The organism is Rhizobium sp. 18055, assembly GCF_902706285.1.
GTDB lineage: Bacteria > Pseudomonadota > Alphaproteobacteria > Rhizobiales > Rhizobiaceae > Rhizobium.
Window position 1 is genome coordinate 111,802 of sequence record NZ_CACSKD010000010.1, and the last position, 57,671, is coordinate 169,472.

The following is a 57,671-nucleotide window of genomic DNA, read 5'->3' on the forward strand; positions in this document are numbered from 1 at the left end:
GCCATTATAGGCCGCCAGCACCTTCCAGCGCTGCGACGCCAGAATACCCGACAGGATCACCGATCCGCCCGGCGCCAGATGCGTCACCAGCTGCGGCGCCATCTTGATCAGCGGCCGCGCCAGGATATTGGCGATGATCAGGTCGAACGGACCATGATTGGAAAACGCCGTCGAATGAAAACCCGGCGCCGTCTCGGTGACGATGCCTGACGCAATGCCGTTGCGGCGCACATTCTCGGCGGCAACGCGTGTGGCGATCGGATCGATGTCGGTGGCCAGCACCGGAATGTTCTTCAGCTTACGCACCGCAATCGCCAGTACGCCGGAGCCGGTGCCGAGATCGAGCGCATTCAGCACCCGGCGCGAGCGAACCACCCGGTCGATCACCTCGAGGCAACCCGCCGTCGTGCCGTGGTGGCCGGTACCGAACGCCTGCCCCGCATCGATCTCGATGGCGATATCGCCGGAGCGCACCTTGTCGCGGTCATGCGAGCCATGCACCAGGAAGCGCCCTGCCCTGACGGGCTTCAGCCCTTCCAGCGACTTCGCCACCCAGTCGATCTCGGGGATGACCTCGCGCTCGACGGCCATTTCAGGAAACGCCCGCGACAGCGCTTCCTCGACACGGCTACGCACCGCGTCCTCGTCCTCGCGCATCATATAGACGGAGGCTTCCCAGATATCCTTCTTCTCGTCGATCTCGGTGGTGGCGATCGCGACGTCTTCTTCGCCGAACACCTCCGACAGGAGATCGAGGACTTCCCCGGCTAGGACTTCGGTGGTCGTCACATAAAGGCGGATTTCACTCAAGGTCGGTATTCCCAGTTACAGCGCGCCATCGATCCATGGCGGTGACGGCGTATCATAACCTGAGACACCGCGAAGCAATTTTCGTGAGACTGCAGGTAGTCTGAAAAGCACCGGCACTGCAATATTGCGGATCGAAATTGCCAGCGGATTGCGCATCGTGAACAGTGTCGTCAGCTGCCGCGTCTGCTTCAGCACGGTTTTCACCGCCGGCATTCGCAACCTGTTGTAATCGCCTTCCCGTCCCTCGGAGATCAGCCACGCCAGCCAGCAGGCATCCTCGATCCCGAGGTTCATGCCGCGTGCGCCAGCCGGAGAATGGATATGCGCCGCGTCACCCGCCAGAAACACATTGCCCTTCGACATGGTCTCGACATGGCGGAAATGAATGCGGAAATTGGATGCCCACAGCCGCTCGGCCACCGGCGCCGGATGCTCGATCCTGCTTTCGAAATCCGGCAGCGTCGAGATATAGCGCAGCACGTCCCGCTCGACCGGCAGCCTGCCGATCATGCCAGGGTCGAACAGCTGCATCTCGAAGAAATGCGGATCGATCTCTCGCTTGTAGCGAAAGTCGGCCAGATAGAAGCTGCTCTCCAGCGCCTCGCCGGGAAAGCCGATGCCGAGAGCCTTGCGCACCGCCGAATGGGCACCATCCGCACCGATGACGATGTCGAATTGGGCTGTCTCGACCGAACCATCCGGCTTTCGCAACGTAACCACAGGTTTCTGGAGATCGCCGGAGACCGTCTCCAGCACCGTCTGCCACTCCGGATCGACCTCGTAGTCGTCGAGCTTGCCGAGCAGCAACCGTTCGGTATGCCCCTGTGCCAGCGCATGGATCGCGCTGTAGCGTCCGGGCACCTTGGTGGTATCGAGCACCGCCAGTGGCTTGCCATTGGCCACCATCCGGAACTGGGCGATCTGCTGGGCCTCTTGCAGGATGGCGTCGGTCACCCGCGATGCCGCCAGCAATGTCAGCGTTCGGGCATTGACCCCGAGCGCCCGGCTTTCGACGAGCGGGACGGTGCCGGTGTCGTTATCGACGATCCGCGGACGAAAGCCGCGCCGTGCGAGTTCCAGGGCAGCCGTGAGCCCGGTCGTGCCGGCGCCTGCAATCAGAATGCTGCGATGCCCCGGCGCCATGATCTCATCCCTTGTTGGCGAGGTTCTCCAGCTTTTTTACCGCCGTATCGGGATTTTCGCCATAGGCGATCGTACCGGCGAACCGTCCGGCCGAATCGAGCAGGAATACGGAAGCCGTGTGATCCATGGTGTAATCACCACCAGGTTTATTCTCATCGAGCGGCACCTTCTTGGCGTAGACCCGGTAACCCTTGATCACATCGGCCACCTTGTCGGGCGCGCCGGAGATGCCGACGATCCGCTTGGAGACGTTCGAGACATACTGGTTCATGACATCGGGCGTATCGCGCTCCGGATCGACACTGACGAAATAGGCGCGCAGCTTGTCGCCATCGGGATCGACCTTCTTCAGCCAGCCATCCAGCTCGAACAGAGTTGTCGGGCAGACCTCGGGGCAATGGGTAAAGCCGAAGAACACAGCCGATGGCTTGCCACGGAACGCCTGCTCGGTGATCGGTTGACCATTCTGTGCCGTGAGTGTGAACGGCACGCCGAACGGGCCGTCGGACATCGCTTCCTTGGTCTTCGTCACATTCAGTGTCAGCCAGCCCAGAATGCCGGCCATCAAAAACACGGCAACCCAGACGGCAATGCGCACAGTCTTCATCGATCAAATTCCTCACCCGGGGAGATCCATCCCTGATCCCCGCCTGATATCGCGTCGCACCAAGGCATGCAATTCAACAACGCGTTTCGAGCCCGTGATGAATTGCCCCACCCCTCAAGTCTTGGACCCGAAAGCGGTCAAACATAGCATTCTATTTCTGCAGGAACACATCACCCCCAATGCTTTCAATGTGTTAGTTCGTTAGGAAATACTTAAAAAGTCATGGGTATATTTAGCCCCGGATAGAACGCTCACCGTTCAACTGACATGACGTCTGGCTGGAGACTTGATCCCGCATATCCGCTTGCAGGCGAATGAAAACATAACCGCGCCTCATCGCGGAGGGGATAGTCTTCACATGACAGATATGACGGTGCGCAAAAGCCTCTCTGTAAGTCAGAGGCTCGGAACGCTGGCGGGCGCGGCATTCATCGGCTTCGGCGCGATGATGGCGGTTGGATGGTATGAGAACACGGTTGTTCGCGGCGCCCTGGACAGGGCCAACGAAATTCAGGCAAGCGTGGACTACATCAACGAGATGCGCACCGCGAACCTGACGCTCATTCTCGCGGCGATGGACACCATCGTCGATCGTGACGACAAGGTCGTTGACCCGGAGCGCCTGAAGCTGATGAACGATTCTCTGGGCAAGCTTTCGAGCGGATCCAAGGAGATGCGCCTGCTCGCCGACGAGATGAACGCCGGTGCCCTCGTCTCAGGCTACGATGCAGATGTCGCCCTTCTCAAGCAGAGCATAACAATCGACCTGAAGGCTGCCGTCGAATCAGGCGCGTCGGACAGCGAGTTCGACAGACTTGATGACACCATCGACAAGGGCGGCGACAAGCTGATCGATACGCTCGACAAGCTTGCAATGGACGGCGGCGGCATTGCCAAGAAGCGCGTCGCACAGGCAAACGAAATCTCGCAGCACGCCGTCTATATTCAGATCGGCCTCGGCATTATCGCGCTGCTGTGCATGGCCACCCTGCAATACATTCACGGCGGCTCCATCCGCCGCGGCATCGAGGCCGTGCGCAAAAGCATGCAGCAGATCACCAACGGCGATCTCGACAGCGATGTGCCGGCCACCGATCGCGGCGACGAGATCGGCGACATGGCCCGCGCCGCCCAGGGCTTCCGCATCGCAGCCATCGAAAAGCGCGCGCTGGAAATGAGCAGCGAAAGCGAGCGCCAGCAGACAGATGCCGAGCGACGCAGTCGCGACGCCGCCAAGCTTGCCGATACCGAAGCCCTCAACACCACCGTTAGCCTGCTCGGTCAGGGGCTGAAGCGCCTCGCTGCCGGCGACGTCACCGTCACCATCGACCAGCCGTTCAAGCAGGAACTCGAAAGCCTGCGCAGCGACTTCAACCAGACCACGGCGACGCTGCGCCAGGCCATGACCGACATTGCCCAGAACGGCTCCTCGATCCAGGCCAACAGCCGCCAGATGCGTTCGGCAGCCGACGACCTCGCCAAGCGCACGGAGCAGCAGGCTGCCTCCCTCGAACAGACCTCTGCCGCCCTCAACCAGATCACCTCCTCGGTGCGCAATGCGACCGACCGCTCCGAAAGTGTCGGCAAGATGGTTGCCCATACCCGCCAGAACACCACCAAGTCGGACATTGTCGTTACCGACGCCATGGCGGCGATGGAGCGAATCGAAGGTGCCTCGCGCGAGATCGGTATGATCATCAACGTCATCGACGAGATTGCCTTCCAGACCAACCTTCTGGCGCTCAACGCAGGCGTCGAGGCTGCGCGCGCCGGTGAAGCCGGCAAGGGATTTGCCGTCGTTGCCCAGGAAGTGCGGGAACTGGCCGGTCGTGCCGCGGGTGCAGCCAAGGATATCAAGACCTTGATCGGAAAATCCGGCGCCGAGGTGAAGATTGGCGGCGAGCTCGTGACCGCTGCCGGCCAGGCTTTGCGCGAAATTGGCGAAGATGTTTCGCGGATCGACGAACATGTTAAATCAATCGTAACCTCTGCACGCGAACAATCAGTCGGACTGAACGAGATCAATACAGCGATCAGCCAGATGGACCAGGTCACGCAGAAAAACGCGGCCATGGTGGAAGAGACGAACGCGGCGAGCCACACGCTTGCCACGGACGCCGACAACCTGATCCAGCTGATCAAGACGTTCAAGATCGGCGAGGGCATGAACGCCCGACACACGCCGCGGGAAGCATCAGCAGCCTCGCATCCGAAATCATCTCCCGCACGGGCTCTCATGGGCAAGGTCGCGGGCGCATTCAGTGGCGGCGGTGCCGCAAGAAACATGGCCGCTCCGGCCGGAGATAACTGGGAAGAATTTTGATCATGCACAACACCGTCATCAACCAGACCGGCTCTCATCTGGAGATCGTTTCCTTTCACCTCGGTGAGCAGGAATTCTGCATCGACATCATGGCGATCCGCGAAATCCGCGGCTGGGCGCCGGTCACCCCGATGCCGCACACGCCGCCTTACGTTCTCGGCCTCATCAACCTGCGCGGCGCCGTCATCCCGGTCATCGACATGGCCTGCCGCCTCGGCATGAAGATGACCGAGCCGTCGGAGCGCTCTGCCATCATCGTCACCGACATCGCCGGCAAGCTGGTTGGCCTGCTGGTCGAACAGGTGTCCGACATGATGACCATCAAGAGCGAAGACCTGCAGCCGGCACCAGAGATCATTCCGGAAGAACAGCGCGCCTTCTGCCGCGGCATCGTTGCCCTGGAGAAGACCATGGTCTGCTTCCTCAACCTCGACACCGTCATCGCCGACGAACTGGCGCGCGAAGCCGCTTAAGTTTTTCGACGGACCACAAACAAAACCGCCCGCAACGGATCTCGTTGCGGGCGGCTTTCGTTTGACGTCATCGATCGCAGGACCGGCCTGACGGCATCCTTATCCGGAAATCTCGACGGAAAACGCAAAGCGGGCGCTTGCACCCGGTGCCAGCGTCTGGCTGTAGGGCCGCTCCGCCAGCGCTTTCGACCAGCCATTCTCGGCCGCCATGCCATGCCAGGGCTCGATGCAGATGAACGGTGCGCCCGGCTTCTGCCAAAGCGCCAGATTGGGCAGGTTGTCAAAGGTGAAGTGCATGGTGGGCCCACCCTTGGCGCTGTAGCGCAGCCCCTCGCCGGCGCCCTCGGGAAACACCATCGCATCCGCATCGAACATCTCGTGGGCAAGCACCAGCCGACCATCCTTGAATGGCGACGGATGCTTGGCAAAGGACAGCAGCCCGCCCGACAGGCGGATCAGATCGGGCGCGCCGTTGTTGTCCAGCGTGATCACGTGGTCCTCACCCTCCGCACCCGGCAGCGGCCAGACGAAGGCCGAGTGAAAGCCGATCCCGAACGGCATCGGCCGCTGATCGCGATTGGTGACCTCGGCCGCCACCGTTAGCGTCTGGCCCTCAAGGCTGTGCTCGACCGCAAGCAGGAATTCGAACGGATAGGCCGCCTTGCTTGCCTCCGACGCGCCAAGCTCGTAGCGGCACATCGTCGGGCTGGAGGCGGCAAGCGTGAACTCCGCGCGGCGGGCAAAACCGTGCTGGTTCATCGGATAGGCCTGTCCGTCGATCTCGACCGTATCGTCAGGCGCCTTGCCGACGATCGGAAACAGGATCGGCGACCGCCCGCCCCAGAATGCAGCATCGCCGTTCCAGAGCAGGTCGTGCCCATCATGGGTGGTCAGTGCCTGCATCTCGGCACCGAGCGAGGAAACATCGACAGTCAAATATTCGTTTGCAATCCGTGTTGGGCTTGGCATCGATTGTCCTCTTCGATCTGATCCGAAGCGGACCATATCTGTGCCGTGTAACGATTGCCATATGGCTGCCAACGACGGCGCGGGCGCTCACCGAAAGTTGCGGACATGGCCCACCATCATTGCGGCTTGCCGTTTTTCCACGTCACGCTCTGCCCGTAGAGCGAGACGGTAGACAGCGCCATCTTCGCCGATCCATCGACCAGTTCGCGCGAATGCGCCAGATAGATCAGCGTGTCGTTCTGCTTGTCATAGATCCGTGTCACCACCAGCTTCTTCCAGACCAGCGATATGCCCGATTTGAACACCTCGTCTCCGCCCTTCGACAGATCGATATCGCCGATCTCGATCGGCCCGGTCTGGTGGCAGGAGATGGCGCTGTTGGAAGGGTCCTCGAACCATTTGCCGTTCTTGACGCGATCGATGACGCTGCGGTCGAAATAGGTGACATGGCAGGTCACGCCCTTGACCTCGGGGTCAGCCACCGCATCGACAAGGATATCGTTGCCGATCCAGTCGACGCCGACCTTGCCGACGACATCGGCAGATGCCGAACCGGCGCAAAGGCCGATCAGCGTGGCGGCGGCAAGCATGACATTGCGTTTTTTGAACATATTGGCTCCCTGAATGATCAGAGGCTTAGATAGGCAGGGCCGGCATCTTTGCAAGCAAGGCGAACCGCATCAGACACAAGGCGTTTTCCCCTGCCGCGCTTGAGCCTCACGCCTCAAGCCTTCCGGCAGGTGCAGGGCTCGTAGCCGGTGGCCATCAGCCGCCCTGGCTTCATGCCGATCAACGAGGGGATGGCATCTACGGCGGCAGCGCCGACCTGTCTCGCCATCTCGATCGCCGCCTGCGCGCAGACGGCGGCATCCTCGGCAGCGTTGTGGTGCACAAAGCGCAGGCCCAGATGCTCGGCCAAAATATTCAGCCGATGCGACAGAAAGTGCGGCCATATCCGCTGCGACATCTTCAGGCTGCAGAGATAGGTGAGCTCCGGATAGGACTGGCGATAAAGATCGAGACTGGAACGCCAGACGCTGAAATCGAAGGAGGCATTGTGTGCGATCATCGTCGCACCGCGAAAATCATCGTGGAACTCGTCCATCACCTCGGGAAACTCCGGCGCATCCGCGACATGCTCGGGCCGGATGCCGTGGATGGCGATATTCATGCCGGAAAAGCGCATGTCCTTCGGACGGATCAGCCGCTCCTCGACGCGCGTGACCCTGCCATCCTCGATCCAGGCAAGCCCGACGGAACAGGCACTGCCGCGCTGCTCGTTGGCGGTCTCGAAATCGATGGCGATGGTCTTCAAGCGGCAAAACTCCGATTCGTACGCTGCTCCAGCAATAGCGGCGCGGCGGCACAGAGGCAAATCACGCGAACGGATTGACTTCCGACGGCACATATCGGAACCTGACGCCATGATCACTAACGCAACCATGACGACGCTTCATATCACCACGACCCACATGGGGTACGCGGGAGCGACGGTGCGTTGACAGCATAGCGATCATCCCGAGACCCCTGCCGAGGCGAGCAGGGTTTTGGGAACCGGCTCTCCTCCTTTATCAAGAATGGAGAGCACGACGTGGCCGATAAGCCTGAATATCCATCGAACGAATGCGAATTACTGTCGGGCGACATCGTCGTGCGGGCCGTTCTTCCGTCCGACGCAGAGGACGTCACGACGCTGATCAACCTGCCGGGCTATCGCGCCGGCACGCTGCGCCCACCCTTCCAGTCCGTGATGGATGTCCGCAAGCACATCGACACGCCCTCGCCCGGCGCGCTCAACCTCGTCGTCACGCTTGATGGCAGGATCGTCGCCAATGGCGGCCTCACCCGCTACGCCGGCCGCCGCCAGCATGTCGCCAGCATCGGCATGGGTGTGCACGACGACTTCACCGGCCGCGGCATCGGCAAGACGCTGCTGGCCGCGATGGTCGAAGCCGCCGACAACTGGCTCGACATCAAGCGGCTGGAACTCACCGTCTACACCGACAACGACGCCGCCATCTGCCTCTACCGCAAATTCGGCTTCGAGCAAGAAGGCCTGCTCCGCGCCTTCGGCTTCCGGGCGGGGCAGTATGTCGATGCCTATGCGATGGGGCGGCTGAGAGGGTGAACAGAAGAGGCGACCCTACGAAACCCGGCCGCCTCTACACCTTCGAGACAAAAATCAACCGCCGATCAAAGCCAGCCACTCGTCCTCGTCCATCGTCTGGACGCCAAGTTCGCGTGCCTTTTCGAGCTTCGAACCGGCACCCGGCCCAGCCACCAGAATATCTGTCTTCTTCGACACCGACCCGGCAACCTTGGCACCAAGCCCCTCTGCCCGGGCCTTGGCTTCGTCACGGGTGAACTTCTCCAGCGAGCCGGTGAACACCACTGTCTTGCCGGCGACCGGGCTGCCCGACGTGACCGGCTGCTCGGCCACCTCGGGCGTCACTTCGGCCAGCAGCCGCGTGATCACCTCGACGTTGCGCGGCTCCTTGTAGAACTCGACGAGGGCGCGGGCGACGATCTCGCCGATGCCGTCGATGGCATTGAGTTCGTTCCAGGCCTCGCCGAACAATGGCGCCGCCTCCTTCATCGCCGTCTCGAAGGCCTCATACGTGCCGTAGGAGCGCGCCAGCAGCTTGGCGGTGGTCTCGCCGACATGGCGGATGCCGAGCGCGTAGATGAAGCGGTGAAGCGCGATGCTGCGGCGCTCGTTGATCGCAGCATAAAGCTTGCCGACGCTGACCTTTCCGAAGCCGTCGATATTCTCGAGCTTGGTCAGTGCCGAGCCCGCCTGCCGCTTCTCCAGCGTGAAGATATCGGGCGCCGTGCGAATCTGCAGCGACGGGTCCTCGCTCTCGAAGAAGAAATCAACCTGCTTGGCGCCGAGCCCCTCGATGTCGTAAGCATTGCGCGAAACGAAATGCTTCAGGTGCTCCGTCGCCTGCGCCGAACAGGTAAAGCCGCCGGTGCAGCGCGTGACAGCATCGACCTTGCCGGTCTTCTCGTTGACCTCGCGCACCGCATGGCTGCCGCAGACCGGGCAGGTCTTCGGAAACTCGTAGGAGACCGAACCGGTCGGCCGCTTCTCCATCACCACGTCAAGCACCTGCGGAATAACGTCCCCGGCTCGCTGCACAATCACAGTGTCACCAACGCGGATATCGTGATCGTCCTCGCGGATGCGCTCGCCCGAATTGCCGACACCTTTGATATAGTCCTCATTGTGCAGCGTCGCATTGGTGACGACAACGCCACCCACCGTGATCGGCGTCAGCCGCGCCACCGGCGTCAGGGCGCCGGTGCGGCCGACCTGGATCTCGATCTTCTCGACCGTGGTAAACGCCTGCTCCGCCGGAAACTTGTGCGCTGTCGCCCAGCGCGGCGAGCGCGAGCGGAAGCCAAGTCGCGCCTGCAGGTCGAGACGGTCGACCTTATAGACGACACCGTCGATATCGTAGTCGAGATCCGGCCGCTTCAGCCCGATCTCGCGGTAGTGCCCGATGATATCCTCGACCGAGGACAGCCGCTTCATCAGCGGATTGATCGGGAATCCCCATTTGCCGAAGGCCTCGACCATGCCGAGCTGCGTATCGGCCGGCATCTCGGAAATCTCGCCCCAGGCATAGGCAAAGAAGCGCAGGTTGCGGCTCGCCGTCACCTTGGCGTCGAGCTGGCGGAGCGACCCGGCCGCGGTGTTGCGCGGGTTCACATAGGTCTGCTTGCCCTCGGCCTCCATCTGCGCGTTCAGCGCCAGGAAGTCGCTCTTGGCCATGTAAACCTCGCCGCGCACCTCGACGACGTCAGGCGCGTCCGCTGGCAGCGTATTCGGAATATCCTTGATGGTCTTCACGTTGGCGGTGACGTTCTCGCCGGTCGTTCCGTCGCCACGCGTCGCCGCGCTCACCAGCTTGCGGTTCTCGTAGCGGATCGACATCGACAGCCCGTCGATCTTCGGCTCGGCGGTAAAGGCGATCGAACCATCCGGCAACTGGCCGAGAAAGCGGTAGACCGAGCCGATGAAATCCTGCACGTCCTCGTCGGAAAACGTGTTGTCGAGCGACAGCATCGGCCGTGAATGGGTGATCTGCGCGAAGCTCGCCGACGGTGCCGAGCCGACACGGCGCGATGGGCTGTCTGCGCGAATAAGCTCGGGATAGCGCGCCTCGATCGCATCGTTGCGCCGCTTCAGCGCATCGTAATCGGCATCCGAAATCGCCGGCTGGTCCTTGCCGTGGTAGAGCTCGTCATTGCTGGAAACCACCTTCGCAAGACGCTCCAGCTCGGCGGCGGCCTCTTCTATCGTCAGGGCATCGATGGCGGTGGCTTCTGTCGACATGCGGTCTCGCTCCGAAAATTCTGGAGTCGTTTTAGAGCAAAATCGACGGAAGGAAAGAGTTGCCAAAGATCAGGCAGGCGCCTTCCCCAGCTCTTGATTGCGGCAAGCCGCCTATTCGCCCGCGGCCAGCAACCGCTTGGCGGCAGCCCTCGCCTCTTCGGTCACCGAAGCGCCGGCCAGCATGCGGGCGATCTCTTCGGTGCGATCGTGCGGCGCCATCGTCGCCACCCGCGTCGCGATCTTCTCCGAGCCTTCGGCCGCCGGTCCCTTGGAGATCAGCAGGTGCGTCGCAGCCCGTGCCGCCACCTGCGGCGCATGCGTGACCGACAGCACCTGAACCTTGGCCGACAGCCGCTTCAGCCGCTGGCCGATCGCGTCGGCCACAGCACCGCCGACACCGGTGTCGATTTCGTCGAAAACAAGCGTCGGCGCCGAGCCGCGATCGGCAAGCGCCACCTTCAGCGCCAACAGGAAGCGAGACAGCTCGCCCCCGGAGGCAACCTTCATGATCGAGCCGGGGCGCGTGCCGGGATTGGTCTGGACGTGGAATTCGATGACGTCGATGCCTTCGGCCGCAGCTTCATCCGGATTGGAGGTGATCTCCACCATGAAGCGGGCGCGCTCGAGCTTCAGCGCCGGCAATTCCGCCATCACGGCGGCAGCCAATGCCTCACCGGCCTGATGCCGCTTCTTCGAGACCGCCTGCGCCGCCACCTCGAAATTCGCCTTGGTGACACCGACCTCGGCCTCGAGCTTGGAAAGCTTCTCCTCGCCGGCATCGAGATCGGCAAGATCGTTGTTCATCCGCACGGCCAGAGCCGGCAATTCCGTTACCGGAACCGAATATTTCCGCGAGGCGCCGCGCAGCGCAAACAGCCGTTCCTCGACGCGCTCCAGTTCCTTCGGATCGTATTCGGTCTTGCGAAGGGCGGCCTCCACTTCCATCTGCGCATTGGAGAGCTGATCCAGCGCCGCGTCGAGCAGCGCCACAGTGTCTTCGAGTAGTCCGGGCGCCTCATGGCTCTTGCGCTCCAGCCGGCGCACCAGCGAGGCGATATGGGGCACAGGAGAGGCATTGCCATTGAGGAACTCGGACGCCTCGGCAATATCGCCGGCGATCCGCTCGGCCTTCATCATCTTCTGCCGACGTTCGGCCAGATCATCCTCTTCGCCATCCTGCGGCGAGAGCTTTTCCAGTTCCTCGACCGAGGCGCGGATATAATCGGCCTCGCGGGCGGCGTTCTCCACCTTCTCGCGGTGCTTCTTCAGCGTCCGCTCGGTGTCGCGCCAGATTTTATAAAGCTGGGAGACGCCGGCAACCTCGTCGTTGATGCCGGCAAAGGCGTCGAGCAGGATCCGGTGTGCGTGGGTATCGACCAAAGCCCGGTCGTCGTGCTGGCCGTGGATTTCGACCAGCATCTGCCCCGCCTGCCGCATCAGCTGCACGCTGAGCGCCTGATCGTTGACGTAAGCCTTGGTGCGGCCGTCAGAAGTCTGCACCCGCCGGAAAATCAGGTCGCCATCATCGTCGATGCCATTGTCGCGCAGCAGCTTGCGGGCACCGTGATCCATCCCGACATCGAACACGGCAGTCACCTGCCCCTTGTCCTCGCCGTGGCGGACAAGACCGCCATCGCCGCGCCCGCCAAGGGCGAGCGACAGGCTGTCGAGCAGGATGGATTTGCCGGCACCCGTCTCACCGGTCAGAACCGACAGGCCGGCCTCGAAGGCAAGATCCAGCCGCTCGATCAGGACGATATCGCGGATCGAAAGCTGGATCAGCATTGGCCTCAGGAACCGAGCAGGAGTTTCTTGCCGGCAGCCGAAATCCACGAACCCTGATTTTCGCGCGGCTCTGCGCCGTTGCTCTTCAGGAGCTTGTAGGAATCTGCATACCACTGGCTGTCAGGATAGTTGTGGCCAAGAACGGCAGCAGCCGTCTGTGCTTCTTCCACGATCCCCATCGCGTAGTAGGCTTCGACCAGACGGGCGAGCGCTTCTTCGATCTGGTTGGTGGCCGGATATTTCTCGACGACGATGCGGAACCGCGAGATGGCGGCAAGGTATTCCTTGCGCTCCATGTAATAGCGGCCGATCTGCATTTCCTTGCCGGCGAGCTGGTCGCGGGCAAAGCGGATCTTCGCCTGCGCATCATCGACATATTCCGAATCGGGATAGTTATCGATCACAGCCTGCATCGCAGTCACGGTTCTTGCGGCAGCGCGCTGGTCCTGCGTGACGTCAACGATCTGCTTGGAATAGGTGAGACCGATCAGATACTGCACATAGGCGGCATCCTTCGACTTCGGATACTGCGCCATGTAGCGATTGCCGGAAGCAAGCGCGTCGTCCAGGCGGCCCTGGCGGTACTTGACGAAGGTGCTCATCACCAGACCCTTGCGGGCCCACTCTGAGAACGGGTTCTCGCGGTCGATCGAATCGAACTTGCGAGCGGCTTCCGCCATGTTGCCCGCCTTCATGTTGGCGAGACCCTGCGTATAGAGAACGTCTGGCGGATCGGTCTCGAGACCGAGCTTGGTGATGTCGATATCGGGGTCGGACTGGCATCCGGAAACTAAGGCACCTGCGCTCAGCACCAGGAGCGATGCGAACAAAGCACGCGCTGTCTTCATCATACTTTCAGACCCTGCATAACCCATCGGAACATCCCAAATGCCACCATCCCTCAACGGCAGCCACGCCTCGCTGGCGTTTCTAGCCACAAATCCATGACTAGGGCAACGCAATGATGATGCATTAACGCATTTTTGTGGCGGCGCTGCCAACAATCACCCGTTTTGCCCAGAGAAAACCTTATCCGTTACCGCTAAACATCTGCCGTAAAACATCTATCGGGAATCAAAGCGGCCTGTTCCACATAAAGAAACCGCCCCCCGAAGGAGGCGGCCCTGGCCTAAAGAATGCGGCGGAGGTCAAGCCGACCAGGGAGCAAATTCAGGTGCGTTGACGCGGATGAAGTCGCGCGGTGCGACACGCTGGCGCGGTGCAGACGTCTCGACGACTTCATAGGCCGTCGGATCGCTGAGCAGCGCCTTGAGAGCATTGGCATTCATCTTGTGACCACCGCGATACGAGCGGTAGCAGCCGATGAACGGTGCGCCGGCAAGTGCCAGATCGCCAACGGCATCGAGCGTCTTGTGACGCACGAATTCATCCTTGGCGTAACGCAGGCCTTCGACGTTGATGACGGTGTTGTCGTCGGAGATGACGACGGAGTTCTCGAGCGAGGACCCAAGCGCATGGCCGGACGCCCAGAGGCGTTCGACATCGCGCATGAAGCCGAAGGTACGTGCGCGCGACAGCTCGGACTTGAAGGTCGAGGCAGTCATGTCGCCTTCCCATTTCTGACGGCCGATCAGCGGCGTATCGAAATCGATCTCGACCTCGAAGCGCATGCCGTCATAGGGACGAAACTCGCTCCACGAACCGCCATGCTCGATGCGAACCGGCTTGGTGACGCGAATATAGCGACGCTTGACGCCGAGCGAAACCAAGCCGACCTGTTCGATAGCATCGATGAACGGCATCGAGCTGCCATCCATGATCGGCATCTCGGCGCCATCGACTTCGATCAGGACGTTGTCGAGACCAAGCGCGTAGACCGCAGCCATCACATGTTCGACCGTCGCGACGGAGCGCGCCGGAGAAAAGCCGAGAATGGTGCAGAGGTCGGTGTTGCCGACCTGGGAGGAAACAGCGCGAAGTTCGGTGACTTCGCCATTGTCGTGCATGCGATTGAATACGACACCAGTGCCGGCTTCAGCTGGGTTGAAGGTAATCGAAACGTCAGCACCGGAATGAACGCCAATCCCGGAGAGACTGACCGGACGCGATACCGTCGTTTGAAAACCCAACATGCCAATAACCATAAATCTTGCCTTTATTATCCTTGATGACCTGCTGCGACCTATGTGTCGAACCCATCTACCAAGGCTTACTTCCCTCCGTCCCCGCGACACAATAAGGCGCACGAAGACGGTTCGTTAGCCCATACATACGTGTGCCCGCGCTGCAATCCAAATCACTGTTTCTTTCGCTTTGTTACGAAAGCATGCGTTTGAAATCAATGAGCAATTAGCCCAAAAGCCGATGCTAAAAAACAACAAGGCCCAGGAGTGAACTCCCGGGCCTGCTCGTGGCGATTCTGTGTCGAGATCAGTTCGACTGGCGGCGAAGGAAAGCCGGGATTTCGAGCTGATCGTCTTCCTGCATCATGCGCGCCTGCGGCACGCTGCGGCCCTGATCGTCAAGGTTTCCGCGGCGTGGTGCATAGAGGCTTGCTTCCGGCGACAGCGGGCGGCGCTGCTGGGAAGCCGCTGCCGGAGCAGACGTCATCTCAGGAGCAACTTCCTCTTCGCGACGGCCGAGCGAATTGGTGATCCGCTTCAGAAGCCCCATGGGACCGCGCTCTTCATGCGCATGCGACACCGGTGCCGGCTGCGAACGATGATCGATTTCGGCCTGGACCACCGGCGGGAAGTCTTCGACCTTCGGCATGCGAACCGGCTGCTGCTGCATCACTGGAGCAGACTGCTGCATGACAGGCGCCGGCTGGTGCATCATCGGCTGCGGAGCCGGCTGCTGCATCACAGGGGCCTGCTGCTGGATGGGCGCCGGGCGGATGATCGGAGCGGCTTCAGGAGCAGCGAAGATCTTGCTCTGCGGGCGGAACGTTTCCTGCGGAGCGGGCTGCTGGTGAACTGGTGCTGCAGCGCGCGGAGCATGGATTTCCAGTTCGCGTTCCATTTCGGCCTCGGCCATGCGGATGGTCTGGGCGATCTGGTCGGCCTTCGGTGCCTGCTGCATCATGGGTGCAGGCTGAACTGCGGCCGGCGCCGGAGCAACGGCCGCGGAAGGACGGATAATCGGCTTCGAAATCTGCTGGAAGTTCTTGCCGGCAGCTTCGTTCATCGCGCGGTCGATGCCGGTTGCGACGACGGAGACGCGGATGATGCCTTCGAGCGATTCGTCGAAGGTCGCGCCGAGGATGATGTTCGCATCCGGATCGACTTCTTCGCGGATACGGGTGGCCGCTTCATCGACTTCGAACAGCGTCAGGTCGCGACCGCCTGTGATCGAGATCAGCAGGCCCTGGGCGCCCTTCATCGAGGTTTCGTCGAGCAACGGGTTGGCAATCGCAGCTTCGGCAGCCTGCATGGCACGGCCCTGGCCGGAAGCCTCGCCGGTGCCCATCATGGCGCGGCCCATTTCGCGCATGACCGAACGCACGTCGGCGAAGTCGAGGTTGATGAGACCTTCCTTCACCATCAGGTCGGTGATGCAGGCAACGCCCGAGTAGAGAACCTGGTCGGCCATCGCGAATGCGTCGGCAAAGGTCGTCTTGTCGTTGGCGATGCGGAACAGGTTCTGGTTCGGAATGACGATCAGCGTATCGACCGACTTCTGCAGTTCCTGGATGCCCGATTCGGCCAGACGCATGCGGCGTCCGCCTTCGAAGTGGAACGGCTTGGTGACGACGCCGACCGTCAGGATGCCCTTGTTGCGGGCGGCCTGTGCGACGACAGGAGCAGCACCGGTGCCGGTGCCGCCGCCCATTCCGGCGGTGACGAAGCACATATGCGTGCCCTGCAGATGATCGACGATCTCGTCGATGCATTCTTCAGCAGCTGCACGGCCGACTTCCGGCTGCGAACCCGCGCCGAGACCTTCGGTGACGCTGGCGCCGAGCTGGATGATCCGCTCTGCCTTGGTCATCGTCAGCGCCTGTGCATCCGTGTTGGCAACGACGAAATCGACGCCCTGGAGGCCTGCGGAGATCATGTTGTTGACAGCGTTGCCACCGCCACCGCCAACACCGAACACGGTGATGCGCGGCTTCAGCTCAGTGATATCTGGCTTATGCAGCTTGATAGTCATGGTACCCGTTCCTTCTCTCTATGGCCGCATCGCCACGCCGGCCAATTCACTCAATTTCTAGAAGCTTTCCTTCAGCCACTGGCCCATTCGGGCGAAGCGACTGCTATTTCCGCCAAGCGACATGAGCAGACCGCTCTGTGACGCATGTGTTTCCATGTCCGCAACCTGCGGATAGATCATCAGGCCGACAGCCGTCGAAAAGGCCGGACCCTTGGCCGCCGTCGGAAGACCCGAGACGCCCATCGGACGACCGATGCGAACGTTGCGGGCAAGGATCTTGCGGGCAACATCGGCAAGGCCAGTCAGCTGGCTTGCGCCGCCTGTCAGCACGACACGCTTGCCGACGATCGGGCTGAAGCCCGAGCGCTGGATGCGGTCGCGAATCAATTCCATTGTCTCTTCGATGCGGGCGCTGACGATGCGCGACACCAGCGCACGCGGCACCTGCGTCGGCAGATCGCGGTCGTCCTCGCCGATCGGCGGGATCGAGATCAGCTCGCGCTCATCCGAAGAGTTCGGCATTGCCGAAGCGTGAACCACCTTCAGGCGCTCGGCGTCCTCGATGCGGGTCGAAAGGCCGCGCGCCAGATCGGTGGTGACATGATGACCGCCGAGACCGACGGCATCGGTGTGCACCAGCTTGCCTTCGGCAAACACCGAGATCGTCGTCGTGCCACCGCCCATGTCGATGGCAGCGCAACCCAGTTCGACTTCGTCATCGACGAGTGCAGCCAGACCGGACGCGTAAGGCGTCGCAACGATACCCTCGACCGAAAGATGGGCGCGGTTGACGCTGAGCTCGAGGTTCTTAAGCGCCGTGCGCTCGGCGGTGACGACATGCATGTCGACACCGAGAACGTCGCCATACATCGACAGCGGATCGCGAATGCCGCGCTCGCCGTCGAGCGAGAAGCCGGTGGCCAGCGAATGCAGCACGGCGCGATCCTGGCGCAGCGACTGCTGGCAGGCCGCCGACAGAACCTTCTTCAGGTCGTTGAGTTCGACTTCCTGGCCGCCGAGATCGATGGTCGCGGTGTAGATGTCGCTGGTCAGGCGGCCGGCCGTCAGGTTGACGATCAGGCTTTCGACCGTGAGGCCAGCCATGCGCTCTGCCGCATCGACCGCAAGACGGATGACGCTCTCGAGCGCATCGAGGTCCGAGATCGCACCGGTCTTGATACCGCGCGACCGCTGATGGCCGATGCCGATGACTTCGATGTTATGCGTACGGCCTGGGAGAACCTGGCTCTCCTCGCGTGGCGTCAGACGACCGATCATGCAGACGACCTTCGTCGAGCCGATGTCGAGCACCGAGACCACATGCGACCGCTTCGACGAAAGCGGCTTCAGGCGCGGCAATCCAAAATGGGACGAACCGAACAAGCTCATATATTCTGCCCCGCCTTCTTCAAATCCTTGGTGCGCTGATCAAGAACAAGCTGACGGCGCTCCATGGCTTCGGGCGTCAGTTGAATGGCCATACGGTCGGCAAGACGCAGATCGACGGCCGCGATGTCGCGGTCGAGAATCGCCTGTTCACCGTTGAACTTCGACAGGCGAGCAAGCGCCTGATCGACATCGTCTTCCGGCAGCTTGACGACGACGCCGTTGTCCATGTGCAGGTCCCAGCGACGACCGGAGATCCAGACGTATGCCTTCACCCGCGACTTGATATCGGGCCACTTCGAAAACTCGCCATCGAGCGATGCAGCCGCCACCTCGGCGCCGCGACCGACGACCAGCGGCAGCTGCGAAAACTTGTTGTCGCGAAGCGGAGCGATCACCGCCCCGCCCTTTTCGACGAGAGAAAGCTCCACACCGTGCTGCCAGATTGCATAGGCCTCACGCTCCTTGAGCTTCACTTCGATCGTCTTCGGATAAACCTTGCGAACCTCGACGCTTTCGACCCAGGGAAGCTTCGCGATCTTCTGGCGCGCCGCATCGACATCGAGCGCGACCAGCGAGGTCGTGCCGTCGAGACCGATCAGCTGCAGGATATCGATTTCAGAAGTTTCGGAATTACCGGAAACCTTCACATCCTCGACGGCAAAGCCGGCAGCAGCCGTCGTTGCCTGCGCCACCACATCCGTGTGACCACCGAGAGACATGCCATAGAGGCCGGTTGCCGCCAGAAACACCAGCGCCGAAATCGTGCCCGTGTGCGCCGGAATATAGATGCGGCCGCTACCGAGGCTGACAAGAAAACGCGTCGCGCGGCGCAGCGGCCGCGGCAGCACGATCCGCCCGTCGCCTTCCGGATAGGAAGGCTCGGCGTGGTGGCTTGGGCGCCCCATCCTTTTGACCGTTACCGAGAACAAGAAGCGTCCTCCACCATCCAACGAAGAAATTCACCAAACGAGTAACCGGCATGGCCGGCCATTTCGGGCACAAGCGAGGTTGGTGTCATGCCTGGCTGAGTGTTGATCTCCAGCCAGATGATTTCGCCGTCTTCGGAGACGCGATCATCGTAACGAAAATCCGACCGACTCACTCCACGGCAACCAATTGCTTGATGCGCCCTTAACGACAATGATTGTATTTTTTGGTAAATATTCGGTGAAATTTTTGCCGGGATGACGTGTTTCGAGCCACCTGCGACATACTTGGAATCATAATCATAGAAACTGTGGCCTTGCGGCACGATCTCGGTCACACCGAGGACCTGATCGCCCATAACGCCGCATGTCAGCTCGCGCCCGTGAATGTAGCGCTCGACCAGAACCTCTTCGCCATAGCGCCATTCCGAAGACCCGATGATCTGCGGCGGCCGCGACTGGTCCTCCTGCACGATGACCACGCCGAAGCTGGATCCCTCGCGCACCGGCTTGACGACATAGGGCGGCTTCATCGGGTGCTCGGCCGGAAAGGCAAAGCGATTGATCACTTGCGACTGCGCCACCGGAATGCCGGCAGTGGCCGCAACGCCCTTGGCCTTGCTCTTGTCCATAGCAAGAGCCGAGGCAAGAACACCTGAATGCGTATAGGGAATTTCGAGATATTCGAGGATTCCCTGGATCAGGCCATCTTCGCCGAACGGCCCATGCAGGGCATTGAATGCCACATCGGGGCGCAGCGCCGAGAGCACTGCCGAGACATCGCGATCGACATCGATCCGGGTTACCTGGAAGCCTTCAGCCTCGAGAGCATCCGCGCACGCCGCCCCGGACGAAAGGCTGACAGGCCTCTCCGAGGAAAATCCGCCCATCAGGACAGCGACATGCTTGCGACTCATAAATACCCCCGAAAATAATCTGCATTTTGAATTCCAAGACTTGCACCAGGCTTGTTTCGCTCCGAATCTGGATCACCTGCCGCATGTGTATTAGAGCAGCATTATAGTTAACGAAGCGTTTACTTTCGTTAACTTCCGACTTCGGGAGCTACGAAATGGCACATGGTTTAAGGTGCCTTGAAACGCAAAAACCCCGCAACGCCAAGCGCTACGGGGTATCGGTCAAACCGAAGCAAAAAGTTTAAGCGTCTTCGCCAACCGCCTTCCAGACGAGCCCGCCAAGCACGCCGCCGACAATCGGCGCCAGCCAGAACAGCCACAGTTGCTGCAGCGCCCAACCGCCGACGAACAGCGCCTGCCCTGTCGATCGCGCCGGGTTCACCGACGTGTTGGTCACCGGTATCGAGATCAGATGGATCAGCGTCAGCGCCAGCCCGATCGCGATCGGCGCGAAGCCGGCAGGCACGCGGCTGCTGGTGGCGCCGAGGATGATGAAGATGAAGAACCCGCTCAACAGCACCTCGATGACCAGCGCCGAAAGCAGCGAGAAGCCGCCCGGCGAATGCTCGCCATAGCCATTTGCCGCGAACCCGCCCAGCTCGAAGCCCGCCTTGCCGCTGGCAACGACATAGAGCACCGATGCCGCCGCAACCGCGCCGAGCACCTGCACGACGATATAGGGCAGCAGCCGACCAGCCGGCAGCTTGCCCGCAACCGTCAGTCCGACAGAGACCGCCGGGTTGAAATGACCGCCGGAAATCCCGCCGACAGCATAGGCCATGGTTAGTACAGTCAGACCGAACGCCATGGCGACGCCGACGAAGCCTATCCCAAGTTCTGGAAATGCGGCAGCAAGTACGGCACTGCCGCAGCCGCCGAACACCAGCCAGAAAGTACCAAGAAATTCAGCAATAAGACTTTTCTGCATATTCCCCTCCCGCGCCCACAACCAAGACGTTAATAACAAATCCGCTATTTGTCATACCGGGTCAAGAACAGCCTGCCTCCGATCTTTCTGGCTCGAAAAGCAAGCACCCTATTTTTTGTCCATTTATTGCGCGTTTGGCATTTGCGCCGAATTAAAATTGCGTTATGAGCCCTTTGCCTCCCAAGGGCATTCAACTGAAATCCCGATTGGAATGAAAATGTCAGACGCGATATCCAGAGTATCGCCGACGCCCGCTTCATCGAACAGTGCACCGCTCAACTCGCCGGCACGCGTTCTGATCGCGAGCCTCGTCGGCACCACCATCGAATTCTTCGACTTCTACGTTTATGCAACCGCCGCCGTGCTGGTCTTCCCGACGCTGTTCTTCCCGAACAGTGATCCGACCACCGCGCTGCTGGCATCCTTCGCCACCTTCTCGATCGCCTTCTTCGCCCGCCCGCTCGGCGCCGTGGTGTTCGGCCATTTCGGCGACAGGGTCGGCCGCAAAACGACACTGGTCGCAGCGCTGCTGACGATGGGCATCTCGACCGTCATCATCGGCCTGCTGCCATCCTACAATTCGATCGGCGTCTTCGCACCGCTGCTGCTGGCGCTTTGCCGCTTCGGCCAGGGCTTCGGCCTCGGTGGCGAATGGGGCGGAGCAGTGCTGCTCGCAACCGAGAACGCACCTGAGGGCAAGCGCAGCTGGTACGGCATGTTCCCGCAGCTCGGCGCGCCTGTCGGCCTCTTCCTCTCGTCGGGCATCTTCTGGATCCTGCTGCAGATGATGCCGCAGGAGCAGCTGCTCGCCTGGGGCTGGCGCGTCCCCTTCATCGCCTCGATCGTGCTGATCGTCATCGGCCTCTGGGTTCGCCTGTCGATCACCGAAACGCCGGCCTTCCAGAAGGCCATCGACAAGCATGAGCGCGTTGCCGTTCCCGTGGTCGAACTGTTCCGCAAGCACAAGCGCAGCCTGTTCCTCGGCACCTTCGTGGCGCTCGCCACCTTCGTGCTGTTCTACATCGGCTCCGCCTATCTGCTGTCCTACAACGTCAAGGTCCTGAAGATCCCGTTCCTCGACGCGCTGGAAATCCAGATCGTCGGCTCGGTCGTCTTCGGTATCTTCATCCCGATCATCGGCAAGCTTGCCGAGCGTTACGGTCGCCGCGAAATGCTGATCCTCACCACCGTGCTGATCGGTATCTTCTCCTTCTTCCTGCCCGGCCTGATGACCGGCGGCGAAGGCAGCATCCTAGTGTTCGCGATCATCGCCATGGCGCTGATGGGCATGACCTACGGCCTGATCGGGACGGCACTCGCTGCTCCCTTCCCGACCGCAGTCCGCTACACCGGCTCGTCGATCACCTTCAACCTGGCCGGCATCTTCGGCGCATCGCTTGCGCCTTACATCGCCACCTGGCTGCAGGCCAACTACGGCATGACCTATGTCGGCTACTATCTCGGCGCCGCCTCCGTGATCACGCTGATCTGCATCCTGGCGTCGGGCCGCGACGAAGTCTGATCGCAGACGCCCAAACCATCCGAACAGGCCGCGACGGGAAACCGCCGCGGCCTTTTACGTTGTCTGTTAACGCCCACCCCCTATCTTCGCCGATACACGGATTGGAGACGGGAATGCTGACAAGACGATCACTGCTGACAACAGGACTGGGTGCCGGTGCATCGCTGGCAATGCCGCGGTTAAGCCTTGCAGCATCCGGCCCGGCAACCGACGTCACCTTCCTTGTCATCAACGACATCCACGCCTGCCGCATCGGCGACGGTCTCAGCCCCGATTGCCAGGCCGAGGGCAAGACAGACGCGAACCTACTGCGCCATACCAGGGCGCTGAACAACATCCACCACCAGCCCTGGCCCGAACAGATATCAGGCAAGCCCACGGGATTCGCGCTCGCGGGCCAGCCGATCGCCAAGCCTCAGGGCGTCATTGTCTGCGGCGATGTTACCGACGACGGCGGCGGCCAGATGGCGGAGCTCGCCGAGGGCTCGCAACTGCTGCAGTTCTCGCACCGCTACCAGCAGGGCCCCGGCGCCGATCACATCCACTTCCCGGTCTATGTCGGCCTCGGCAACCACGACCTCGACCAAGACGGCCACCCGCCGCAGATCGACTGGTACCGCGACGAACTGCGCGACTACGTGCAGATGAACCACAAGCCCAGCGTCTTCTTCAAGCCGGTGGTGCCGGTCGACAATTACGACGAAGCCTCCGACAACTACTCGTGGAACTGGGGCGGACTGCATCTGATACAGGCCCAACGCTACGGCGGCGACACCTCCAAGGGAACGGCCAGCAGCCTCGACTGGATGAAGCGGGATCTTGCAGCCTATGCCTCTGACGGCAGGCCGGTGGTAATCTTCCAGCACTATGGCTGGGACAGATTCTCGCTAGAGCGCTGGGACCCTGCGAAGAGCACCTTTACCGACGAAGGCAGTGGCGCACCGCATTGGTGGAATGACTCACAACGTCAGCAATTGCTCGCAACCATCGAGGGCTACAATGTAATCGGCATTTTTCACGGGCATGAGCACGATACGCCGATGGCCTACAAGGTGGGAGGCATCGACGTCTTCAAGGCAAGAGCCGCCTTCATGGGCGGCTTCAGCCTCGTTCGTGTCAAGGGCGACACGATGGACGTCGCCATCGGCGACGCCAGCGATGAGACAGGGGGCGTGATCTTCACAACCGCCTTCACCAAACGCTTCGGCAAAGCCTGACGCTATTGCCTATTCCGTCGTCACGCCCTGGAACGGACGAACCTCGCGGCCCGGCATGAACACGCCCAGACGCTTGATTTCCCATTCGAGCTTGATACCCGCCTGCTCGAACACTTCGCGGCGAACCTGCTCGCCGAGATATTCGAGATCGTAGCCGGTCGCCTGACCATTGTTGATCATGAAGTTGCAATGAAGCGACGACATCTGCGCGCCGCCGATGACGAGCCCGCGGCAACCCGCCTCGTCGATCAGCGTCCAGGCCGAATGGCCCTCGGGGTTCTTGAACGTCGAGCCACCGGTCTTCTCGCGGATCGGCTGCACGGTCTCGCGGTGACTGCGCACGGCATCCATGTCAGCGCGGATCTTGGCGCGTTCCTCCGCATAGCCCTCGAACAGGACCGAGGTGAAGATCAAATCGCTCGCAGCAGACGAATGGCGGTACTCGTAGCCCATGTCGGCATTCGAGAGCACATGCTTGTTGCCCTTGCGGTCGATGGCCGTCACTTCGACCACACGATCACGCGTCTCGCCACCATTGGCGCCGGCGTTCATGCGGGCCGCACCACCGATGCTGCCGGGAATGCCATAGTAGAAATGGAAACCGCCGATGCTGTTGTCCATCGCCATTGCGGCAACGTGCTTGTCGGGGCAGATCGCACCGGCGCGGATGCGATTCTCGCCGGCAAGCTCGACGGAGCCGAAGCCCTTGGCCGACAGGCGCAGCACAACGCCGGGAATGCCGCCGTCGCGAACCAGGATGTTGGAGCCGACGCCGACAACCGTCAGCGGCACCTCGGCCGGGAGAAGCTTCAGGAAGGCGATGAGGTCGTCTTCGTCGTGCGGCTGGAACATCAGTTCCGCCAGGCCACCGGCATGGAACCATGTGACGCGGTCCATCGGCGCATCCGGCGTGATTCTCCCGCGGATGTCCGTTACACCGTCGCCGAGCGACGCAAGAAGCTTTTCCCCATTCACCTGTTTCATGCAGATATACCCGAAAGGCCTTCCAGTTGCTTGGGCAGCGCTGCCGCCCAGTAAGTGATACTCCCAGCCCCCAACAGAACCACAAAATCGCCTGGCTTTGCAATCTCTGCGACCATTTCAGGCAAAAGCTCGGGGGAAGCGAGGAAGCGCGCATCGCGATGCCCGCCGGATTTGATACGCGAAACAAGCGTTTCGGCGTTCACGCCGTCAATCGGCTCTTCGCCCGCCGCATAGACCGGCGCCAGGAAAATGCTGTCGGCATCGTTGAAGCAGGCGGCAAATTCCTCGAACAGGCTGGCGAGGCGCGAGTAGCGGTGCGGCTGGTGCACGGCGATGACGCGGCCCTTGCAGGCCTCGCGTGCGGCGCGCAGCACAGCCTTGATCTCGACCGGATGGTGGCCGTAATCGTCGAAGATCTGCACACCGTTCCATTCGCCGGTCAGCGTGAAGCGACGCTTGACGCCACCGAAGGAGGCAAGCCCCCTGGCGATATCTTCGTTCGACATGCCGAGGCGATTGGCGACCGCAATCGCAGCCGTCGCATTCGAGATGTTGTGGCGGCCGGGCATCGGCATCACCAGATTGTCGAGCTTGATGACCTGGCCGGTACGGCGGCGGCGGATCTCGACGTCGAAGATCGAACGCGGACCGTCGATGCGCACATTCATGAAGCGAACGTCGGCCTGCGGATTTTCGCCATAGGTGATAACCTTGCGGTCCTCGATACGCCCGACCAGTGCCTGCACTTCAGGGTGATCGAGGCACATGACGCCAAAACCATAGAACGGCACGTTCTCGACGAACTGCCGGAACGCAGCGCGCACGGCGTCGAAATTGCCGTAGTGATCGAGATGCTCGGGGTCGATATTGGTGACGACGGCAACATCGGCCGGCAGCTTCAGGAAGGTACCGTCCGACTCGTCGGCCTCCACCACCATCCACTCGCCCTCGCCCATCCGGGCATTGGTGCCGTAGGCATTGATGATGCCGCCATTGATGACGGTCGGATCGAGACCACCGGCCTCGAGCAGCGTGGCAACCAGCGACGTGGTCGTGGTCTTGCCATGCGTGCCGCCGATGGCGATCGCATTGCGGAAGCGCATCAGCTCGGCCAGCATCTCGGCGCGGCGCACCACCGGCAGCAGCTTTTCGCGGGCAGCGATCAGCTCCGGATTGTCCTTCTTGATCGCGGTCGAGACGACGACGACTTCGGCATCGCCAAGGTTCTGGGCCTTGTGGCCGACGAAAACCTCGATACCTTTTTCGCGCAGGCGCTGCACGTTGGCGCCATCGGCCTGATCCGATCCCTGGACACGATGGCCGAGATTGTGCAGCACTTCGGCAATGCCGCTCATGCCGATGCCGCCGATACCGATGAAATGGACGAGGCCGATGGCCTTCGGCATTTTCATGCGCTCTTCCCCTTGAACTCTGCAATTGTACGTCGCGCCGCAATAGCCTCTACCATGTCGGCAAGCAAGTTCGCAGCGTCAGGTTTGCCCGCCTGTCTGGCGGCAGCGGCCATCCGGGCCAGCTTTTCCGGGTCGTTCATCACATGCGTCAGGATCGAGGCGATCTTCTCGGACGAGAGTTCCGCCTGCACGATCACCTTGGCGCCACCGGTGGCCGCCAGCGACGCGGCATTGGCCGCCTGGTCGTGATCGAGCGCGTGCGGATAAGGCACCAGGATCGCCGGACGGCCGATCACCGAGATCTCCGACACGGTCGATGCACCGGAGCGGCAGATCACCAGATGCGCCTTGGCCAGTCGCTCGGCCATATCGTTGAAGAACGGGGCGATGTCGGATGCTGCCCCCATATCGAGCTTGGCAACGCAATCGCCGACCATGCCCATGTCCTCGGGCCGCACCTGCTGGGTGATCCGCAGACGTGCGCGCAGATCGTCGTCGAGCAGGCTGATCGCCGTCGGCATAGCCTTGGAGAAATACTGCGCGCCCTGGCTGCCGCCGAAGACCACAAGATTGAACGGTTCACCGGCATGCGACGGCATATAGGGCGTCTTCGCAGCCTCGATGACGGCGGGGCGAACGGGATTGCCCGTCGTCACCGTTTTCTCTGGAAAGGCGCCGCCATTCTCCGGCAGGAAGCCGCCGGCAATCGCCTGCACGCGTGATGCCAGCGCCTTGTTGGCGCGTCCCATCACCGCATTCTGCTCATGGATCATCGTCGGCACGCCGAGACGTGTCGCCGCCAGCAATGGCGGCACGGTCGGATAGCCGCCGAAGCCGACGACCACGACCGGCTTCAGCCGCGCAATCAGCTTTTTCGCCGCCCGCATGCCGCTCCACAGCGTCCACAGCGAACGGGCGACCGCCACCGGGTTCTTCGAGGCGATGGTGGCCGAAGGCACCACATGAATCTCATCGGCCGGGAACTTGCCGGCGTACCGCTCCGCCCGGCTGTCCGTGACCAGATGCACGGAATAGCCGCGTTCCCTCAGCTTGTAGGCCAGAGCCTCCGCCGGAAACACATGGCCGCCGGTTCCCCCGGCGGCAAGCAGAACGATACCCTTGCTCATGAACTCTTACTCCGCCGGGACGCCGTGCGCGACGCGGAACAGGCTCCGCTCCTGCGCACGCTTTTCCGGCCTGTGACGCGTCAGCGCCAGAATGAACCCGGCCGTAACGCAGATGGCGACCATCGACGAGCCGCCGTACGAAATCAGCGGCAGGGTCATGCCCTTGGCCGGCAGCAGTTCGAGATTGACGCCCACGTTGATGATCGACTGTATGCCGATCTGCAACACGAGGCCAGCGACCGCAAAGCGGTTGAAGTCGTTGCGCTCCTTGTAGGCATGCGACAGGCCGCGCAGCACCAGCGCCGAAAACAGCAGCACCAGCGCGATGCAGAAGATGATGCCGAACTCTTCGGCTGCCACCGAGAAGATGAAGTCGGTGTGGGCGTCGGGAATGATCCGCTTGACGATACCCTCGCCCGGCCCCTGGCCGAACCAGTCGCCACGGATGATCGCCTCACGCGCCGTGTCGATCTGGAAGGTGTCGCCCTCGCCGGTCATGAACTTGTCGATACGCAGCGCCACGTGCGGGAAGACGTAGTAGGCGCTGACCAGACCACCCGCCCCCATGGCGCCGAGCACAATGATCCACAGCCACGGCATGCCGGCCATGAAGAACATCCCGCCCCAGACTGCGGTCGTCAGGATCGTCTGGCCAAGGTCAGGCTGCGCCACCAGCAAAGCCGCGACGATGCCGAACAGGATGATGGCAAACAGGTTGCCCGGAATTTCCGGCTGGCGCGCGTGCTCGGCAAACAGCCAGGCGCAGACGACGACGAAGGCCGGCTTCATGAATTCCGACGGCTGAATGGAGATGCCGGCCAGCGTCACCCAACGACGGGAACCCTTGACCTCGACGCCGAAGAACAGCGCCAGAAGCATCATCGACAGCGCGACGATGAGGAGGAGGATCGCCGTGCGGCGCACCTGCCGCGGCGTCAGGAACGACAGGCCGATCATCACCGAGAGCGACGGGATCATGAAGGCCGCGTGGCGCTTGACGAAGTGGAACGGTTCCAGCCCGATACGCTCGGCCACCGCCGGCGAAGCGGCAAACGACAGCATGAAGCCGATGCCCATCAGGAAGATGAACATCGCCAGGAAAAACCGGTCGATGGTCCAGAACCAATCGGCCAAAGCCCCACGTTCCGCACGACTTACCATGTCACTTATCTCCTGTTGCCGAACCGATCAGCATGGTGATTCCGTCGAGCGCTGCCACATGGCTGACAAATGCATCGCCCCTGATTTCGAAGTTCTTATATTGATCGAAGCTTGCGCAAGCCGGTGACAGCATCACCGCCAGAGGCCCCGTTTCGTCTTTGTCAGCGTCGGCCGCCGCATGCGCGACCGCCTGCTCCAGCGTTCCCGATATCTCGTAAGGCACCGCCTCGCCGAGTGTCGCGGCGAATTCGGCCGCCGCCTCACCGATCAGATAGGCCTTGGCGATGTGCGGGAAGAAAGGCGCCAGCGTGGTGATCCCACCGGCCTTCGGCAATCCGCCGGCGATCCAGTAGATCCGGTCGTAGCTCGACAGTGCAGGCGCTGCAGCATCGGCATTGGTGGCCTTGGAATCGTTGACGAACACCACGTTGCCACGGCGCCCGATCGGCTGCATGCGATGCTTGAGGCCCGGAAACGAGGTCAGCCCCGCACGGATCTCCTCTGCCGACACGCCGACGGCCAGGCACGCGGCAACGGCCGCCGCCGCATTCTGCGCATTGTGGCTGCCACGCAGCGTCTGGATTCCATCGAGGTCGGCGATCGGCAGGACAGCACCCGCAGACGCCTGAATGAGTTTGGTGCCCTCGGCATAGATCCCGTCGGCCAATGGCTGGCGCCGGGAAATGCGGATCACCTTGCCGCCGGCCCGCTCGATCCGGTCGGCGATCACTTCGCAATAGCTGTCATCGACACCAACAACGGCCACACCGCTACCGCCGACCAGCCGTTCCTTGATGTCGGCATAATGCTGCATCGTCCCATGCCGATCGAGATGATCCGGCGTCAGGTTGAGCAGGATGCCGGCCGATGGATTGAGCGTCGGCGCCAGATCGATCTGGTAGGACGAGCACTCGACCACATAGAATCGACCGGCCTTCGGCGGCTCCAGCGTCAACACGGCAGTGCCGATATTGCCGCCGAGCTGCGTATCGCGGCCGCTCGATTTCAGGATATGGGCAATCAGCGCCGTGGTCGTCGATTTGCCGTTGGTCCCTGTGATGGCGATAAACGGGCTATCCGGCGCATGCGCCCGGCGCTCGCGCACGAACAGCTCGACGTCGCCGACGATATCGACACCTGATGTGCGCGCCAGATCGACCGTCCAGTGCGGCTTCGGATGGGTCAGCGGCACGCCCGGCGACAGCACGAACAGCGATTGCGCGTTCCAGTCGATGGTCCTGAGATCGGCGGTATGGATGCCCTCGGCCGCAGCCTTGGTCACGCTGTCAGGATTGTCGTCCCACGCCGTCACGTCAGCCCCGCCCAGAACAAGGGCGCGGGCCGTGGCAAAGCCGGAACCGCCGAGCCCGAACAACGCGACCTTTTTTCCTGCAAGCGTGGTGACCGGGATCATGATCGTCTCACCGCAGCTTCAGCGTCGAGAGGCCGAGCATGGCCAGTCCGACGGCGATGATCCAGAAGCGGATAACCACCTGGCTTTCCGTCCAGCCCTTCTTCTCGAAATGGTGGTGGATAGGCGCCATCAGGAAGACGCGGCGCCCGGTCATCTTGAAGTAGCCAACCTGGATGATCACCGAGAGCGTTTCCATCACGAACAGGCCGCCGATGATCGCCATGACGATCTCATGCTTGGTGGCAACGGCAACCGTGCCGATCGTGCCGCCCAGCGCCAGCGAACCGGTGTCGCCCATGAAGATCGCCGCCGGTGGCGCGTTGAACCACAGGAACCCGAGCCCCGCCCCGATCACCGCGCCAAGCACGACGGAGAGTTCCCCCGTTCCCGGCACGAAATTGATCTGCAGGTAGTTGGCGAACACCGCGTTACCTGCGAGGTAGGCAATGATGCCGAACGAGGCGGCCGCGATCATGACAGGCACGATTGCCAGGCCGTCGAGCCCGTCGGTCAGGTTCACGGCATTGCCGGCGCCGACGATGACAAAGCCACCGAAGACGACGAACATGATGCCGAGGTTGATCATGAAATCCTTGAAGAACGGGAAGGCGATCGAGGTGCCGAAGGTGGAACCAGCCGGACCCGACGTGTGGGCGGCGCGCATCATGAAATAGACGGCGATGCCGGCAATGACGAACTCGATGCCAAGGCGCGCCTTGCCCGAAAAGCCCTTGTGGCTCTGCTTGCTGACCTTGAGATAATCGTCATAGAAGCCGATCGCGCCGAAGCCGAGCGTCACCAGCAGGGTCGCCACGACATAGACGTTGGAAAGATCGGCCCACAGCAGCGAGGAGCCGACGATGCCGGCCAGAATCATCAGGCCGCCCATGGTCGGCGTACCGGCCTTCTTGAAGTGGGTCTGCGGACCATCGGCACGGATCGGCTGACCCCTGCCCTGACGGATGCGCAGCGAGTTGATGATCATCGGCCCGAACAGGAAAACGATCAGCGCAGAGGTAAAGAGAGAGGCGCCCGTACGGAACGTGATGTACCTGAACAGATTCAGAAATCTCAGGTGGTCCGACAGTTCGACTAGCCAAATCAGCATTCAGGGCCCCTTGTTTACCCGCTCAAAATTCGCGTTGCGTGTCGGCAAATGGCGGGAACTTGTCAAGGAGCGCGGCAATAATCTTGCCGAAACCAAGGCCCAATGACGATTTTACCATCAGCACGTCGCCCACTGCGACTGAGTTCAATACATGGTCGATGAGTTCGTCCGTCTGCGTGCGGTGCACGACGGATACGCTCTCGGGAAGTGATTCTTTAAGTGTCAGCATTTCCTGACCGGCGAGCCACACATGCTCGATACCGGCAGCAAGAAGCGGTCCGGCCAGATCGGCATGAACCTTCTGCGAATAGTCGCCCATCTCCAGCATGTCGCCAAGAATGGCAATCCGCCGGCCCGATCCTGTCGGGACCGAACTTGCCAGCAGCGCAATCGCGGCCCGCATCGAGGTCGGGTTGGCGTTGTAGCTCTCGTCGATGACGGTGAAGCTGCCATGGCCGATCGAAAGCTTGTGGCGACGGCCCCGGCCCTTCTCGGCCTGCAGCGTTGCAAGTGCCGCGATGGCCGAATGCATCTCGGCGCCGACGATCTTGACGACGCCGAGCGCTGCCAGCGCGTTCTCTGCGATATGCCGACCGGGGGCGCCGATCGCCACCTCATGGGTCTCGCCGTCGATGGTGATCCACAGCGTCGAACTCTGGTCGCCGCCATTGAACTCCGCCATGCGGAAATCGGCCTTGGCATGCTGTCCGAAGGAGTGGATATGCTGGATACCGCAGGCCTGCGCCGTGCGGTCGAGAAAATTGAACTGGTCGTTGTCGCGGTTGAGCACGGCATGACCGCCCGGCACCACGCCCTCGAAAATCTCCGCCTTGGCGGTGGCGATTTCCTTGATGCTCTTGAAATTGCCGAGATGCGCCGGCGCGATCGTGGTGACGACGGCGATATGCGGCTCGATCATGTTCACCAGCGGCCGGATTTCATCCGGATGGTTCATGCCGACTTCGAACACGCCGAAATAGGTGTCGAGCGGCATGCGCGCCAGCGTCAGCGGCACGCCCCAGTGATTGTTGAAGGAGGCGACAGACGCGTGCACCTTGCCCGACGGGGCGAGCACACGACGCAGCATCTCCTTGGTGGTGGTCTTGCCGACAGAGCCGGTGACCGCAATGATCTGCGCCCTTGAGCGGGCCCGCGCCGCAAGCCCGAGCTTGCCGAGCGCCACCAGCACATCCTCGACGACGATCATCGGCACCGTCAGCCGACCCATGGCCGGAAGACGGGCTTCGCTGACCACGAGCAGAGCCGCGCCATTGGCCATCGCCATCGACGCGTAATCATGACCATCGACACGGTCGCCCTTGATCGCGAAGAAAGCCTCGCCCGGTCCGATCGAACGGCTGTCGATCGCAATGCCGGTGATGCCCTCGGGCAGCGTCCCGAACGGGCGCCCTGCCATGGCAGCAATCATATCCTGCGTCGTCCAAAGCCAGCTCACGATTTCAGCTCCCCCAGGGCCTTGCGCAGTTCGGCATGATCCGAAAACGGCAGCGTCACACCGGCAATGGTCTGCCCTTCCTCATGCCCCTTCCCGGCAACGATCAATGTATCACCTGACGTCAGCATACCGACAGCCTCGCGGATCGCCTCGGCACGGTCGGCGATCTCGGTGGCGCCGGGCGCGGCGGCCATGATCTCGGCGCGTATCTCGGCCGGCACCTCGGAGCGCGGATTGTCGTCGGTGACGATCACCACATCGGCCAGCCGGCAGGCGATCTCGCCCATGATCGGCCGCTTGCCGCGGTCACGGTCGCCGCCGCAACCGAACACCACGATCACCCGACCTGTTGTGAACGGCCGCACGGAGGCCAGCACATTCGATAGCGCATCCGGCTTGTGGGCGTAATCGACATAGGCGAGCGCGCCGTCCTTGGTATGGCCGACGAGTTCGAGGCGCCCGGAAGCGCCCTGCAGCTTCTCGAGTGCAGCCATCGCCACCTTGGCCGGAACGCCCGTGGACATCGCAAGGCCGGCAGCGACAAGCGCATTGGCAACCTGGAAATCGCCGGCGAGCGGAATATGGACTTCGAAGATTTGACCCTCGGCATGGATCTCTGCCACCTGCTTGTGACGGAAATGCTCAACGCGCTTCAGCGTCAAGTATTCGCCCTTGCGGCCGACGGTGCGGACATTGTGCCCGGCATCGATCGCCGCCTTGATCGCCTGCTCCGACCATGCATCGTCGGCGAAGATAATGGCCGGCGAGCCCTTCGGCAGCAGCGTATCGAACAGCCGCATCTTGGCGGCCATGTAGTCCTCGATCGTCGGATGGTAGTCCATGTGATCGCGGCCGAGATTGGTGAATGCGGCGGCAGCAAGCTGGACGCCATCGAGGCGCGACTGGTCGAGACCATGGCTCGACGCCTCCATCGCCGCGTGCGTGACACCCTCGTCGGCAAGTTCCGCCAGCAGTTCGTGTAGCGAAACCGGATCGGGCGTGGTCAGCGAACCATAATCATTGCGGGTCGGCGAGACGACGCCGGTGGTGCCGATCATCGCCGCAGCATGGCCGGCATGAGCCCAGATCTGGCGGGTGAACGAGGCAACCGACGTCTTGCCGGCAGTGCCTGTGACGGCCACCATCGTCTCCGGCTGCTTGCCATAGAAATTCGAGGCAGCAATCGACAGGAAACGGCGGGGGTTTTCGACAACGAGAACAGGAATGGACGCTTCGACGGCGTGAGCGGCAACGGCCACCGCAGCACCCCGCGCGGCCGCGTCGGCCACGAAGCCGGTACCGTCGGCCTTGGTACCGGCGACAGCGACGAAAGCCATGCCGGGCGCGATCTTCCGGCTATCGGCGGACAGGCCGGAGATCTCCAACGTCCCTACCGGTCCGTCCAGCTGTTCCCTAAGTTCCGGAAACCCAAGTCCGGCAATGTCCCGCAGTTTCATCGAATCCACATTTCTCTCTCGCGCCGTCGGGCCCCCATGGCGAATCGGCTGCGACATTCATTCAGACTCAATAAGACACCAACATGGCCGAGCCGTCGTCACCGAACTTCGGTTCCACACCAAGGATCGGCGCCGCCCGCGCAATGATGTTCTTGACCATCGGTGCAGCGGTGTAGGCAGCAATGTTCTGGCCCTTCTCGCCATTGTGCGGTTCATCGCAGAAGGTCAGCACCACATAACGCGGATTGTCGATCGGGAAGGCCGCCAGGAAGGCGTTGAAGTTGAGGTTGGTGGCATAGCGGCCGTTGACGACCTTGTCGGCCGTGCCGGTCTTGCCGCCGACATTGAAGCCGGGCACGTCGGCGTTGCGGCCGGAGCCCTTGATGCCGTTGAGCTTGAACAGGTAGCGCACGTCGTCACTGGTGGACTTCTTGACGACGACCTCGGCCACCTCGTTTGCCTGTTCCATGGTGCGCGGCAGGAAGGTCGGCTCGATCAGCTTGCCGCCGTTCATAAGTGCAGCACCGGCAACCGCCGTCTGCAACGGCGTCGTCGAGACGCCATGGCCGAAGGAGATGGTCACCGAGTTGATCTTCTTCCAGACCTTCGGCTGGCTCGGCATCTTGATCTCGGGAAGCTCGGTCTTCATCTTGGTCAGCAGGCCGAGCTTGGTCAGGTAATCCTTCTGCGCTTCCATGCCGACGATATCGATGATGCGCGCCGTACCGACGTTCGACGAATACTGGAACACTTCAGGCAGCGTCAGCCAGCGGCGCTGGCCGTGGAAGTCGTGGATGGTGAAGCCGCCGATGCGGATCGGCTGCGTGGCGTCGAAGCTGGAATTGAGATTGACCTTGCCGGTATCGAGCGCCATCGCCAGAGAGAAGGTCTTGAAGGTCGAGCCCATTTCGAACGTGCCGTTCGACATGCGGTTCAGCCAGCCTTCCTTGGCGCCCTCCATCGGGTTGTTCGGATCGAAATCCGGCGCCGATGCCATGGCAAGCACTTCGCCGGTGTGAATGTCGAGAACGACGGCACCGGCACCCTTCGCTTCATAATTCTTGACGGCGTTGACAACGACGTCACGCACGATGTTCTGCACACGCACATCGATCGACAGCTTGACCGGTTCCAGCGGCTGGTCGCTCGTCATCCCGACAGAGGCGAGATCGGCAAGCCCCTGATCGTCGATGTACTTTTCCATGCCGGCAACGCCGCGGTTGTCGATGTTGACGTAACCGAGAATGTGCGCGGCCGTTGCACCACCTGGATAGAAGCGGCGCTTCTCCGGACGAAAGCCGATGCCGGGAATGCCGAGCGCCAGAATCTGGCTCTGCTGCTTCGGCGTCAGCTGGCGGCGAAGCCAGGCGAAATGAGAGCTGCGGTTGGCAAGCTTCTTGTAGGTGCCCTTCATGTCGAGATCGGGCAGCACGGTGGTCAGCTTCTCGACGGCCTCGTCGGCATCGACCACCTTGTTCGGTTCGGCAAACAGCGAGACGGTGCGGATGTCGGTCGCCAGCACTTCGCCGTTGCGGTCGAGAATATCGGGACGCGATGCCATCAGCCGATCGGCTGGAGGAATGCTGGAAACGACGTCTTGATCACGCACCGCATATTCGACCAGGCGTCCGCCGATGACGCAGTAGACGCAGACGAAGGCGAAGGCCAGGAGGCCGACCCGGCTCTTGGCCTGTCCGCTACGCTTCTTGCGCGTACCCTGGATCGGCATGGCGCCGGATGGGCCGCCGAAGCGACTGTAGACGCCGGATGAAAAATGCGCCTGGCTCTTGGCCACCATGATGCGTGAAAGAAAGGACATCTCTACTCCACAGATCCGGTTGCCATATCGTCTTCGTCTTCGTTTTCAGCAGGCTTTGCCGGCACGGTCTTCGCCTTCGGCTTGGTACCCTTGGCGTCGGCAATTTCAGGCACGGGCACCTGCGACTTCAACATCGGCAATTCCCTCGCATGAACCAGCGAGGTCGACACCGTCGGCTGCAGCTGCAGCTCGCTATTGTAGTTGGTCACCAGCCGCTCGAGCCGGTTCGGCTGCGATTGCAGCGCCCAGTCGGCCTTGAGCAGGTCGATCGTATCCTTCTCGAGCTTGATCTCGGCCTCGAGGCGATGAACCTCTTCGAGCTTCAGTTCGGCACGATGCTTGATCGTGTAGGTCACGGCGGCCGCTGCCGTCATGACGCCGATAAGGACGAGGTCGAAGGTTCTCAGCATATCAGGCTCCGAGCTTTCCGAGGCTTGCGAGGTTGGGCAGTCCGAAGATCGAAATGTCGTCGGGTTCCGCGGCAGCCGCGGTCCTGAGACCCGCACGCAGCTTGGCAGACCGCGCCCGCGGGTTGATCTCGGCTTCGGCATCGCTGGCCGAAACCATCGGCTTGCCGATCCTGTCGAAAGTCGCCGCCCGCTCATGGGCAACAGGCATGTGGCGCGAACCGACAGCCTTGCCGGCACGGTCGGAGAAGAAGGTCTTGACGATCCGGTCTTCCAGCGAATGGAAAGTGACGACGACAAGGCGGCCACCGGGCTTCAGCGAACGCTCCGCCGCAAACAGCGCCTGCGCCAGCTCGCCCAGCTCGTCATTGACGAAGATGCGCAGCGCCTGGAACACGCGCGTCGCCGGATGGATCTTGTCCTTCATCTTGCGCGGCGTGACGATCTCGATCAGGCCTGCCAGATCGCGGGTCGTCTCGAACGGCTTGTCGGCACGGCGTTTCTCGATCGCGTGCGCTATGCGCGGCGACTGGCTCTCTTCGCCGAGGAAATGGAAGATGCGGATCAGTTCGGCCACCTTGGCACGATTGACGACATCGGCAGCAGAGACACCGGATGCCGACATGCGCATGTCGAGCGGCCCGTTCTTCTGGAACGAAAAGCCGCGATCCGCTTCGTCGATCTGCATCGACGACACGCCGATATCCAGCACGATGCCGTCGAGCCCGCCCTCGGGCGCATGATCGGCCAGCTGCGAGAATTGGGAATGAATAAGATTGAGGTGACCGCCATGCGCCGCAACCATGGCCTGTCCGGCAGCAATCGCCGTCGGATCGCGATCGAGCGCGATCACATCGGCACCGGCAGCAAGGATGGCCGACGTATAGCCGCCAGCGCCGAAAGTACCGTCGAGAATGACCTTGCCTGCCGCAGGCTCGAGCGCCGTCAGCACTTCGGTGAGAAGAACCGGAATGTGGCGAACCGGTCCGCCACCGGCATCAGTAGAACCTTCGCCAGGATTCGCCGCCATTCCGTTCCCTCGTGTTACGAGGAACGCCTGCCCGCCAGCCTGCGCTCCTCTCTTGCCCGTAGCTGGACCGCCTGAAATTCCTTCGGCTGCCACAGCTGAAAATGATCCGCCCGACCAACGAAGGTCACTTCGTCCGAGATACCGGTGAAATCGCGAATGAAATCCGTGACCATCAACCGCCCCTCGGCGTCGAGCTTCATGAAGACCCCGCCCCCGTGAATGAGGAGCGACATCTCGTTGGCTTCCGGCGAAAACGGATCTGCCGTCGCAATCTGCCGTTCGAACCTTTCGAGAAGCTCCGAACCGCCGATGCTGATCGCCGGAAACACAAAATCCTGGAAGCAGTACAAATCCTGGATATTGCTCTGCGCCAACACCGAACGAAACGCCGCCGGCACGGAAACCCGGCCCTTGGAATCGATCCTGTTGGTCGCATGTGAAAGGAAGCGGCTCATGACACGAAACATCCGTTCCCGAAAGAGCCCGGACGGAAATCACATGCCCGGAACCCCAAAACTCAGACACAGCTTCGCCAGCCGGATGAATACAATTCCACCCAGCGCCTCCGGTGAGGAGTACGCCTTTACTTTGCGATTGGTGGGCACTTGATTGCCCTTGCGCAGTGCAGGAATGGGATAACATGGGACCATATGGGCGTCAATGGGAAACGCCCGTCTCACGATGAGCGCAGTATCGAAAATTTATAAGCTGTTAAGTTTAACAAAGGGTTATGAACGGCCAAATCGCGACGGTTACCGCCACACGCCAACCGCAGAATGCCCTCGTCCCATTCGGGCAGCGCGATGGCGCCCGCGCTGAGGTCGCGCCACAGCGATCGACTGATCGAACCACCCCGCATCGACGCCAAAATGGGCATCAACGCTGCAACGGCCACCGATGAATGCGGATCAAGAGTCGAAACAAAAATAATCCAGCGATGACTGTATCACAGACTAATAAAATATATTATTGTTAATAAACCGCTTATTGAAATACAAAATCACATAATCCGCAGAACAAACCAATAAAATATGGAGAAACACCATGTCCGGATTCAATCTGAAGGGAATCTTGAACGGATCAAAGGTCACGGATACTGGAGTTCCGCCCAAAAAAGCAGCAATGACATCTGACATTCAATGCATAAGCTGTGGAAAACTCTTGAAGAGATGGTCGGCGCTATCAGCGAGCACCACCATTTGCGAGGAATGTCTGACGCAGCCGCGAACGTCTCACTGAGCCCTGCGTGGGCCAGTGAAATCGTGCGCGTCTGTTCTGATGTAATCGCCAGTTGGCCTGTAAGCCGGGTTCTGTAAGGCTCCGGCCGAAACCGGAACGTGGCAGCCATTCCTCTGGGACAACGTTTGCACGCTGCCTCTCGCAACCCACCCGGATGACTGACCTGGAAACCAGCCGGCCGGCTTGCGCCGACCACGTCATCCCTATTCGGTCTTGCTCCCGGTGGGGTTTACCTTGCCATCGCCGTTGCCGGAGATGCGGTGGGCTCTTACCCCACCCTTTCACCCTTACCTGCCGAGGCAGGCGGTTTGCTTTCTGTGGCACTTTCCCTGAGGTCGCCCTCGCCGGACGTTATCCGGCACCGTGTTTCCGTGGAGCCCGGACTTTCCTCACCTTACCGTCTTTCGACATTGGTAAAGCGCGGCTGCCCGGCCAACTGGCATGGCTCCCATAACCGAGACAGCCGACGAATGCCACCGAAATATCGGCCCACTGCTAACGGAAATACGGTTTGAAATCCGTCGCGTAGCCCTGCTCGCTGATTCGGCCTTCAAGCAACAGCTCGGCTCCCAGTCGGCCGATCTCATCGGAACTCTTGGCAGCCGTGCCGCAGCCGCCGGTCAGCACCCCAATCCGAGGCGAAGACGTGTACCCGATCATCGGATTGCCGCTCGGCGTGAACGACACCACGCATGAACCTCTGGAGGTCGAGACCGGCCGGAGATCGGGAACGGTGCGCAAGATCAGCCGCGTCAGATGATGCTCGACGCTCTCGCGGCCATCGGTCTTGAACCACGAACGCAGCTCCGGCTCACGACCAAGGGGCACGTCGTCGGGGTCGCCGCCGATTTTCATGTAAAGTTTGCCATCAGGATAGCGGATCGGCGGAAGCATGTAGAAGTGGTCACTGCCACCGGCCCCCTCGAAGATCAGCGACGGCATGCCGGCAAATGCCGATCCGGCATCGTCATCGACTTCGTAGAACGCAATGGTGCGCGCATAAACCGATAGATCAACCGGCTCCGGCAACAGATTCTCCGCAATAGAAAAACCGCCAGCGGCCAGCAATACCTTTTCGGCACGATAGCTGCGTCCGGCGGATGTTTCGACTGCGACCACGCCGCCCTCGTCGCGGATTGCCACAACGACATCATCAACGATCGACGCGCCGGCCTTCTCGGCAGCCACCGACTGGGCCCGCACCAGATTGCGCGGGCTGATATGGCCGGCACCCGTCGCCTCATGGACGCCCTCGCTGCCGCCTGGAAAGGCAAAAAACGGAAACCGGCTCTTCAGGCCGGCATCATCAAGCAATCCAGTTTCGACGCCCAACGAACTGGCAGCGGCAGCCGTCCGCTCGACATAGCCATCGCTCCCGTCGCGAGCAGGACCAACCACAAGACAGCCGGCTGGCGTATAGAACGAAATCCCGCTTTCTCGTTCGATCTCGGCGTAGCGCGCAATCGATCGGTTGGCGAGCAGCGCCCAGTCGCGATCAGGATCGATCGTGCGGGTAATCCGACCCTCGTCATAATGGCTGGCGAAAACACCGTCATGGCTCTGCTTGTCGGTGGGCTCGTCCGGCCCGATCACCGCAACGCCGTCCGTCGCCTTTGCCAGATGCCTCGCGGCCGCAGCACCCATCATGCCCCTGCCAACGATGATATATTTGAAATCCACGCCCATGATCATCTCGACCTATCGAAAAACCGGTGTCAGTTCCCTACCGAAGTCCTCGTTTCCAAGCCGCCCCTCCGTCATCAGCACCGCACCCAGTCGCCCGAGTTCGTCTGACGATTTCGCCGCAACGAAATTACCCCCTGTCAGTACCGCTATTCGCGGCGACGACGTAAAACCCGCATAGGGATAGGCCGTCGGCGTGAAGGTCGCGACGCAAGGCGCTGTCGTTACCGGGCAGCCCGCGAGATCCGGCATGATTTCCGATGCCGCGGCAACCAGCAGATCGCGCTCGGCGAGACTGCCATCCGAGCGAAACCATGCACCAGCATCCTCCAGCGAGTCAAAGCTGCGTGCTTCCGTATCGCCACCCAATTTGAGATAGGTTTTACCATCGGGATAAACCACCGGCGGCAGGATATAGACATGATCCTCGTCGCGATCACCGAACACGATGCTCGAAGGCATGCTGCCGAAGATTGCCATCTCCCGCTCGCCCAGTTCGTAGAAGGCAACTGTTCGGGCCGCCACGCGAATATCGACGGGATCGGGAAGAAGCTGATTGAAATTGCTGAAGCCGCCGGCAGCGACAAGCACGCGCTCCGCCGTATAGACCCTCTCGCCGACCGTCACCTCGACCTGTGCGCCGGCATCCCTGACGCCGGTCACCGTTGCGTCGATGACCGTCACGCCACCGGCCTCGGCAAGGGCGGCCTGTGCCCGCACCAGCGCGCGGGGATTGACGTGCCCGGCACGACGCTTCTCGAAATAACCGTTGAACCCGGCTCTCAGCGAAAATTGTGGGAACCGCTCACGCAAAGCTGTGGGTTCCAACGTTTCGAAATCGACTCCGAGCCTGGCTGAAATATCGATCGCTCGCCCGAGATAGCCCTGCCCCGGCTGCGGCACCGGGCCGGCGAACAGGCATCCCGCCTCGCGAAAGAACGAGATACCGCTTCTCGCCTCGATTTCGGCGTATCGATCCAGGGAGCGGGCGGCAAGCGTCGCCCAGACCACGTTGTCATCGAAAGTTCGGGTAATGCGAGCCTCGTCATAGTGGCTCGCAAAGACCCCATGGTGGCGTTTGCGCTCGGCCGGCTCACGCGGACCGATCAGCGCCACACCGTCGATCATCGCTGAAAGGTGGCGGGCCGCAGCCGCGCCCATCATTCCGCGCCCGATCACGATCACCTTGAAATCGACTGCCATGTCTCACCTCGTTTCAAGGTCAGGTAGCATGACGATCAAGTTGATTCATATTGTTAAGTGCACGGCCCAAGTGATTCATCCGCAATTCGTTTCACCCGGCAACCACTTGGCCTACAACCACTTGACCTACCATCAATCGAGCATTGCCAGCACTTTGCCGCAATAGGCCTTGGAGACCGGGTTCATCTTCGTCGCTGCATGGCCGGCATTGTACTTGAGAATCGTACCGCAGGTTCCGCCACCGCCAAGCTCATGAGCTGCGGCCAGATATTTCATGCCGTACTTGATGTTCGTATCGGGATCGAACAGGCCCTTGCTGGAACCGGAATATCCCATCATCCGCGCTGTGGCAGGCTTGATCTGCATCAGGCCGACTTCACCGGCGCTGCCGCGTGCATTGGGATTGTAGTTGCTCTCGACGCGAACGACGGCATGAGCGAGCTCGATGGGAACGTCGTACTGTCTGGCATACTTCACGATGATCGCCGCATACTTGCTACCAGGCATGTCAGGCGTTGCAAAACCGGACGTTCTGTCGACGGTGTTCAATGCCAAGGTCTTCTGAGACGTCCGTGTATCAGCTGCCTTCTGTGCCTTCGCGGCCGTCTGAGCCTTCTGTGCTCTATTAACCTTACGGGCCGTCTCGATCTTCTCTGTCTTGTGCGCCTTTGGTGTCTGCGTCTTGTAGATTGTTTGCGCCCTATTGCCCCATTCGCCTGCGAAGGCGCAATTGAATCCCATCAGCAGTGCACTGGCGCACACCACAGCAGACATAATCTTTCTCATGCAGTCAAAATACTCCGACTAAAAGAAACGCTGAGTTAAATATCGATACAACTGCAGCACAATTCCGCCTCAATACTCAATTTAAGGGCGGATTTTCTTTTACGTTTCAATTGACGCCGATGCATAACCCCAAACAAAGCAATCGGCGCCGTTCAGCGACCGGGGTTAGACCATCGTATTGAGGAGATAATAGGGAAAACATGTGGCAGCGCAGCATACCCCCAAAAACGAGGGGTGGAAGCCGGAGCGCGCGCGTGGCCTCAAGCGCCGTATCGCGGCAGCGCCGCCAGCAGACGATGGAGCGTATCGATCGTCGAAAAATCGGCGATCCCGTCCACCCTTTCGGGCCTGAAATGGCGTTGGAAAGCCTCGATCTCGCCGGCCATCTTGTCGGAAAATTCACCTGTGATTTCCGTGCCGTAACCATAGAGCGACAGCATCGATTGCAGAGCTTCCACAGGCTGGCCCTGGTCGCCACGCTGGAAAAACCGCCCCCCGGTGATCGGCGCCGGCTCAACCCAATGCCCGACCCCTTGGCTATGAAGCAGGCCCCAGGGAAAGTTTTCACCCGGATCGAGCTTCCGTCTTGGAGCAATATCGGAGTGACCAAGCACCCTTTCAGGCACGATCGACCAACGTTTGCCGCAGTCGCGACACAATTCGACCACCGCATCGATCTGCGCCTGTGGATATGCGGGCAATCCACCGGGATGGCCGGCATTGGCAATCTCGATGCCGATCGACGACGAATTGATGTCGGTCTCGCCGTGCCAGATGCTCTTGCCCGCATGCCATGCACGACGCGCCTCGGGAACGAGCTGCACGACATCGCCATTCTCATGCACGAAGTAGTGGCTGGAGACCTGGCTCTCGTCCCGACAGAGCCAGTCGAGCGCGCCATCGGCCGTCGGCATGCCGGTATAGTGGAGCAGGATCATATCGGGGTTTCGCCCATCCGAGCGTTCGCCGTGATTCGGCGATGGCCGGACGCTGGCTTTCGCGTAGTCTGCCTCGAAAGAGGTCATGCGGCGCGGCGTTCCTTCTCGATTGCCTCATAGGCGGCATTGAGCGCCGCCATGCGTTCATTGGCAATCGCATGAAACTCGGCCGGTACGCCGCGCGAGATCAGCCTGTCCGGATGATGTTCGCTGACAAGGCCGTGGTAACGGCGGCGGATCGTCGGGAAATCATCGGCTGGTGACACCCCGAGGACCTTGTAGGGGTCGCGGCCCATCGACACATGGCGCGCAGCGATCCGCTCGAAGCTTTCCTCGCTCATCTGGAATATCTCGGCCACGCGCGCCAGAAAATCCATTTCCTTCTCGTGGATCAGACCATCCGCCTTGGCGATATGGAACAGCCCGTCCAGAACCTCTTCCAGAACCGGGCAATTGGCAGCGCAGGTCACGCAGAGCGTCGATAGCCGCTCGGCATAGGCTTCGTAGCCGGCCACGTCCTGGCGCGCGAGATTATAGAGTCGGGCGACATTGACCGCCTGGTCGTCGGGGAACTCGAAAATCTCGCGGAAGGCGTCGACTTCCTTCTCGCTGACGATACCGTCGGCCTTTGCCATCTTGGCCGACAGCGCGATGATCGCCACCGAGAACGCCACCTTGCGCCGCGTCTCGGGATCGCCCTCGAAAACGGTCCGAATGGCCTCGACCACCGCGGAAAGCGCATTTCCCGCAGCGTTGCCTATGGCATTCAGCAGTTTTTCCCAGAAGGACATCAGGTCTCTCATGCAACAAAAAGAGAAACACCTTGAACAAATAAAGGTTGCCTTTGCAAGATGACGATTGGTCGTAGGGTTGAAAACACCTTTCACATTTCGGTAATGGTCGCATGGAATCGGGCGCTTTCTCGCCTCTGCCACGCTCCCTCGCGACCCTCGTGACGCTTTGCCGCGCCCTTCCGTCAGCCCGGCAATGTCTCACGCCGACAATTTCCACAACCCTTCGCGGCTGGCTGTTCCGGCTTGAAACGATTAGATCGCCGCTTCCAGTCATCTTCGCAGTTTCGCCTCGCCGAAACAGGCGATTTTCATGAAAACAACACTTTACACTCCCCTTTCTCTGCCGCATCCATGCGATACCTAAGCAGCAACCAACCAGCGCAGACACGATATCGGAGGCACCATGGCCAGGAAAAAAGTCGCAATGCTCACGGCCGGAGGCCTTGCACCTTGTCTTTCGTCGGCAGTCGGCGGGCTGATCGAACGTTACACCGACATTGCTCCGGATCTCGAACTGGTGGCCTACCGTTCCGGCTATCAGGGCGTGCTGCTGGGCGACAGCATCAAGATCACCGCAGAGATGCGCGAGAAGGCCTACCTTCTGCACCGCTACGGCGGCTCGCCGATCGGCAACAGCCGCGTCAAGCTCACCAACGCCGCCGACTGCGTCAAGCGGGGGCTGGTCAAGGAAGGCGAGAACCCGTTGAGGGTCGCAGCCGAGCGTCTGGCCAATGACGGTATCAGCATCCTGCACACCATCGGCGGCGACGACACCAATACAACGGCGGCCGACCTTGCAGCCTACCTCGCGGCCAATGGCTACGACCTGACGGTGGTCGGCCTGCCGAAGACGGTCGACAACGACGTTGTCCCGATCAGGCAGTCGCTCGGCGCCTGGACGGCAGCCGAAGTCGGTGCGCATTTCTTCGACAATGTCAGCAACGAGCAGACAGCGGCACCGCGCACGCTCATCATCCATGAAGTCATGGGCCGCCATTGCGGCTGGCTGACAGCCGCCACCGCGCGCGCCTATCTCAAGCGCACCAAGCAGAACGAATATGTCGACGGCCTGATGACCAACGCCAAGATGAAGAGCATCGACGCAGTCTATCTGCCCGAGACGGTGTTCGACCTCGAGGCCGAATCGGCGCGCCTGAAGGATGTGATGGACCGCACAGGCCATGCGACCGTGTTCGTCTCGGAAGGCGCCTGCCTCGACGCTATCGTTGCAGAACGCGAAGCGGCCGGCGAAACCGTCAAGCGCGACGCCTTCGGTCACGTCAAGATCGACACGATCAATGTCGGCGGCTGGTTCCAGAAGCAGTTTGCCAGCCTGCTGAATGCCGAGCGCTCGCTGGTGCAGAAGTCGGGCTACTTCGCCCGCTCCGCGCCCGCAAACGCCGATGACCTCCGCCTGATCCAGAGCATGACCGACCTTGCCGTCGAAAGCGCGCTCAACAAGATCTCAGGCGTTACCGGTCACGACGAAGGACAGAACGGCAAGTTGCGCACCATCGAATTCCCGCGCATCAAGGGCGGCAAGCCTTTCGACACCTCGATCAAATGGTTTAGCGAAGTGATGGACGAGATCGGCCAAAAATACGAGGACGCATGATTGACGCAAGCAAGATATGGTGTCTTTGCTTGTTGTCTAATGGATGAGGAGGAGATTCCATGTCGCTCGAAGCTTGGTTAGCTTTCGCTGCAGCATCAGCAATCATGTTGGCTATTCCAGGACCGACGATTTTCCTCGTCGTCTCGTATGCGCTCGGCCATGGCCGCAAGACGGCCTTGGCGACCGTCAGCGGCGTGGCGCTTGGCGATTTCACCGCCATGACCGCCTCGCTTTTCGGCCTCGGCGCACTTCTGGCAGCCTCGGCCACGCTCTTCACGGTTCTGAAGTGGATTGGCGGCGCCTACCTGATCTGGCTTGGGATCAAGCTCTGGCGGGCGCCGATCATTGCCGGGCCGATGGCCGACAATGACAATCTGCCGGAAGAAAAATCGCTGAAGATCTTTCTCCACGCCTATGTGGTCACCGCGCTCAATCCGAAGAGCATCGTTTTCTTCGTGGCCTTCGTGCCGCAATTCCTCGATCCGGCCCTGCCCTTCCTTGGCCAGATGCTGATCATGGAGGCAACTTTCCTCGTCCTCGCAACGATCAACGCCTCCACTTACGCCCTTGCCGCACACGCCGCCCGCGGCCTGATTCGCAAGGCGAGCGTCCAGCGCACCGTCAACCGCACGGGCGGAACTTTGCTGATCGCCGCAGGTGCGGTGACCGCCGGATATCGCCGCATCGCGGCCTAGATATTTCCTGCGGGTTGCCGCAAAGCCTCGAATAGGTTAATTGGCGATCCAGCACTTAAGGTTTTTGGTAACTTTTAACGCTGCCGGGGCGGCGCGTTTCACGAGAGTGAGAGTATGGCAGCGATCGGTATTTCCAGCTTGAAACGCAATCTCATCGTATCGACGATGCTGTGCTGCGTTGCCGCCGGGTGCTCGAGCGTCGAATACACCTCTCAGGCGGAATTGATGGCCGAGCAGGTCGTCGTTCCAACCCCCAAGCCCGGCGAGGATGCCACCTTTGCAGCCATCCCCGCAGGCGAAGGCACCCCAGCAGCAGCGATGATTGCCGGCGCCGATCAGACGGCCCCCTCGATCGCCACAGCCGCGATGCCGGTCACTGACCCATTGCAGCAGTCCGCGGAATTGCAGCCATCAGCCTATGGCCAGATACCGCTGACGCCGGAAATGACCGCGATTCAATCGGTTATTCCAACGCCACGTCCGGGCACGCCTTCGACCCAGCTGGCATTTGCAGCAACGCCGCAGAACGGTGCCATCGCCGCCCTTTCGGCAATCGACACGACACCGCATCCGATGATGGACTACGGCTTCGACACCTCGGGGCCAATCGATCCGCCGGCCGCACCGCCGATGTTCAGCGACAATGACGATGATGGGGCGCCGACCGTCGAGAAGAGCGAAATCACCAAGATCATCGAAAAATACTCGCAGATCTATAAGGTCCCGGCTTCGCTGCTTCACCGCGTAGTACATCGCGAAAGCCGCTACAATCCGAAGGCCTATAACAAGCGCGGCTACTTCGGCCTGATGCAGATCAAGTACAACACAGCAAAATCAATGGGTTACGACGGACAACCTGCAGGCCTGTTCGACGCCGAAACCAATATCAAATACGCCGCGAAATATCTGCGCGGTGCGTGGCTGGTGTCCGATAGCAGCGAAGACAACGCCGTCAGGCTCTATGCGCGCGGCTATTACTACGATGCCAAGCGCAAGGGCATGGATGACATCGCCCAGGGCAATTATTGACCGGTAGCCACCGGTACATACCCCTACCCCTCATCAGATAACGTCGCCAGAATATCCTTCAACAGAACTTGCGGCCTGTAGCGCAGCCAGCTTGGGGTGAGCCCGAGCCTCAGCACGACGAGATTGGCCGACGGCACGATCGCCATGCTCTGGCCGTCATGCCCTTCCAGCCACAGCGCATCGGCAGGAATGCCGGAGCCGGCGCTGCCGGGAGGCTGCAGCCATGCCTGACCGTGCGAATAGGCGCCGCCTGAGGCCGCTGTCGGCGTGCGCATCATCTCCATGAAACGGTCGGGCAGCAACCGCTCGCCATTCCATACCCCATCCTGAAGCAGGAACTGGCCGAACCGCACCCAGTCGCGGGCTGTGGCGTAGAGATAGGAGCTTGCGGCAAAAGTTCCGCGTGCGTCCGCCTCCAGCACCGCGCTCGACATGCCGAGCGGATCGAACAGCGCCTTTCGCGGATAAGCCAGCGCCAGCTGCGGATTGCCGATTCGATCCATCCAGATTCGCGAAATCAGCACCGACGTGCCGCTGGAATAATTGAACATCGCCCCCGGATCGGCCGCCAGCGCACGGCTTGCCGGAAGCGCCGTTTCATCCGGGTCGAGGTAGAGCATGCGGGTCACATCGGCGACAGTGCCGTAGTCCTCATTGAAGCCGAGGCCGCTCTCCATGCCAAGCAGATGACCGAGCGTGATCTGTGCCCGCTTGTCGTCCCGCCACTGCGGCAGCAGCGCCGCATCCTCGAAGCCGATCTTGCCCGCCAGCATCAATCGCCCGACGATCGCAGCATTCACCGTCTTGGTCATCGACCAGCCGATCAGCGGCGTGTCCGGACCAAATCCGTCGCCATAGGCTTCCCCGACAATCCTCCCATTGTGGACGACAACGACCGCGCGCATGTTCCGGCCTGTCAGTTCCGGGTTGGCCAGAATGGCTGATATCCGTTGATCCGCAAACGCACCCGAATCGTTTCCCTCGGGCCAAACTCCTTGAATTTTCGCGGGGTTTCCCGTAGGCGCAGCGGGCACGGCCTCGAGCGCCGCCGCGAAGTCACCGTCCGGGACACTCGTGCAACCGAAGCCTTCACGGTAGACCGCATAATTGGCCGCAAACAGCCCGAGTATGCGTGCAGTCACCCGCTTTTCGGCGTGATCGAGATCGACGTGGATCAGTCGCAGCAGCGGATTTCCCGGCGCCTGCACATCCTCTGCGAGAACCGCATCCGCGTCGCGCCCGGCGACAAAAACGTTCGAGCAGACGATCTTCGCGGCATAGCCATCACCGACCCGCAGAAGCTCCGGCGGGCGGATGAAAAGCCAGCCCGCGCCAACGGCAATGATCACGACAAGCAAGGCGGCCAACGCTCTCAGGGCATGCAGAACACGTCGCATAGGGCTCCTCCGATACTTTAGAAAAGCAGGAAATACGCCTGCGTGAAAGCCCCGTGACGAGCGATTGCCCGACTTCCCCACACGGTTCCCACCAGCAAGGCCACCCACAGGCGACGTCATCAAACTGTATTGCCGCCGCGTTAAACGCCCTGAACGCCAAACGTTGAGAGACTCACTTATGACGGAATTTGCACCGGATGCCGGCTTCCGCAAGAACCGGAAACTTAAGGCAGCGCTTCTCCGCCACAAGGCCTTTTCCAAAGAGGGCCTGTCCGAACGTCTTTTCGGATTGCTGTTCTCGGGCCTCGTCTATCCGCAGATCTGGGAAGACCCCGATCTCGACATGCAGGCGATGGAGCTTGAGCCTCATCACCGCATCGTCACCATCGGCTCCGGCGGCTGCAACATGCTGGCCTATCTCTCGAAAAGCCCGGCATCGATCGATGTCGTCGATCTCAACCCGCACCACATCGCGCTCAACAAGCTGAAGCTTGCCGCTTTCCGGCATCTTCCCGCCCGCGCCGACCTGATCCGCTTTCTGGCGAAATCGGGCGAGACCTCCAACAGCGAGGCCTTCGATCGGTTCCTGTCCGCCAATCTCGACGACACCACGCGCACCTACTGGAACGGCCGCACGTTCGGCCGCCGCCGCGTCACCGTTTTCGACCGCAACATTTACAAGACAGGCCTGCTCGGCCGCTTCATCGGCGCCGCCCACCTGCTCGCCCGCGTCCATGGCATCGACCTGACCGGTCTCGCAAAGGCACAGTCGCTCGACGAACAGCGCCAGTTCTTCGACCACAAGATCGCACCGCTGTTCGAAAAGCCTGTCGTGCGCTGGATCACCAGCCGCAAAAGTTCGCTTTTCGGCCTCGGCATTCCGCCGCAGCAATACGACGAACTCGCAAGCCTCGCCGCCGACAATTCGATCGCGCCGGTGCTGCGCCACCGTCTGGAAAAGCTCGCCTGTCATTTCCCGATGCAGGAGAACTACTTTGCCTGGCAGGCCTTCGCCCGCCGCTACGGCGACGAAGGCGAAGGTCCGCTGCCGACTTACCTCAAGCCCGAGCACTACGAAGCGATCCGCGCCAATGTCGATCGCGTCAGCGTCCACCATGCAAGCTTTACCGAACTGCTCGCCGGCGAACCGGCCGCCTCGCGCGATCGATACGTCCTGCTCGACGCGCAGGACTGGATGACCGATCAGCAGCTGAACGACGTCTGGTCGGAAATATCCCGCACCGCCCGCGACGGCGCCCGCGTCATCTTCCGCACTGCCGCCGAAAAAAGCATCATCGAAGGCCGGCTGTCACCCGCCATCCGCGACCAGTGGACCTATCTCGAAGCGCGCTCGCAGGAACTCACCCCGCTCGACCGCTCGGCGATTTACGGCGGCCTCCACATCTACGTGAAGAAGGCATGAGCAAGGTGGAAACAGGCACCTCCGCCCCGACGGAAACCCATGCCGACCTGATGGACGGCATGTATCGTTACCAGCGGCACATCTACGACCTGACACGCAAATACTATCTGCTCGGCCGCGACCAGACGATCCGCAATCTTGACCTCCAGCCGGGCGCCACGCTGCTCGAAGTCGGCTGCGGCACCGGCCGCAACCTGGCGCTGGCTCACAAGCAGTTTCCGCACGCGAAGCTCTACGGCCTCGACATCTCGCAGGAGATGCTGATCTCGGCCCGCAGGACCTTCGCAACTCTCGGCACCTCCGCCGACTTCCGCGTTGCCGACGCCACCGCCTTCACCGCGCAGGAATTCGGCCAAGCAGGTCTCGACCGCGTCATGATTTCCTACGCGCTGTCGATGATCCCCGATTGGGAACGCGCCATCGATGCGGCCTTCTCCGCCGTCAACCCGGGCGGCCAGCTGCACATCGTCGATTTCGGCCAGCAGGAGGGGCTCCCTGGCTGGTTTCGCGCCCTGCTCCGCTCATGGCTCACCAGGTTCCACGTCACTCCCCGCGCCACCCTGCGCGAGGTTCTGCAGGCAAAGGCAGACCGCGAAAACGCTCAGTTGACGTTCAAGACAATCGGCGGCGGCTACGCCTGGCGGGCAATTATAATTAAAGGCCGCTAATATTTAGCTTGAAACTAACCGAATTTTTACGTTGATATGGTGAATAGAGGGGCATCTATTCGCTGGGCACGTCATTTTTCGAAGGTCAGGCTGTGGGGCAAAAAGATCATTCTGTTCATGACGGAACACCCATGCGCCGGCTCCTGTTTTGCGTTCTGCCGTTGGCCCTCATGCTGGCTGGCTGCACATCCTCTGGCTACGATTACCTTGAAACCGCGTCCATAAAGCCGAAAATGCGGTTTCAGGACACGGATCCTCAGGATTTCGGCGCCAAGCATCCCCAGCAGAACGCCATCCACGGCATCGACATTTCCAAGTGGCAGGGTGATATCGACTGGCAGACCGTCCGCAATTCGGGCGTCGCATTCGCCTTTATCAAGGCCACCGAAGGCAAGGACCGCGTCGATCCGCGCTTCAGCGAATACTGGCAGCGCGCCCGCGCCGTCGGCATCCCCAATGCGCCTTACCATTTCTATTATTTCTGCTCGTCGGCAGACGAGCAAGCCGACTGGTTCATCAGCAACGTGCCGAAGGAATCGATGCGCCTGCCGCCGGTGCTCGACGTCGAGTGGAACGGCGAATCCAAGACCTGCCGCACCCGCCCCGATCCCGAGACCGTGCGTTCCGAGATCAAGCGCTTCATGGACCGGCTGGAAGCCTATTACGGCAAGCGCCCGATCATCTACACCTCGGTCGATTTCCACCGCGAAAACCTCGACGGTTATTTCCAGGATTATCACTTCTGGGTCCGCTCGGTCGCCAAGCATCCCGAAGTGACCTATGCCAACCGCCGCTGGGCCTTCTGGCAGTACACATCGACGGGCGTTATTCCCGGCATCAAGGGTCCGACTGACATTAACGTGTTCGCGGGTTCGGCGAAGAACTGGAATAACTGGGTGGCATCGGTATCCAAGGATAGAAATTCTTAGTAACGTCCTGCTTTCTTTCTTGCTTCTGTCACAATCATTTGGGACATCGACAGCAATTTCAGCAATGACGAGGATACACTCTATGCACCGTACGCCTGCTAGCCGTTCTGCGCTCGCTCTCCTATTCGCCGTCGGCATCGTAACCGGCGCAGCAGCGCAAACAGCGGCACCGGCAGCTCCGGCCGGCCAGGCTCCTGCTGCAGCAGCTGTCGCCTGCGACGGTGATCTCACGACCTTCCTCGCCGGCGTCAAGGCCGAGGCGATCGCAGCCGGCGCATCGACCGAGGCCGCAGACCGCGCACTGGCGGGTGCACAGATCGACCCCAAGGTTCTCAGCCGCGACCGCGCCCAGGGCGTGTTCAAGCAGACCTTCCTCGAATTCTCGCAGCGAACCGTGAGCCAGGCCCGCCTCGACATCGGCCGCCAGAAGATGAAGCAGTATGCCGACGTCTTTAACCGCGCCGAGCAGGAATACGGTGTTCCCCCGGGCGTCATCACCGCCTTCTGGGCGATGGAGACCGACTTCGGCGCCGTCCAGGGCGATTTCAACACTCGCAATGCACTGGTGACGCTGGCGCATGACTGCCGCCGGCCGGAGCTGTTCCGCCCGCAACTGATTGCGCTGATCGAGATGGTCGAGCACGGCGACCTTGACCCCGAAACCAACACCGGCGCCTGGGCCGGCGAAATCGGCCAGGTGCAGATGCTGCCGCGCGATATCGTCGCCTTCGGCATGGATGGCGACGGCGATGGCCATGTGCGCCTCAAGCAGAGCGGCCCTGATGCAATCCTGACCGCGGCGCGGTTCATCCAGCATCTCGGCTTCCAGAAGGGCCAGCCGTGGCTGCAGGAAGTCACTCTGCCGGAAAGCCTGCCCTTCGAGAAATCCGGCCTCGGCGGCACGATGACCGCTGGCGAATGGTTCGCATTGGGCGTCAAGCCGCGCAACGGCGACACCAGCTTCGGCAGCCTGCGCGGCGATCTCGTCCTGCCGCAGGGCCGCCTCGGACCGGCCTTCATCGCCTACCCGAACTTCGGCATCTATCTTGAGTGGAACAAGTCGTTCATCTACACGACCTCGGCTGCATATTTCGGCACCCGCCTCTCCGGCTCCGAGCCCTACCTGAAGGGCACCCCGGAACAGGGCCTGACCAACGACCAGATGAAGGAGTTGCAGACCAAGCTCGACACGATGGGCCACGACGTCGGCGCCATCGACGGCATCCTCGGCTCGGGAACCCGCATCGCCATCCAGAAGCAGCAGCAGCGCCTCGGCATGCCGGCAGACGGCTGGGCGACACCGGCGCTTCTGAACGCGCTCTGAGACCCATCAAATCGGATATGACGAGCCGGGCCATTGGTCCGGCTTTGTCGTTTGTGGATTTCCGTTGTTTTTCAGGGGCCTGGCGCGCGCCTTCAATCCGCCAAAGGTATGAATTGCCAGTCGCTCTGTTTTACGTTCCGTTAAAATCTGTGAATATTTTTCCGGCCGGTTTTTCTGTTTGTTTTCAGCAAAATAGCTTTTGTCACCACCGGGAGATGCGACATTTTCGCCGCAGCGCAGCAAAAAAACCGCTTTTCAAGTGTCGTATTCCCGACATATTATCGGCTGGTTAACGCGAGGAGAAAGACATGGGACTGACACGATCCTTGAATGTCGTTTTGATCGGTGCAGCGTTTCTATTTGTGTTGTCGATGCTTTTCATCTGACATTGACGCTGCCTCAAAAGGACTATGCCGAAACTCCTGAATAGCGAACAGTTCAGAACATTAAAAAAGCGCATGCCACCGCGGCATGCGCTTTTTTAGTCTGCCTTATGTCCTCAAGCCCTACGCCGCAGCGCCGGTGCTCTTCGCTTCATTGCGCTTGAAGCCGAGATTGGTCAGCACAGCCGATACCAGCGGCGAACGGTTCATCGTGTAGAGATGAAAATCGCTGATGCCGCGCTTGGCCAGATCCTCGATCTGCTCGGCCGCAACCTCTGCCGCCACCTTGGCCCGCTCTTCCGGCTTGTCGTCATAGCCGGCGAAGCGATCGTCGAGGAAGCCGGGAATGACCGTGCCGCAGGCACCGGCAAAGCGCTTCAGCTGCGTCAGGTTCATGATCGGCATGATGCCGGGCACCACAGGAATGCTGATCCCCGCAGCGCGCACCTTTTCCAGGTAGCGCTCGAAATTGTCGTTGTCGAAGAAGAACTGCGTCAGAGCCCGGTTCGCACCATTCTCCGCCTTGCGCTTCAGCATCTCGATATCGGCAGCCACATCGCGACTTTCCGGGTGCTTTTCCGGATAGGCCGAAACGGATATCTCGAACGCGCCGATTTCGCGCAGTCCGGCAACAAGCTCTGCCGCATTGGCATAACCACCCGGATGCGGATTGTAGGGCGCACCAACGCCATCAGGCGTGTCGCCGCGCAAAGCGACGAAATGCTTCACGCCGGCGGCACGGAAGCTCTCCACGACGCTGTGCGTCTCGTCCTTGGTCGCACCGACGCAGGTCAGATGCGAAGCGGTGGCAAGCGGGGTGGAGGCGATGAAGCGCGACACGGTCGCCAGCGTCGGCGCCTTGGTCGTGCCACCGGCGCCATAGGTCACCGAAACGAAATCCGGGTTCCAGTCCTGCAATTCGCTGACAGCCTTCCACAGCTGGACTTCCGCCTCATCGGACTTTGGCGGGAAGAACTCGAACGAGATGCCGATCCTTTTGCGCGCGTCGCTGTTCAAAACCATTTTATTTTCCCCCGGCAAATATAGGTTCGGCGCGTTCGCTCTCGATCGAGGCCATCAGACGCCTGGGGTCACGTGCGAGCCAGATGGTGACTGTCAGCCCCTGCCCGCTCTGATGCCCCGGATGAAGATCGACGACCTGCTCGATATCCAGCCCCGCCTTGCGCAACCAGTCGGACATCGACTGATGCGAGAAGCCGAGACGGACATGTGCATGCTCGCCACGAAGATATTCCAGCGTATGAGGCGCCAGATCGATGATAACAAGCCGCCCGCCCGGGCTCAGCATGCGCGCCGCTTCGCCGATGGCGATCTCCGGCTGATCGAAGAAGTGCAGGACCTGATGGATCGTCACCAGATCGAAGTCCTGCGCCTCGAAGGGCAGGTTCAGAATGTCGGCATGGCGAACCGAGGCCTTGGTGATGCCTGTGCGGTCCAGATTGGCGCGGGCAACGCTCAGCATGTCGCGGCTGGCATCGACGCCGATGGCACGTCTATAGAGCCCGGAGAGCAGCTCGAGGATACGGCCGGTGCCGGTGCCGAGATCGAGCAGTGAATCGATCGGCTGGCTGCCGAGCAGCCGGATGACCGCGGCATCCACCTCTTCATCTGCCGCATGCAGGCGGCGCAGCTCGTCCCATTCGGCAGCGTTGCGGCTGAAATAGTCCTGCGCCCGCTCGGAGCGCTGGCGCTTGACCGCATCGAGACGCTCGCCATCGCGCAGGATGACAGGATCGTTCTCGGAGGCATGCGACAGCAGGCTTCTTACGAAGCTCGCGGCTTTACCGTCCTGCCGCAGCCGGAAATAGGCCCAGGCACCCTCCTGATAGCGATCGATCAGCTCGGCTTCGCCGAGCAGCTTCAGGTGGCGGGAGATGCGCGGCTGGGATTGTCCGAGAATTTCTGTAAGATCGGTCACGGTGACATCGCCGGCGGCAAGCAGTGCCAGAAGGCGCAGACGCGTCGGCTCACCGGCCGCCCTGAGAACGTCCACCACCGCATCCAAACCCAACCTGACAGGCTCACCCATATTCGATCCAATCAACATATAAAGATATCTTTATGTGAAATGGATTGGTCGCGCAAGCGGCATTTCGCTTCGTTCACGAAATTCGCTGCGCAAATAGCGACATAGCGGTCCACAAAAAAGCCCCGGCGAACCGGGGCTTTCTCGAATGCGACGATGCAAACCGGCAATCAGCGCGTCAGGCGCTTGTAGGCCTGGCTGCCCGGGTTCAGCGCGTCAGCGCCGAGACGACGGATCTTGTCCTGTTCGTAGTCTTCGAAGTTGCCTTCGAACCATTCCACATGCCCGTCGCCTTCAAAGGCGAGGATGTGCGTCGCAAGGCGGTCGAGGAACATGCGATCATGGCTGATGATGATGGCGCAGCCGGCAAAGTTTTCGAGCGCCGTTTCCAGCGCGCCGAGCGTTTCCGTATCAAGGTCGTTGGTCGGTTCGTCGAGGAGAAGAACGTTGCCGCCGGCCTTCAGCATCTTGGCAAGGTGGACGCGGTTACGCTGACCACCCGACAGATTGCCGACCTTCTGCTGCTGGTCGCCGCCCTTGAAGTTGAAGGCGCCGCAATAGGCACGGGAGTTCATGTCGAACTTGCCGAGCTTGATGACTTCGGCACCGCCCGAGATTTCTTCCCAGACGGTCTTGTCTGCGGCCAGTGCATCGCGGCTCTGGTCGACATAACCGAGGTGCACGGTCTCACCAACGCGGACCGATCCGGCATCCGGCTTTTCCTGGCCGGTGATCATCTTGAACAGCGTCGTCTTGCCGGCGCCGTTCGGGCCGATGATGCCGACGATGCCGCCCGGCGGCAGCTTGATCGACAGGTCGTTGATCAGCGTGCGGCCTTCAAAGCCCTTGGTGATGCCTTCCATCTCGATAACGACGTTGCCGAGACGCTCGGACACAGGAATGATGATCTGTGCGTCGCCGGGACGGATGCCTTCGGCGGCATCCACCAGCTGCTGGTAGGACTTGATACGGGCCTTCGACTTGGACTGACGCGCCTTCGGGCTGGAAGCGATCCATTCCTGTTCGCGCGAAATCGCCTTCTGGCGTCCTGCTTCTTCGCGGTTTTCCTGCAGCATGCGCTTGGCCTTCGCCTGCAGGTAGGCCGAGTAGTTGCCTTCGTAAGGAATTCCACGGCCGCGGTCGAGCTCGAGGATCCAGCCGGTGACGTTGTCGAGGAAGTAGCGATCGTGGGTGATCATCATCACGGCGCCAGGATAGGCACGCAGGTGCTTTTCCAGCCAGGCGATGGTTTCGGCGTCAAGGTGGTTGGTCGGTTCGTCGAGCAGCAGCAGGTCCGGCTGCGACAAAAGCAGGCGGCAGAGCGCGATACGACGGCGTTCACCACCCGACAGCAGCGTGACGTCGCTGTCCTTCGGCGGGCAGCGCAGCGCTTCCATCGCCATTTCGACCTGCTGTTCGAGGTCCCAGAGGTTCTGGCTGTCGATGATGTCCTGGAGCTTGGCGCCTTCGTCGGCAGTCTCGTCGGAGTAGTTCATCATCAGCTCGTTGTAACGCTCGAGCACGGCGGTCTTTTCGGCGACGCCGACCATGACGTTTTCAAAGGCCGTCTTGGCAGGATCGAGATGCGGTTCCTGCTCGAGATAGCCGACGGTCGCCCCTTCGGCGAGCCAAGCTTCACCGGTGAATTCCTTGTCCTGTCCGGCAATGATGCGCAGCACGGTCGACTTACCGGCGCCGTTCGGGCCGAGGATACCGATCTTGGCATCCGGATAGAACGACAGGTTGACGTTCTCGAGGATCTTCTTGGCGCCGTAGGACTTGTTCAGCCCCGACATGTGATAGATGAACTGGCGTGCCATCGTTGAATTGCTCCAGGCAGAATGGGAAGTTGCCGCTATGTAGGCGAATTGGCGCCCGGGAGCAACGCGCAGCGCCGAAAAACACGCGGGTTTTGTGGGAGCCTCGCGCAGCAGCGCAGCCAGAGGCGCACCCCATGCCAGCTTTTGGAGGCCGATCCAGCAAGACACGGCCTCGGCTTGCCCTCTCCGACCTTAGAACCCTGCCGCATCGACCATCCCTTCATTGCAGCCGAACTGCGTTCTGCCGGCGGCTTGGATGAGATCGCCAAGCCCCGCCTGCGCATCCGTCGTCGCGTCCTCGGACAGCCCGATCGTCAGTTCGCTGATGACGCGGCTATTCCCCGCCCGGCGGCAGCTCATCTTGACGCGATCACTGGCGCCGGGGCCGAAGCTCTTGTCGAAAGCGGCCTTGATCTGCTCGGCACTCAGCATCTTGCCGATATTGGCGGCAAACAGATCGCGCACTGCAGAGCCATTCAATTCATCCACCAGCCGCACCGCCGTGCCGAAATAATCGTCGGCGCTCATATTGGTGCAGGTGCCGTGCTTCAGCCATTCATGCCGTTCCAGCCCGGATTGGGTGCCGGGCATCGCCTTGTCGAGCGCTGCCTTGCCCGCCTGCGAGAGCGTCACCGCAGGTAGGTCACGCCAGCTGCCATCCTTGTCGGCAGACCGCAGATCCTCGGACACGCCGCAATAGTCCTTGCGCATCGGCCATAGCCCATGCAGCGAGAAATTCGTCGCGTCGTAGCGTTCCCCTCCCTGGTGGGCGCATTCGGCCTTGCGCTGGTTGGTCTGGCAGACGGCCGGCTGCCAGCTTGCCGCCAGAATGTAGCGGGTCCGCCCGCCGCCCTGCTGC

At 61.2% G+C, this 57,671-nt stretch carries 50 protein-coding genes and 1 other RNA gene (2 of these 51 only partly in view); 12 read left to right on the forward strand and 39 right to left on the reverse strand.

The window, feature by feature from the left end; translation table 11 throughout:
* The 3 genes in view from GVL52_RS17915 to GVL52_RS17925 are tightly spaced (at most 15 nt apart) and all read right to left on the reverse strand, a layout consistent with a single transcriptional unit that may run on beyond the window.
* Positions 1 to 810, reverse strand: partial view of a 50S ribosomal protein L11 methyltransferase gene (locus GVL52_RS17915; protein WP_160009554.1) — the 5' portion only. Its footprint begins 69 nt before the window's first position; only the first 810 of its 879 coding nucleotides appear in the window; the start codon lies at positions 808 to 810; its stop codon lies beyond the left edge, outside the window.
* A 15-nt stretch (positions 811 to 825) separates the two neighbouring features.
* Positions 826 to 1,953, reverse strand: coding sequence for an NAD(P)/FAD-dependent oxidoreductase (locus GVL52_RS17920; RefSeq protein WP_160009556.1), 1,128 nt, complete (start codon positions 1,951 to 1,953; stop codon positions 826 to 828).
* Positions 1,954 to 1,957: 4 nt separating this feature from the next.
* On the reverse strand, positions 1,958 to 2,560 hold the full coding sequence (locus GVL52_RS17925; protein WP_160009558.1) for an SCO family protein: 603 nt from the start codon (positions 2,558 to 2,560) through the stop codon (positions 1,958 to 1,960).
* 358 nt (positions 2,561 to 2,918) lie between these two features.
* Here GVL52_RS17925 and GVL52_RS17930 point away from each other — a divergent pair, with 358 nt between their 5' ends.
* On the forward strand, positions 2,919 to 4,883 hold the full coding sequence (locus GVL52_RS17930; RefSeq protein WP_160009560.1) for a methyl-accepting chemotaxis protein: 1,965 nt from the start codon (positions 2,919 to 2,921) through the stop codon (positions 4,881 to 4,883).
* A 2-nt stretch (positions 4,884 to 4,885) separates the two neighbouring features.
* Positions 4,886 to 5,356, forward strand: coding sequence for a chemotaxis protein CheW (locus tag GVL52_RS17935; RefSeq protein ID WP_160009562.1), 471 nt, complete (start codon positions 4,886 to 4,888; stop codon positions 5,354 to 5,356).
* Positions 5,357 to 5,455: 99 nt separating this feature from the next.
* On the opposite strand, the gene GVL52_RS17940 is transcribed toward GVL52_RS17935, so the two are convergent.
* The 3 genes from GVL52_RS17940 to GVL52_RS17950 form a co-directional block, all read right to left on the reverse strand.
* The gene (locus tag GVL52_RS17940; protein ID WP_160009564.1) at positions 5,456 to 6,325 is read right to left on the reverse strand and encodes an aldose 1-epimerase family protein; all 870 of its coding nucleotides are present in this window, start codon (positions 6,323 to 6,325) and stop codon (positions 5,456 to 5,458) included.
* A 116-nt stretch (positions 6,326 to 6,441) separates the two neighbouring features.
* Positions 6,442 to 6,936 (reverse strand): CreA family protein, encoded by a 495-nt coding sequence (locus GVL52_RS17945; protein ID WP_160009566.1) that lies wholly within the window; start codon positions 6,934 to 6,936, stop codon positions 6,442 to 6,444.
* 113 nt (positions 6,937 to 7,049) lie between these two features.
* Positions 7,050 to 7,640, reverse strand: coding sequence for a 3'-5' exonuclease (locus GVL52_RS17950; protein WP_160009568.1), 591 nt, complete (start codon positions 7,638 to 7,640; stop codon positions 7,050 to 7,052).
* 276 nt (positions 7,641 to 7,916) lie between these two features.
* Here GVL52_RS17950 and GVL52_RS17955 point away from each other — a divergent pair, with 276 nt between their 5' ends.
* Positions 7,917 to 8,453 (forward strand): GNAT family N-acetyltransferase, encoded by a 537-nt coding sequence (locus GVL52_RS17955; RefSeq protein WP_160009570.1) that lies wholly within the window; start codon positions 7,917 to 7,919, stop codon positions 8,451 to 8,453.
* 54 nt (positions 8,454 to 8,507) lie between these two features.
* On the opposite strand, the gene ligA is transcribed toward GVL52_RS17955, so the two are convergent.
* The 9 genes from ligA to aqpZ all read right to left on the reverse strand — a co-directional run bounded on the left by ligA (position 8,508) and on the right by aqpZ (position 20,725).
* A complete protein-coding gene (gene ligA, locus GVL52_RS17960) occupies positions 8,508 to 10,667 on the reverse strand; it encodes an NAD-dependent DNA ligase LigA (protein WP_160009572.1) in 2,160 nt (719 codons plus the stop codon).
* Between the two features lie 111 nt (positions 10,668 to 10,778).
* Positions 10,779 to 12,452, reverse strand: a complete 1,674-nt coding sequence (gene recN, locus GVL52_RS17965) for a DNA repair protein RecN (RefSeq protein WP_160009574.1) — start codon at positions 12,450 to 12,452, stop codon at positions 10,779 to 10,781.
* A 5-nt stretch (positions 12,453 to 12,457) separates the two neighbouring features.
* Positions 12,458 to 13,327 (reverse strand): outer membrane protein assembly factor BamD, encoded by an 870-nt coding sequence (locus GVL52_RS17970; RefSeq protein ID WP_200847849.1) that lies wholly within the window; start codon positions 13,325 to 13,327, stop codon positions 12,458 to 12,460.
* A gap of 273 nt (positions 13,328 to 13,600) precedes the next feature.
* On the reverse strand, positions 13,601 to 14,557 hold the full coding sequence (gene lpxC, locus GVL52_RS17975) for a UDP-3-O-acyl-N-acetylglucosamine deacetylase (protein WP_160009578.1): 957 nt from the start codon (positions 14,555 to 14,557) through the stop codon (positions 13,601 to 13,603).
* A gap of 286 nt (positions 14,558 to 14,843) precedes the next feature.
* Positions 14,844 to 16,565: a cell division protein FtsZ gene (ftsZ, locus tag GVL52_RS17980; protein WP_160009580.1), complete on the reverse strand. Its 1,722-nt coding sequence runs from the start codon at positions 16,563 to 16,565 to the stop codon at positions 14,844 to 14,846.
* 57 nt (positions 16,566 to 16,622) lie between these two features.
* Positions 16,623 to 17,954, reverse strand: coding sequence for a cell division protein FtsA (gene ftsA, locus GVL52_RS17985; protein WP_160009582.1), 1,332 nt, complete (start codon positions 17,952 to 17,954; stop codon positions 16,623 to 16,625).
* On the reverse strand, positions 17,951 to 18,883 hold the full coding sequence (locus GVL52_RS17990; protein WP_160009584.1) for a cell division protein FtsQ/DivIB: 933 nt from the start codon (positions 18,881 to 18,883) through the stop codon (positions 17,951 to 17,953). The genes ftsA and GVL52_RS17990 overlap by 4 nt, the downstream gene beginning before the upstream one ends.
* Entirely contained in the window at positions 18,871 to 19,797 is a 927-nt protein-coding gene (locus GVL52_RS17995; protein WP_160009586.1) for a D-alanine--D-alanine ligase, read from the reverse strand. The genes GVL52_RS17990 and GVL52_RS17995 overlap by 13 nt, the downstream gene beginning before the upstream one ends.
* A 241-nt stretch (positions 19,798 to 20,038) precedes the next feature.
* The gene (gene aqpZ / locus GVL52_RS18000) at positions 20,039 to 20,725 is read right to left on the reverse strand and encodes an aquaporin Z (RefSeq protein ID WP_160009588.1); all 687 of its coding nucleotides are present in this window, start codon (positions 20,723 to 20,725) and stop codon (positions 20,039 to 20,041) included.
* A 217-nt stretch (positions 20,726 to 20,942) separates the two neighbouring features.
* Between aqpZ and GVL52_RS18005 the strand changes: the two genes are divergently transcribed.
* Positions 20,943 to 22,247, forward strand: coding sequence for an MFS transporter (locus GVL52_RS18005; RefSeq protein WP_160009590.1), 1,305 nt, complete (start codon positions 20,943 to 20,945; stop codon positions 22,245 to 22,247).
* 113 nt (positions 22,248 to 22,360) lie between these two features.
* Complete coding sequence (locus GVL52_RS18010) at positions 22,361 to 23,464, forward strand: metallophosphoesterase (RefSeq protein WP_160009592.1); 1,104 nt, start codon at positions 22,361 to 22,363, stop codon at positions 23,462 to 23,464.
* Between the two features lie 9 nt (positions 23,465 to 23,473).
* On the opposite strand, the gene murB is transcribed toward GVL52_RS18010, so the two are convergent.
* The 18 genes from murB to GVL52_RS18100 all read right to left on the reverse strand — a co-directional run bounded on the left by murB (position 23,474) and on the right by GVL52_RS18100 (position 43,479).
* Positions 23,474 to 24,448 (reverse strand): UDP-N-acetylmuramate dehydrogenase, encoded by a 975-nt coding sequence (gene murB / locus GVL52_RS18015; protein ID WP_160009594.1) that lies wholly within the window; start codon positions 24,446 to 24,448, stop codon positions 23,474 to 23,476.
* Positions 24,445 to 25,860: a UDP-N-acetylmuramate--L-alanine ligase gene (gene murC / locus GVL52_RS18020; protein WP_160009596.1), complete on the reverse strand. Its 1,416-nt coding sequence runs from the start codon at positions 25,858 to 25,860 to the stop codon at positions 24,445 to 24,447. Before murC ends, murB begins: the two co-directional genes overlap by 4 nt.
* Positions 25,857 to 26,987 carry an undecaprenyldiphospho-muramoylpentapeptide beta-N-acetylglucosaminyltransferase gene (gene murG, locus GVL52_RS18025; RefSeq protein WP_160009598.1) on the reverse strand — a complete coding sequence of 377 codons (1,131 nt, stop codon included), beginning with the start codon at positions 26,985 to 26,987 and terminating at the stop codon, positions 25,857 to 25,859. The genes murC and murG overlap by 4 nt, the downstream gene beginning before the upstream one ends.
* A gap of 6 nt (positions 26,988 to 26,993) precedes the next feature.
* Positions 26,994 to 28,148, reverse strand: a complete 1,155-nt coding sequence (gene ftsW, locus GVL52_RS18030) for a putative lipid II flippase FtsW (RefSeq protein WP_160009600.1) — start codon at positions 28,146 to 28,148, stop codon at positions 26,994 to 26,996.
* A 1-nt stretch (position 28,149) separates the two neighbouring features.
* The gene (gene murD / locus GVL52_RS18035; protein WP_160009602.1) at positions 28,150 to 29,562 is read right to left on the reverse strand and encodes a UDP-N-acetylmuramoyl-L-alanine--D-glutamate ligase; all 1,413 of its coding nucleotides are present in this window, start codon (positions 29,560 to 29,562) and stop codon (positions 28,150 to 28,152) included.
* Positions 29,563 to 29,569: 7 nt separating this feature from the next.
* Positions 29,570 to 30,670 (reverse strand): phospho-N-acetylmuramoyl-pentapeptide-transferase, encoded by a 1,101-nt coding sequence (mraY, locus tag GVL52_RS18040; protein ID WP_160009604.1) that lies wholly within the window; start codon positions 30,668 to 30,670, stop codon positions 29,570 to 29,572.
* A gap of 22 nt (positions 30,671 to 30,692) precedes the next feature.
* A complete protein-coding gene (locus tag GVL52_RS18045; RefSeq protein WP_160009606.1) occupies positions 30,693 to 32,126 on the reverse strand; it encodes a UDP-N-acetylmuramoylalanyl-D-glutamyl-2,6-diaminopimelate--D-alanyl-D-alanine ligase in 1,434 nt (477 codons plus the stop codon).
* On the reverse strand, positions 32,123 to 33,583 hold the full coding sequence (locus tag GVL52_RS18050; RefSeq protein WP_160009739.1) for a UDP-N-acetylmuramoyl-L-alanyl-D-glutamate--2,6-diaminopimelate ligase: 1,461 nt from the start codon (positions 33,581 to 33,583) through the stop codon (positions 32,123 to 32,125). The genes GVL52_RS18045 and GVL52_RS18050 overlap by 4 nt, the downstream gene beginning before the upstream one ends.
* Before the next feature lie 67 nt (positions 33,584 to 33,650).
* Positions 33,651 to 35,402: a penicillin-binding protein 2 gene (locus tag GVL52_RS18055; protein ID WP_160009608.1), complete on the reverse strand. Its 1,752-nt coding sequence runs from the start codon at positions 35,400 to 35,402 to the stop codon at positions 33,651 to 33,653.
* A gap of 2 nt (positions 35,403 to 35,404) precedes the next feature.
* Positions 35,405 to 35,812 carry a hypothetical protein gene (locus tag GVL52_RS18060; RefSeq protein ID WP_160009610.1) on the reverse strand — a complete coding sequence of 136 codons (408 nt, stop codon included), beginning with the start codon at positions 35,810 to 35,812 and terminating at the stop codon, positions 35,405 to 35,407.
* A 1-nt stretch (position 35,813) separates the two neighbouring features.
* Complete coding sequence (gene rsmH, locus GVL52_RS18065) at positions 35,814 to 36,839, reverse strand: 16S rRNA (cytosine(1402)-N(4))-methyltransferase RsmH (protein WP_160009612.1); 1,026 nt, start codon at positions 36,837 to 36,839, stop codon at positions 35,814 to 35,816.
* A 14-nt stretch (positions 36,840 to 36,853) separates the two neighbouring features.
* Positions 36,854 to 37,294, reverse strand: a complete 441-nt coding sequence (gene mraZ / locus GVL52_RS18070; RefSeq protein WP_244619222.1) for a division/cell wall cluster transcriptional repressor MraZ — start codon at positions 37,292 to 37,294, stop codon at positions 36,854 to 36,856.
* Positions 37,295 to 38,122: 828 nt separating this feature from the next.
* An RNA gene (gene rnpB / locus GVL52_RS18075) (RNase P RNA component class A) lies at positions 38,123 to 38,518 on the reverse strand.
* A 55-nt stretch (positions 38,519 to 38,573) separates the two neighbouring features.
* Entirely contained in the window at positions 38,574 to 39,764 is a 1,191-nt protein-coding gene (locus GVL52_RS18080; RefSeq protein ID WP_160009616.1) for an FAD-binding oxidoreductase, read from the reverse strand.
* 12 nt (positions 39,765 to 39,776) lie between these two features.
* Positions 39,777 to 40,964, reverse strand: coding sequence for an FAD-binding oxidoreductase (locus GVL52_RS18085; RefSeq protein WP_160009618.1), 1,188 nt, complete (start codon positions 40,962 to 40,964; stop codon positions 39,777 to 39,779).
* A 132-nt stretch (positions 40,965 to 41,096) separates the two neighbouring features.
* Positions 41,097 to 41,750: a lytic transglycosylase domain-containing protein gene (locus GVL52_RS18090; protein WP_244619223.1), complete on the reverse strand. Its 654-nt coding sequence runs from the start codon at positions 41,748 to 41,750 to the stop codon at positions 41,097 to 41,099.
* 260 nt (positions 41,751 to 42,010) lie between these two features.
* Positions 42,011 to 42,775, reverse strand: coding sequence for an N-acetylmuramoyl-L-alanine amidase (locus GVL52_RS18095; protein WP_160009620.1), 765 nt, complete (start codon positions 42,773 to 42,775; stop codon positions 42,011 to 42,013).
* The gene (locus GVL52_RS18100; RefSeq protein ID WP_160009622.1) at positions 42,772 to 43,479 is read right to left on the reverse strand and encodes a DnaJ family molecular chaperone; all 708 of its coding nucleotides are present in this window, start codon (positions 43,477 to 43,479) and stop codon (positions 42,772 to 42,774) included. The genes GVL52_RS18095 and GVL52_RS18100 overlap by 4 nt, the downstream gene beginning before the upstream one ends.
* Before the next feature lie 406 nt (positions 43,480 to 43,885).
* On the opposite strand from GVL52_RS18100, the gene GVL52_RS18105 reads away from it, so the two are divergent.
* The 3 genes from GVL52_RS18105 (at position 43,886) to GVL52_RS18115 (ending at position 46,821) form a co-directional block, all read left to right on the forward strand.
* On the forward strand, positions 43,886 to 45,097 hold the full coding sequence (locus GVL52_RS18105; RefSeq protein WP_160009624.1) for a pyrophosphate--fructose-6-phosphate 1-phosphotransferase: 1,212 nt from the start codon (positions 43,886 to 43,888) through the stop codon (positions 45,095 to 45,097).
* Between the two features lie 59 nt (positions 45,098 to 45,156).
* Complete coding sequence (locus GVL52_RS18110; RefSeq protein ID WP_160009626.1) at positions 45,157 to 45,792, forward strand: LysE family translocator; 636 nt, start codon at positions 45,157 to 45,159, stop codon at positions 45,790 to 45,792.
* A 114-nt stretch (positions 45,793 to 45,906) separates the two neighbouring features.
* A complete protein-coding gene (locus GVL52_RS18115) occupies positions 45,907 to 46,821 on the forward strand; it encodes a lytic transglycosylase domain-containing protein (RefSeq protein WP_160009628.1) in 915 nt (304 codons plus the stop codon).
* A gap of 23 nt (positions 46,822 to 46,844) precedes the next feature.
* Here GVL52_RS18115 and GVL52_RS18120 read toward each other — a convergent pair whose 3' ends face one another.
* Entirely contained in the window at positions 46,845 to 48,218 is a 1,374-nt protein-coding gene (locus tag GVL52_RS18120) for a serine hydrolase (protein WP_160009630.1), read from the reverse strand.
* A gap of 178 nt (positions 48,219 to 48,396) precedes the next feature.
* Here GVL52_RS18120 and GVL52_RS18125 point away from each other — a divergent pair, with 178 nt between their 5' ends.
* The 4 genes from GVL52_RS18125 to GVL52_RS18140 all read left to right on the forward strand — a co-directional run bounded on the left by GVL52_RS18125 (position 48,397) and on the right by GVL52_RS18140 (position 52,562).
* Positions 48,397 to 49,641 (forward strand): DUF3419 family protein, encoded by a 1,245-nt coding sequence (locus tag GVL52_RS18125; RefSeq protein WP_160009632.1) that lies wholly within the window; start codon positions 48,397 to 48,399, stop codon positions 49,639 to 49,641.
* Entirely contained in the window at positions 49,638 to 50,309 is a 672-nt protein-coding gene (locus GVL52_RS18130) for a class I SAM-dependent methyltransferase (protein WP_160009634.1), read from the forward strand. The genes GVL52_RS18125 and GVL52_RS18130 overlap by 4 nt, the downstream gene beginning before the upstream one ends.
* 131 nt (positions 50,310 to 50,440) lie before the next feature.
* A complete protein-coding gene (locus GVL52_RS18135) occupies positions 50,441 to 51,238 on the forward strand; it encodes a GH25 family lysozyme (protein WP_160009636.1) in 798 nt (265 codons plus the stop codon).
* Between the two features lie 82 nt (positions 51,239 to 51,320).
* The gene (locus GVL52_RS18140; protein WP_160009638.1) at positions 51,321 to 52,562 is read left to right on the forward strand and encodes a lytic murein transglycosylase; all 1,242 of its coding nucleotides are present in this window, start codon (positions 51,321 to 51,323) and stop codon (positions 52,560 to 52,562) included.
* Positions 52,563 to 52,568: 6 nt separating this feature from the next.
* Here GVL52_RS18140 and GVL52_RS18145 read toward each other — a convergent pair whose 3' ends face one another.
* The 5 genes from GVL52_RS18145 to GVL52_RS18165 form a co-directional block, all read right to left on the reverse strand.
* On the reverse strand, positions 52,569 to 52,805 hold the full coding sequence (locus GVL52_RS18145; protein WP_160009640.1) for a hypothetical protein: 237 nt from the start codon (positions 52,803 to 52,805) through the stop codon (positions 52,569 to 52,571).
* A 263-nt stretch (positions 52,806 to 53,068) separates the two neighbouring features.
* The gene (metF, locus tag GVL52_RS18150) at positions 53,069 to 53,968 is read right to left on the reverse strand and encodes a methylenetetrahydrofolate reductase [NAD(P)H] (RefSeq protein WP_160009642.1); all 900 of its coding nucleotides are present in this window, start codon (positions 53,966 to 53,968) and stop codon (positions 53,069 to 53,071) included.
* 1 nt (position 53,969) lies between these two features.
* Positions 53,970 to 54,995, reverse strand: coding sequence for a metalloregulator ArsR/SmtB family transcription factor (locus GVL52_RS18155; RefSeq protein WP_160009644.1), 1,026 nt, complete (start codon positions 54,993 to 54,995; stop codon positions 53,970 to 53,972).
* A gap of 167 nt (positions 54,996 to 55,162) precedes the next feature.
* Positions 55,163 to 56,812 (reverse strand): energy-dependent translational throttle protein EttA, encoded by a 1,650-nt coding sequence (gene ettA, locus GVL52_RS18160; protein WP_160009646.1) that lies wholly within the window; start codon positions 56,810 to 56,812, stop codon positions 55,163 to 55,165.
* Positions 56,813 to 57,004: 192 nt separating this feature from the next.
* On the reverse strand, positions 57,005 to 57,671 hold the 3' portion of the coding sequence (locus GVL52_RS18165; RefSeq protein ID WP_160009648.1) for a ribonuclease. The gene runs 68 nt beyond the window's last position; 667 of the gene's 735 nt are visible here — the last part of the coding sequence; its start codon lies beyond the right edge, outside the window; the stop codon is at positions 57,005 to 57,007.

Coding starts and splice junctions, on each gene's coding strand:
- GVL52_RS17920 (WP_160009556.1), bottom strand. CDS start 1,953: ATGGCGCCGGGGCATCGCAGCATTCTGATTGCAGGCGCCGGCACGACC.
- GVL52_RS17925 (WP_160009558.1), bottom strand. CDS start 2,560: ATGAAGACTGTGCGCATTGCCGTCTGGGTTGCCGTGTTTTTGATGGCC.
- GVL52_RS17930 (WP_160009560.1), top strand. CDS start 2,919: ATGACAGATATGACGGTGCGCAAAAGCCTCTCTGTAAGTCAGAGGCTC.
- GVL52_RS17935 (WP_160009562.1), top strand. CDS start 4,886: ATGCACAACACCGTCATCAACCAGACCGGCTCTCATCTGGAGATCGTT.
- GVL52_RS17940 (WP_160009564.1), bottom strand. CDS start 6,325: ATGCCAAGCCCAACACGGATTGCAAACGAATATTTGACTGTCGATGTT.
- GVL52_RS17945 (WP_160009566.1), bottom strand. CDS start 6,936: ATGTTCAAAAAACGCAATGTCATGCTTGCCGCCGCCACGCTGATCGGC.
- ligA (WP_160009572.1), bottom strand. CDS start 10,667: ATGTCGACAGAAGCCACCGCCATCGATGCCCTGACGATAGAAGAGGCC.
- recN (WP_160009574.1), bottom strand. CDS start 12,452: ATGCTGATCCAGCTTTCGATCCGCGATATCGTCCTGATCGAGCGGCTG.
- GVL52_RS17970 (WP_200847849.1), bottom strand. CDS start 13,327: ATGGGTTATGCAGGGTCTGAAAGTATGATGAAGACAGCGCGTGCTTTG.
- lpxC (WP_160009578.1), bottom strand. CDS start 14,557: ATGGTTATTGGCATGTTGGGTTTTCAAACGACGGTATCGCGTCCGGTC.
- ftsZ (WP_160009580.1), bottom strand. CDS start 16,565: ATGACTATCAAGCTGCATAAGCCAGATATCACTGAGCTGAAGCCGCGC.
- ftsA (WP_160009582.1), bottom strand. CDS start 17,954: ATGAGCTTGTTCGGTTCGTCCCATTTTGGATTGCCGCGCCTGAAGCCG.
- GVL52_RS17995 (WP_160009586.1), bottom strand. CDS start 19,797: ATGAGTCGCAAGCATGTCGCTGTCCTGATGGGCGGATTTTCCTCGGAG.
- aqpZ (WP_160009588.1), bottom strand. CDS start 20,725: ATGCAGAAAAGTCTTATTGCTGAATTTCTTGGTACTTTCTGGCTGGTG.
- GVL52_RS18005 (WP_160009590.1), top strand. CDS start 20,943: ATGTCAGACGCGATATCCAGAGTATCGCCGACGCCCGCTTCATCGAAC.
- GVL52_RS18010 (WP_160009592.1), top strand. CDS start 22,361: ATGCTGACAAGACGATCACTGCTGACAACAGGACTGGGTGCCGGTGCA.
- murB (WP_160009594.1), bottom strand. CDS start 24,448: ATGAAACAGGTGAATGGGGAAAAGCTTCTTGCGTCGCTCGGCGACGGT.
- murC (WP_160009596.1), bottom strand. CDS start 25,860: ATGAAAATGCCGAAGGCCATCGGCCTCGTCCATTTCATCGGTATCGGC.
- murG (WP_160009598.1), bottom strand. CDS start 26,987: ATGAGCAAGGGTATCGTTCTGCTTGCCGCCGGGGGAACCGGCGGCCAT.
- ftsW (WP_160009600.1), bottom strand. CDS start 28,148: ATGGTAAGTCGTGCGGAACGTGGGGCTTTGGCCGATTGGTTCTGGACC.
- murD (WP_160009602.1), bottom strand. CDS start 29,562: ATGATCCCGGTCACCACGCTTGCAGGAAAAAAGGTCGCGTTGTTCGGG.
- mraY (WP_160009604.1), bottom strand. CDS start 30,670: ATGCTGATTTGGCTAGTCGAACTGTCGGACCACCTGAGATTTCTGAAT.
- GVL52_RS18050 (WP_160009739.1), bottom strand. CDS start 33,583: ATGAAACTGCGGGACATTGCCGGACTTGGGTTTCCGGAACTTAGGGAA.
- GVL52_RS18055 (WP_160009608.1), bottom strand. CDS start 35,402: ATGTCCTTTCTTTCACGCATCATGGTGGCCAAGAGCCAGGCGCATTTT.
- GVL52_RS18060 (WP_160009610.1), bottom strand. CDS start 35,812: ATGCTGAGAACCTTCGACCTCGTCCTTATCGGCGTCATGACGGCAGCG.
- rsmH (WP_160009612.1), bottom strand. CDS start 36,839: ATGGCGGCGAATCCTGGCGAAGGTTCTACTGATGCCGGTGGCGGACCG.
- mraZ (WP_244619222.1), bottom strand. CDS start 37,294: ATGAGCCGCTTCCTTTCACATGCGACCAACAGGATCGATTCCAAGGGC.
- GVL52_RS18080 (WP_160009616.1), bottom strand. CDS start 39,764: ATGGGCGTGGATTTCAAATATATCATCGTTGGCAGGGGCATGATGGGT.
- GVL52_RS18085 (WP_160009618.1), bottom strand. CDS start 40,964: ATGGCAGTCGATTTCAAGGTGATCGTGATCGGGCGCGGAATGATGGGC.
- GVL52_RS18090 (WP_244619223.1), bottom strand. CDS start 41,750: ATGAGAAAGATTATGTCTGCTGTGGTGTGCGCCAGTGCACTGCTGATG.
- GVL52_RS18095 (WP_160009620.1), bottom strand. CDS start 42,775: ATGACCTCTTTCGAGGCAGACTACGCGAAAGCCAGCGTCCGGCCATCG.
- GVL52_RS18100 (WP_160009622.1), bottom strand. CDS start 43,479: ATGTCCTTCTGGGAAAAACTGCTGAATGCCATAGGCAACGCTGCGGGA.
- GVL52_RS18105 (WP_160009624.1), top strand. CDS start 43,886: ATGGCCAGGAAAAAAGTCGCAATGCTCACGGCCGGAGGCCTTGCACCT.
- GVL52_RS18110 (WP_160009626.1), top strand. CDS start 45,157: ATGTCGCTCGAAGCTTGGTTAGCTTTCGCTGCAGCATCAGCAATCATG.
- GVL52_RS18115 (WP_160009628.1), top strand. CDS start 45,907: ATGGCAGCGATCGGTATTTCCAGCTTGAAACGCAATCTCATCGTATCG.
- GVL52_RS18120 (WP_160009630.1), bottom strand. CDS start 48,218: ATGCGACGTGTTCTGCATGCCCTGAGAGCGTTGGCCGCCTTGCTTGTC.
- GVL52_RS18125 (WP_160009632.1), top strand. CDS start 48,397: ATGACGGAATTTGCACCGGATGCCGGCTTCCGCAAGAACCGGAAACTT.
- GVL52_RS18130 (WP_160009634.1), top strand. CDS start 49,638: ATGAGCAAGGTGGAAACAGGCACCTCCGCCCCGACGGAAACCCATGCC.
- GVL52_RS18135 (WP_160009636.1), top strand. CDS start 50,441: ATGCGCCGGCTCCTGTTTTGCGTTCTGCCGTTGGCCCTCATGCTGGCT.
- GVL52_RS18140 (WP_160009638.1), top strand. CDS start 51,321: ATGCACCGTACGCCTGCTAGCCGTTCTGCGCTCGCTCTCCTATTCGCC.
- metF (WP_160009642.1), bottom strand. CDS start 53,968: ATGGTTTTGAACAGCGACGCGCGCAAAAGGATCGGCATCTCGTTCGAG.
- GVL52_RS18155 (WP_160009644.1), bottom strand. CDS start 54,995: ATGGGTGAGCCTGTCAGGTTGGGTTTGGATGCGGTGGTGGACGTTCTC.
- ettA (WP_160009646.1), bottom strand. CDS start 56,812: ATGGCACGCCAGTTCATCTATCACATGTCGGGGCTGAACAAGTCCTAC.